Genomic DNA, 55,806 nt, shown 5'->3' with positions numbered 1-55,806 from the left:
TGAACTCAAGAAGCTGGGCGCGGACGCTGACGGCCCCGTGCTGTCGCGCGCCGGCCTGGGCGCGCTGCAACTGGCGCTGTTCGAAGAGACGGCCGAAGCCAAGCTCTGGAACCCCACGTACATCATCGACTACCCGGTTGAAGTGTCGCCGCTGGCGCGCGCTTCCGACACGCGCGAAGGCATCACCGAGCGCTTCGAGCTGTTCATGACCGGCCGCGAAATCGCCAACGGCTTCTCGGAATTGAACGACCCCGAAGACCAGGCCGAACGCTTCCGCTCGCAAGTCGAAGCCAAGGACGCCGGCGACGAAGAAGCCATGTTCTACGACGCGGACTACATCCGCGCGCTGGAATACGGCATGCCTCCGACAGGCGGCTGCGGCATCGGCATCGACCGCCTGGTCATGCTGCTGACCGACAGCCCCAGCATCCGCGACGTCATCCTGTTCCCGCACCTGCGTCGTGAAGACTAAGGTCGCAGCAGCGCAGGCGAGCGCCGGAGCAGCGTCGTGATCTTCAAGATCCTGATGCTGCTGCTGATCGTGGCGGGGCTGGTCTATTGGATCAAGCACCCCCGCCGCGTCCTGCAGGGTGCGACCTACGCGCCCGCGCGGCCACGCCGCCCGGTGTTCATTGCGCTATGCATCGCCACCGCCATCTCCGTGGTGGCCGCGATCTTGACGGCGCTGTTGTGGATGGGTGGCGTGGCCGGCGGCGTCACCGGCGGCGGCTATCACGGCGAAGCCGACTTCCTGCTGCCTGTCTCCGGTTGCCTGCTGGCCTTGGGCGTGGCGTGCGCCGTGGCGGCATTCCTGAAGCGTCGCGGCTAGGCGGCGGCATCCAGCGGCCACGCGCCCGCCCCTTCCGGCAACGCCGGCAACGACGCCAACAACATCGCATCGATGAAAGCCGCCGGCGCCAGACGCCCGCCAGGCTTGTACCACTGCACCGTCAGGTTCATCGCCCCCAACACGCAGCGCTTGATGACGCGCGCGTCGCCCTGGATCAGCCCCGCCTGAACGGCATCCGCCACCACCGACTGCCACATCGCTTCGTAGCGATCGCTTAGCGCCTTGACCGCCGACTGGCTGGGCGCGGACAAGCTGCGCCATTCGTAGACCAGCGCATTCATTGCATCGCCGCCCGCGCCTTGCAGCATGCTCCACATGTGCACGCGAAACAGCGCGGCAAGCCGATCCGCCGGCGCATCGTAGTACGCCAGCGCGCGTTCGCCCCCGTCGATCACTTCCTGGATGCCGTTGTTCATCACCGCCACCAGGATCTCTTCCTTGCTGCGAAAGTGATGGAACAGGCTGCCCGACTGCAAGCCCACGGCGCGCGCCAATTCGCGCACCGTGGTCCGTTCGTAGCCGTGCTTGCAGAACAGCCTGCCGGCCGTCAGCACCAGTTCGCGGCGGCGTTCGGAATCAGCGCCCTCTTCGCGCGGCACAAGGGCCGCGGTCTTTGTCATAGCCGATCACAGCCTTTGAATGATGGTGGCCGTGGCCATGCCATGGCCGATGCACATCAGCTGCATGCCGATTTCGCCTTCGGTCGCCTCCAGCCCCGCCAGCATCTTGGCCATCAGCCCGGCACCGGTCGCACCCAAAGGGTGGCCGTGCGCGATGGCGCCGCCCCAGGGATTCACGCGCGCGGGCTTCGCATCAAGCTCGCGCTGCCACGCCAGCACCACGCTGGCGAAGGCTTCGTTGATTTCGATCCAGTCGATGTCTTCCAGCGCCAACCCGGCACGCGCCAAGGCCTGACGCGCCGCCGGGATCACGCCCGTCAGCTGCATCACCGGGTCGGACCCCACGACCACCCGCGCCAGGAAACGCGCCCGAGGCCGCAGCCCGTCGGACAGCGCGGTGTCGCGATCCGCCAGCAACACCGCCGCCGCCCCGTCTGCCAGCTGGCTGGCGTTGGCGGCGGTAACGCCGCCCTGGCCAGCGGGCCGCATCGCGGGCGCCATGGCAGCCATACGCGCCGCGTCGGTCTTCTCCCTGATACCTTCGTCCCGATGCGCGGCGTCTTGCGGGCCGGGCAGCAGTTCGGCATGCAGGCCGGCCCGCGCGGCAGCCCAGGCGCGTGCGTGGCTTTCGCGCGCCCAATCGTCCATGTCCGCCTGCGACAGTTTCCAGTGGTCGGCGATGCGCTCGGCGCTTTCAATCTGATGCACTAGCGCATGGCGTTCCAACAGCGCAGGGTTCAGCGATTCAAAACCCTTGAATTCGCCCTGCCCCAAGGTCACGTCCAGGAACATCGGCACGCGGCTCATGCTTTCGACGCCGCCCGCGACCACGTAGCGCATATCGCCCGCCGCGATGGCTTGCGCGCCAAAATGCACCGCCTGCTGGCTGGAGCCGCACATGCGGTTCAGCGTTACGCCCGGAACGGTTGCCGGCACGCCGGACAGCAGTGCCGCCAGCCGCCCCACGTTTGCGCCCTGCTCACCCGCCTGGCTGACGCAGCCCGCGATCAGGTCCTCGACCTTGTCGCCCGGCAAGCCGGCACGCGCCAGCAAGCCATCCACCGTCTGCGCCAGCAACGTATCGGGCCGCGTATCGGCCCACCATCCGCCACGCCGACCAAACGGCGTGCGAACCGCCTCCACGATCACGGCGTCATTCATGCCATCGTCTCCTCAACGTAGAGCCTTTCGATTTCGTTCGCGTACGTGCGATAGATGCTGGCCCGGCGCACTTTCATGGTGGCCGTGACCTCGCCATCATCGTGGTCCAGTTCCTTGGTCAACAGGTGAAAGCGCTTGATCTGCGACACCGGCGCCAGCCCGGCGTTGGCGCGCGACACTTCTTGCTGCACCAGCTCGCGCACCTCGGGCGATTCCGCCAGCGACCGGAAATGCGTGAACGCAATGCGGCGCGACTCGGCCCACTTGCCCACCGTGTCGAACTCAAGCTGGATCAGCGCCGACACGAACTTGCGCCCATCCGCGATCACGATGCATTCCTTCACATACGGGCTGCCCTTGACGGCGTTTTCGATTTCGGACGGCGTCAGGTTCTTGCCGCCGGCCGTGATCATGATGTCTTTCAGGCGATCCACGATGCGCACGCGGCCGTCCTGTTCCGCCACCACGTCGCCCGTATGCAGCCAGCCGTCGCGCACCGTGTCGGCGGTGGCGTCCGGGTTCTTGTAATAGCCCTGGAACACCATGTCGCCGCGCACCAGCAATTCACCCGCCTCGCCCATCTTCCATTCCACGCCCAGGATCGGTTCACCCACCGTGCCTACCTTTACGCGATCGGGGTGTTGGCCGAAGATCATGCCGGCGGACTCGGTCAGCCCATAGACTTCCAGCAGCGGCACGCCCAGATTGCGAAAGTAGCGGACCACATCGGGCGGTATCGGCGCGGCGCCCGTCATCGCGACGCGCACGCGCCGCAAGCCGATGAAGTTCTGCAAGGCGCGCAGCACCAGCCAGTACCACAGCGCATGCGTCAGCCGTTCGCCCGTGCTGTATTGCGCAGGCGACTTTTCAAGAAACGGCGCACAACGCGCCAGCGCCCGCCGGTACAACCACTGTTGCAGCCGCCCCGCCTCCTGCATCTTGATCGAGATCGACGCGTGCAACTTTTCCCAGATGCGCGGCACGCCCAGGAAAATCGTCGGCGCCACTTCACGCAGGTCCTCCTGCACGGTGCGAATGGATTCCCCAAAATTCACCTGCGACCCCAGGTACAGAGGCACGAAGGTGGACAGCATTTGCTCGGCCACATGGCATAACGGCAGATACGACAGGTGCACGCTGGCCGCATCCATCGACAGCCGGTCCGCGATGCCCGGCGCCACGCCGCGCATGTTGCGGTAACTAAGCATGGCGCCCTTGGGCTTGCCGGTGGAGCCCGACGTATAAATCATCAGCCCCGTGTCATCCAGCCGCTGCGTATCCAGCGCGGCGTTCAGCGCGGGAAACTCGACGGCCTCGCGACGCGCGCCGTCGGCTTCGACCTCGGCAAAGGTGACGATGCGCGTGCGGTCGGCGGGCGGGTATGACCGCAGGCCTTTGGTCTCCATCATCACAATGCGGCGCAGCAAGGGCAGCCGGTGGGCCACTTGCAGCACCTTGTCGGTCTGCTCCTGGTCTTCGCACACCACCAGTTCGACGTCGGCATGCTCCAGCACATAACCCATTTCCTCGGCCGGGCTGGTCGAATACACACCCACCGCCACGCCGCCCACCGTGCCCGCCCCCAACTGCGTCAGCAGCCATTCCACGCGGTTTTCCGACACGATGGCCACGCGCCCGCCTGCACCTAAGCCCAGGGCACGCAGCCCCAGGCCCACGCGGCAGGCGCGCTGCCAGTAGTCCGCCCACGACAGCGGCTTCCAGATGCCAAAGTCTTTTTGCCGGATGGCGATGGCCGTGGGTTTGCGCCGCGCCTGCTCGCGCAACATCTGCGGCAGGGTCAGCTCGGGCCAGACGGCGGGATCAATCAACGCAACCATGGCCTTGTCCTTCATGACAGCCAGCGCTTGCGGCGCTTGTAATGCTTGATATCGCGAAAGCCGCGCGCCTCGCCCGTGCCGCCCACGCCCAGATAGAATTCGCGCACGTCGGGGTCGGCGGCCAGCTTGTCGGCCGAGCCGTCGATCACCACCTTGCCGGTTTCCATGATGTAGCCGTAGTGCGCCACGGCCAGCGCCACCGAGGCGTTCTGCTCAACCAGCAACATCGACACGCCCTGCTCGGCGTTGATGCGCGCGATGATGGAAAAAATGTTTTCGACCAGCATCGGCGACAAGCCCAGCGAGGGCTCGTCCAGCAGCATCAGGCGCGGCTGCGCGATCAACGCTCGGCCGATGGCCAGCATCTGCTGTTCACCGCCAGACAGATAGCCCGCCAGGCCGCGCCGCCGCTCGAACAGGCGCGGAAAGTAGCCGTAGACCAGGTCGAAGTCCACCCGCGCGCCGGGCCTGCCCGTCAGCGCGTAGGTGGCGGCCACCAGGTTTTCTTCCACGGTCAGGTCTTCAAATACGCGGCGCCCTTCCATCACGTGCGCAAGGCCCGATCGCACCAGGTTCTGCGGCTTGGCGCCGCGAGTGTCGCCGCCGTTGAACACGATGTGGCCGCGCACCAGTGCCCCGTCTTCCAGGTCCAGCAGACCCGACACGGCCTTGAGCGTGGTGGACTTGCCCGCGCCGTTGCTGCCCAAGAGCGCCACGATGTTGCCCGCCGGCACCGACAGGGACAGGCCACGCAGCACCTGCACCGCCTTGTTGTAGACGACTTCGATATTGTTGATGTCCAGCACCGCCGCGGGCGTGGCGGTGCCGGTCGATGCCGCGTGCGCGTCAGGGGCGAACGTCACAGGCGCCTCACTTGAGCACGATCCAGTCGGACGCCGGCACCATCTGCTTTTGCTTCACATCGGCGCGATAGATCCGGCCCACCGGAATGGAGTTGCCCTTGATGGTGATGGGCACGCCGATCAGCCCACCCGTGTCGAAGTCCTTGATGCCATCCAGCGCGGCTTTCATGTTGGCGCTGGTCAAATCCTTGCCGGCGTCCAGCGTGCGCTTGGCCACTTCGGAAAACAGCATCGCGGCCAGGAAGCCCTGCATATAGCCCGTGCTTTGATATTGCGGACGCATCTCGCGAATCTTCTTGAGCATCGGCGCATCGCCCTCGGTGTCGTAGTAGTAGCGATACGGCATCACGCCCATGAAGCCCTCGGCGTCTTCGCCCATCTGCATCACGGTGGAGTTGTCCATCGTCCAGAACGTGCCCATGTAGCGCGTCTTCAAGCCCATGCGCTTGCCCTGCCCCACGAATTCGGGAATGGGCGCCAGCACGTAGCCGTGGAAGATCGTGAAGTCAGGGTCGGCGCGGCGCAGCTTGATGACTTCGGTGGACACGTCCACGCTGCCCGGCGGCGTCATGATCTCGGTGGCGACCTTCAGGCCCAGCTTTTCCGCGACCGCGCGCGAACTGGCAATGGGGTCGCGGCCGAACTCGGTGTCGGAATACACGAACGCGACTTTCGCACCAGGCTGCTCCTTGGCGATGTAGCGCAGCAGGATGCCGAACATTTCGGTGTAGTCGGGCCCCAGCATGAACTGCGCCGGATACTTGGCGGGGTCGTTCAGCTCGGTGGCGAACGACGCGCCCGTCATCAGGATGTCGCCCGTGCGGTTCAATTCAGCGTTGATGGTCTTTGAAAAGCCCGTGGAATCGCCGTAGTAGAAATTCACCTTATTCTGGCTGGTGATCTTCTTGAAGGCGGCCACCGACGCATCGACCTTGTACGCCGTGTCTTCCGGCACGTAGCGCAGCTTGCGCCCCTTGATGCCGCCCTGGTCGTTGATGATCTTCACGTAGTCGGTGATGCCGGCGTGGATGCCCTGGCCCGCGAACGCGAACACGCCGCTCAAGGGAATTGACCCGCCCAGCACCAGGTCGTCAGCAGCGTGCGCGGCGGGCGCCGCCGCTATTGCCGCCGCCAGGCCCAGCGGGGCCAACAACCTCGATAAACCGCTGCCTATCCGGATGCGCTTCATGGTGTGTCTCCTTGGGTCTTTTTGGATCATGCAATCGGCCAAACCGCGTTCAGGTCCGGAATGGCCACAGGTGAAAGAAGCGACGCACGCGCCGCCAGATTTCCGCGAGCCCATGCGGCTCGAAGATCAGGAAGCCCACGATCAGCAGGCCGAAAACAATGGTGCGCACCGGCGATACCAAGCGCAGCGCGTCGCCCCCTACGGGCAGCCAACCGACGATCAGCTTGAGCAGTTCCGGCACCATCGTCATAAAGACCGCGCCCAGGATGGCCCCCAGGATCGAGCCCATGCCACCCACGATGATCGCAGCCAGGAAAAAAATCGACATGATCAGCGGAAAGCTCTCGGGTGTGACGACGCGAAAAAAGTACGCCCACAAGCCGCCCGCCACGCCCGCATAAAAAGACGACAGCCCGAACGACAGCAGCTTGTAGCGCAGCAGGTGGATGCCCAGCACTTCGGCCGAGATATCGCGGTCGCGGATGGCGATGAAGGCGCGGCCGATGCGGGTGCGAAACAGGTTGGCAGCGCCCAGCACCATCAGTATCGTCACCGGCACGATCAGCCAATAGATCTTGAACGACGTGTCCAGGTCCACGCCCAGCAAGCGCGCGGGGGGCACCTGCAAGCCGGTGGTGCCGCCCGTAAATTGCCAATTGGCAAAGATGAAATGCGCAATGAACGACGCGGCGATGGTGGCGATGGCCAGGTACAAGCCCTTGACCCGCAACGACGGGATGCCCACCAGCAGCCCGCCCAGCATGGCCACCACCCCGCCCCCCAGCAAATTGACCAGCACCGGCGTACCCAGGCGCAGTTCCATCACGGCCACCGTGTACGCGCCCAGCCCCATGAACGCGGCTTGACCCAGGCTGACCAGCCCGGTGTAGCCCGTCAGGATATTCAAGCCCGTGGCACTGGCGATATTGATAGCGACCAGACAGGCCAGGTACAACCAGTACGCGTCGGCCACGAATGGGAACAACACCAGCGAAGCCGCCAGCAAGGCCAGCCACACGTGCTGGGTGCGCGTATCGAACAGGGCCTCGTCCGCCAGGTAAGTCTGTTTCGCGGTCGCGATGCGCATGGGTCAGAGCCTCTCGATTTCACGGGTGCCAAACAGGCCGTAGGGCCTGACCATCAGCACCACGACCAGCACGATGAAAGTGGCCAGCAGCTTGAATTCGCCACCCAGATAGGCGCCTGCCCAGGCTTCCAGCAGGCCGATGAACACACCGCCCACCAGCGCCCCCGCCACGCTGTCCAAGCCTCCCACGATCACCACCACCAACACCGACAGGCCGAACACGCCCATCGACGAAGAGATGCCGCCGATGGCGCCCACGATCACGCCCGACACCGCCGCCAGCGCGCCCGCCGCCACCCAGGCCAACGAGAACACGCGCGGCACGTTGATGCCCATCGCATAGGCCGCGCCCTGATCGGACGCCGTGGCGCGCAAGGCCACGCCGCCGCGCCAGTAGCGAAACACCACCAGCACCAGCAACGCCAGCACCACCGCCACCCAGAATCCGTAGAACACCTTGGGGGCAACAAACGCCTCGCCGATCATCACGGGCGAGCGCGGCATGAATTCCGGCAAGCGCCGTTGATCCGCTGTCCAGATCAGTTCCACCACCCCCACCAGAATCGAGGCCAGGCCCACGGTCACCATGAATACCGAGATGGGCGCTTCGCCCAGCATCGGCCGTATCGTCAGCCGTTCGACCAGCGCGCCCAACGCGCCCGACACGACGACAGCACCCACAATGGCCAGCCAGATCGGCCACTGCATGCCGGTGGCAAACGCGTAAAACACATAGGCGCCCAGCATCAGGAATTCACCGATGGCGATGTTCACGACGCGCGTGGCCTTGTAGACGATGACGAACGCCAGGGCAGCCAGCGCGTACAGGCCGCCACTGCCCAGTCCCGCCAGGGTCACTTCCAGGAAGAACAGCGCGTCCATCACGCGGCCTCCCGCAGACGGCGGCGCAGGTCGCCCACGTCCCCCGCGCCCAGATAGGCTTTGATGACCTCGGGGTTGGCTTGCACCTCGGCGGGCGTGCCATCGGCAATCACCTGGCCAAAGTTCAGCACCACGACGTGATCCGACAGGTCCATCACCATGCCCATGTCGTGCTCAACCATCAGCACCGTCACGCCCCACTCGGTGCGCGCATCCAGGATGAAGCGCGCCATGTCGTCGGTTTCTTCGCGATTCATGCCGGCCACGGGTTCGTCCAGCATCAGCACCTTGGGCTGCATGGCCAGCGCGCGGGCCAGTTCCACGCGCTTTTGCAACCCATAGGACAACGCCGCCACGGGCGCATGGCGGATGTGGTCGATTTCAAGAAAGTCGATGATGCGTTCTTCGATGTCGGCCCGCAGCGCCATTTCTTCGCGGCGCGCGCGGCCCAGGTACAGCAGCGCATCCAGCACGTTGGTGCGCAGGTGCGCGTGGCGACCCAGCTTGATGTTGTCCAGCACGGTCATGCCGCGAAACAGCGCGATGTTCTGAAAGCTGCGCGCCAAGCCCATCCGCGCGCGCTCGGGCGCCGCCACGCGACTGATGTCGCGGCCTTCAAATCGGATCTGGCCGGTGGCCGGCTTGTAGAAGCCGGAAATGGTGTTGAACAGCGACGTCTTGCCTGCGCCGTTGGGGCCGATGACGGTGGTGATGGTGCCGGGCGCCACCCGGAAGCCCACGCCCGTCAGCGCTTTTACGCCGCCAAAAGCCAAGGTAACGCCATCCACCTCCAGCAAGGGAGCGTGTTCGGACTGATCCACCATTTGTCTCCTCGCTGATTGATCGCGAAGTTATTTGCCGCCTTGTGGCGGACATTTTTTTGGGCGATGAATCGGGCGACCCGCCAGGCAGGCGATGCAACGAACCTGTCTTTTACCTACGCCAATCCAGCGCCGGAAAATCGTTCAATGCGACAGTGCTATGCGGCAGTGCTATGCGTTACGCTAGACCTGCTTAAAACAAAACCAAGCAAGCGCTCGGTTCAGACCATAGCATCGCGGTTTTTGGATCGACAGTTGGTACTTACCCGATAACGGAGACACGCCATGACCCAGGAACTTCCCACGTTCGATTCCGTGCTGCTGGAGGCGGACGGCACGCTGGCCACCGTCACGCTGAACCGCCCCGACACGCTTAACGCCATCGACGTCGCCATGGCGCGCGACCTGCAACGCGCCGCGCAATGGCTGGAAACGCAGAAGGATATTCGGGTCGTTCGGTTGCGTGCGGCGGGCAAGGCGTTTTGCGCCGGCGGCGACATCAGCATGTTCACCGGCGAAGCGGCGCAGGTGCGCGCCACCTTGCTGGACCTGTTCACGCCGCTGAATGATTTCATCGCGCGCATCGCACGCATGAACAAGATCTGGTTGGCGCAAGCGCATGGCGTCGCGGCGGGCGCTGGCTTGTCGCTGGTGCTGGCCTGCGATCTGGCCATTGCCGATAACGACACACGCTTCATGACCGCGTACTTGAAGCTGGGCGCAACGCCCGACGCGGGTATGACGCACGGGCTGGTTCGCGTGCTGGGCGCACGGCGCGCGCTGGACCTGCTGCTGCGACACGATGCCTTCACGGCAAGCGATGCGTTGGCATGGGGCATTCTTAACCGCAGCGTGCCCGCTTCGGATCTGGCTGAGGCGGGTGCACGCTACGCCCAGGAACTGGCCCGCCATGCGCCGCATGGTATTGCGGGCGCGAAGGCTTTGCTGCGCAGCGCGCAGCACGCCACCTTGGAGACGCAACTGGCCGAGGAGACGGCGCGCTTTTTGGATTCCGCGGGTCGGGCGGACTTTGCCGAGGGCGTGCGCGCGTTCCGCGAAAAACGCGCGCCGCAGTTCAAGGGGTAATAGCGCGGGCGGGGGCGTTAGGGGTTCGTGAGCGGCGCGCGGCCTTCATGGACCCTCCCCGCCGTTGCTGTTCCCTACGCTTGCTTCCACACCGGTGCACGCTTTTCCACAAATGCCGACAGTCCCTCGGCGGCATCCGGCGTGGCGGCAGCGTTGCAGAACACCTCGACGGCGGTCGCCAGCTTGCGGCGGTAGTCGTTATCGTTGGCAAACACGAACGCGCGGCGGCCCATGGCCAGCACCTGTGGCGGCTTGCTTGCCAACGATTGCGCCAACTGGCGCGCCTGCGCCAACAACTGCGCTTCTTCTTCAACGCGCGCCACCAGGCCCAGCGCGTGCGCTTCCTGCGCACTGAATGTGCGGCCGGTAAAGAGCAGATCAAACGCGCGATGCTTGCCCACGATGGCAGGCAGATGCGCGTAGTGAATGGCCGGCAGCACACCAACATCAATCTCGGGATACCCGAACGTGGCGTTGCTGGCGGCCACGATCATGTCGCTGGAAATGGCCACCGTCATGCCGCCGCCGCGCACGGCGCCCGACACCACGGATATCGACGGCTTGGTCAGGTTGAATTGCGCGTCGTAGAGCTTGACGTACAGCCGGGACAACAGCGCATGGATTTCGCCGGCTGAACTGGCCATCAGTTTCTTCATATCCAACCCGGCGCAGAAGCGGCCGGGAAGATCGCTGGCCAGCAGCACCGCGCGCACGGCCGTATCGGCATTGGCGCGCTCCAGCGCGGCAATCAACGCATCCAGCATGTCCACATCCAGTGCATTGACCGGCGCATGGCACAGGTGAATCTCGGCGATCCGGTCGCGCACTTCGTAGCGTAGATAGGTCAACATGGTTCTCCGGGTGCTGTGTGGGGCGACGCTTGGGGTGCTTGTTGGGGTGCTTGTTGGGGTGCTTCCTGCACGCTGCCGGCGGCAAGCAAGGCGTCGATGTCGTCGGGCGTGTAGCCCAAGTCTGCCAGAATCTCGCGGCTGTGCTGTCCAAGCAGCGGCGCAGGCATGGCGGCTTGGCGCGGCTGCTTGCCGAACCGCACGGGCAAGCCCACGTTTTGAACCGTACCCAGCACCGGATGCTGGCTGCTGACGATGAGCTCGCGTGCCGCCACCTGCGGGTGCGACAGCGCCTGGTCCAGCGTGTGTATGGCCGAACAGGCAATGCCGGCGGGCTTGAGCGTGGCGATCCAGTCGGCCACCGTTCGCGTCGCAATCCGCGCCTGCACCAATGCCACGGTCGCGTCAAAGTTGCGCACGCGCGCCGCGTTGCTGGCGAATTCCGGATCGTTCACCTTGTCCTGCAAACCGGCGACGGCACAAAAGCGCTGCCATTGTGCGTCATTGCCCACGCCCAGCATCAGGTCGCCATCCGCCGCGCGAAACGCCTGATACGGGCACATCGCCGGGTGGCCCGTGCCCATGCGACGCGGAATCTGGCCAGTGCGCCAATAATTCTGCGCCATGTACGACATCAAGCCCAATGAGGTATCCAGCAACGACACGTCCAGATACTGTCCTTGCCCCGTCTGCGCACGCTGAAGCAGCGCCGCCAGAATGCCACTTAACGCAAACGACCCGGTGCCCAGGTCCACCGGTGAAAAGCTGGCGCGGGCGAAGTTGCCGCCCGGCTCGCCCATGGTGCTGATCATGCCGCTGAAGGCTTGCAGCATCACGTCATAACCGGGCTCGTCACCCATCGGCCCTTCGCGGCCATACCCGGAAATTTCGCAATAGATCAGCGTCGGATTCAGGCGGGCCAGCGTCTCGTAGTCAACACCGAGCCGCGCGGCGGTCTTGCCGCCGAACCCCTGCAACACCACATCCGCCTGCTGGGCCAGCCGATGCACCACTGCCCTGCCCGCGTCGGATTTCAAGTCGACGGCCAGGCTGCGCTTGTTGTGGTTGACGGCCAGGAACGTGGCGGATTGCCCGGCGTCCTGCGGCAACCAGGCGCGCGTGTCGTCGCCGGTGCCCACGGGCTCGACCTTGATGACGCGCGCGCCCAGCTCGCCCAGATACTGGCCGCACAACGGGCCGGCCAGCACCTTGCTCAGATCCAGCACCGGAATGTCTTTCAGTGGCGTCCGATGAGGAACTGGTGGTGGTGTCGCCACCGGCAGCAAGCGGCGGCGCACAAGCGTGGTCCGGGCAATTGGCCACGTTACCTAAGATGGGGTTAGGCGCCCTGGCCAAACTACCGCTGGTTTTGCCGGCAATCCACATAGTTTGCGGCGGCTGCTGGACAAGTATCAGCAGCAGGAACGCACTGCGTTTCGCGTCATTGCAGAAGCCAACGCGATCCCGCAATTGATAGAACTGGTTCACGCCGGGCTGGCGCACACGATCCTGTCCTACGAAGCGGTGCGCAAAGAGGCAATGCGCGGCGAGGTGTCGCTGCGCCGGATAAAAGCGCCGCGCCTGACGCGGCCGGTATTCCTATGCCGTTCGGACGTGCTGCCGCTGTCCATGGCGGCCACCGCCGTGGCGGACCGGGTAAGCCGGATCATCATCGATGGCGGCTTGCCCGGTTAGCTCGCGTGTCAGATCAGGCCGGCGCGCTTCTCGACCGCCTGCGCCCAGCGCCGCGCCACGGTCGGCGAGGTTGCGCAGGTGGCGGAGTCGGTAACCACGCGCACGGCGCGTTCAAGCAGTTGAATGTCGGCCTCGTGCTGGCGCGCCACATGCGGGTCTTCGAAGAAGATCACGCGCTGGCACTGATGCTCAAGCACCAGTTCGGCAATCTGCGCGTCGCCGCCCAGCGGACCGCTCAGGTAGCGATGCACCCACGGCGTATCCTTGGGCCACCCGCGCGACCATGCCAATTCGTTCAGCCGGCCGCCTGTGGTGCCTGTCGCCACGCGCCGGGCAAACTGCGACAACACGTCGAAATGCTCGCTGGCAAACGCCACCATCTCGTCTTTGAGCGCATCGTGCGCGATCATGGCCAGCGTCTGGCCCGTGAAGTTGAACAGGCGCGACACGGACGCATCAGGCGCCAACCCGGCATGCACGCGTTCCACTTCCATCCATTCGATGGCACCGGCCACTGTTGAAATAAACGGTCGGCCATGCGTGATGCACTGACGCTTTAACGCCAAGGCTTCCGGGAAAATCGACGACGGATCCACCGGGTCGATCAGATAGATAGCGCCGTCGAACGGCGCCTGCCCGTCGCGCCCTTCGGTCACGCGCGCCACCAGCTTCATCAGTCCGCCTTCGCGCCCGTAGGGATACCGGATCAGCCCGCTGTAGCCCTGCAACATCCCTTCGCGCACGATGGCGTCATGGGTGCGGCCGACGGTGTGCAGTTGGACGCCCAGCTCGCGTATCGTGGACGAGCACGCGCGCAACCAGGTGAACAAAGCGGCATCGGGGGTTTCGTGGTGCAGCCGGTTGGCGGCCAGGCCAAAGCGCAATGGAGCAGCGGGCATCAGTAGACTCGGACAAGGTGGAACACAACGTACGGATCCTTGATGATAACGTGGCCGCTTGACGGCGGCACGGCGGCACGACGGCCGCGCAAACAAAAACGCCCCCATCCGGGAGCGTTTTTGTTTGATGCGGTCAGTCCGCTTCGTCGATCCAGGCCATCTGGATGGCTTCAAGGATTTTTTCGCCACAGTGGGCGGGGTCGTCGTTGAAACCAGGCAAGGCCATGACCCATTCGCGCAGCTGCGTGAAGCGCAGCGTTTTGGGGTCCACGTCAGGATGCGCGTCGACCAGGGCGGCCGCAACGTCGTAGGTATCGGTCCACTTCATCAATGGCCCTCTTTGGCATGGTTGATGGTGTACTTGGGAATTTCAACCGTCAGGTCAGCGTCGGTCACCAGCGCCTGGCACGACAGGCGCGACGTGGGCGTCAAGCCCCAAGCCTTGTCCAGCAAGTCCTCTTCGTCGTCCGTCGCGTCTTCCAGTGCGGAATAGCCCTGCTTGATGACCACATGACAGGTGGTGCACGCACACGATAGTTCGCAGGCGTGCTCGATGTCGATATGGTTGTCCAGCAAAATGCGGCAGATCGACACGCCCTTGGGCGCGTCCTCGATTACGGCGCCTTCAGGGCAGTAGTCGGGATGAGGCAATACAGTCAGTTTCGGCATAGCGTCTTATCAGGCAATCTCATCAAGTTTTCGACCCGCCAAGGCGGCGCGAATGCTGCGGTCCATGCGGCGCGCGGCGAAGTCGTCGGTTGCGGCCGACAAGGCCTGCACGGCGCCCTTCACGGTGTCCACATCGTCGGCCGCTTGGGCGTCGATGGCGGCTTGCAGGCATTCATCAACGCGGCGGCGCTCGTCGGCGTCCAGCAGGTCGCCGTCAACCGCCAGCGCGGCTTGCACGGATTCCACCAACTGGCGCGCGTCCACTTGCTGCTCGCGCAACATGCGGGCGCGGGCGTCGGTATCGGCTTGCGCCACGCTGTCGGCCAGCATCTGGGCAATTTCGTCGTCGCTTAATCCGTAAGACGGCTTGACCGACACGGCGGCCTCGACGCCCGTGCTTTGCTCGCGCGCAGTCACGCTGAGCAAGCCGTCGGCATCCACCTGGAACGTCACGCGGATGCGCGCGGCGCCCGCCACCATCGGCGGAATGCCGCGCAGTTCGAAGCGAGCCAGGGAACGGGAGTCCGCCACCAGGTCGCGTTCGCCTTGCACCACATGAATGCTCATGGCGGTCTGGCCGTCCTTGAACGTGGTGAACTCCTGGGCGCGCGCCACGGGAATGGTGCTGTTGCGCGGGATCACCCGTTCAACCAGCCCGCCCATGGTTTCCAGACCCAGCGACAGCGGAATCACGTCCAGCAGCAGCCAATCTTCACCCGGTGCGCGATTACCGGCCAGCAGATTCGCCTGCAACGCCGCGCCCAGCGCGACGACTTGATCCGGGTCCAGGTCGGTCAGGGGCTCCGTGCCAAACACCTTGCCCACTGCGGCCCGCACGACAGGCATGCGCGTCGCGCCACCCACCATCACCACGCCTTTCACGTCCGCCGGCGTCAAAGACGCATCGCGCAGCGCGCGGCGCGCGCAATCGAGCGTGCGTTCGATAAGCGGCAGGGCCAAGGTTTCGAATTCGGCGCGGGTCAGTACCAGATCCACGTTGCGGCCGTCGGCCAGCGCCAGCTTCAGCGTCGCGCTGTCCGCGCTGGACAAGGCTTCACGCGCGGCGCGCGCAGCCATCAACAAACCGCGCCGGTCAGCGGCAGAAAACTCGCCGGCCGCCAGCTTGGCCACGGCGTGATCGACAATCAACGCATCAAAATCGTCACCCCCCAGCGCCGTGTCGCCGCCGGTGGAGATCACTTCGAATACGCCCTGCGTCAGCCGCAAGATGGAAATATCAAAGGTGCCGCCGCCCAGGTCATAGACGGCGTAAACGCCTTCCGATGCGTGGTCCAAGCCATAGGCGATGGCGGCAGCGGTCGGTTCGTTCAGAAGGCGCAGTACGTTCAGCCCGGCCAGCCGCGCGGCGTCGCGCGTTGCCTGGCGCTGGGCGTCGTCAAAGTAAGCGGGCACGGTAATCACCGCGCCCACCAAGTCATCGCCCAATACGTCTTCGGCGCGCTGACGCAGCACCGCCAGAATCTGGGCCGACACTTCAACAGGGCTCAAATCGCCCTGCACCGTGCGGATCCGGACCATGCCGGGCGCGTCCACGAATTCATAAGGCGCACGCGTGGCACGCGCCTCTTCCAGCGAACGGCCCATGAATCGCTTCACGGAAACTACGGTATTCAAGGGGTCTTCGGCTTGCTGCGCGAGGGGCTCGCGGCCCGTTGTGACTTTGCCACCCGGCAGGTAGCGCACCGCCGACGGCAGCAGGGCATGGCCCTGCGCATCGGGCAGCACTTCAGCCACGCTGCTGCGCACTGCCGCAACGAGGGAATTGGTAGTGCCCAGATCGATGCCCACCGCCAGCTTGCGCTGGTGCGGCGCGGGCGATTCACCGGGCTCGGATATCTGCAATAAGGCCATGATCTATTTTTTCTGGTCAGTTGGCGGCGATGTGCAGGCACCCGGTGCTCGGGCGCCACAACGCAGCGTTGGCTATCCAGCGGGCTGGGCGTGCGCCAGCTCTTGCGCCAGTTTTTCCACGAACATCCATTCGCGTACCTTAAGGCCCGCGGCGGCATGGTCGTGCTCATCGTCCAGCAGGCGCTTGAGCGTGGCGCGCATCGACACGCGAGCCTCGTCCAGTTCCGTGCGCAGGGTCGCCAGCGCGTCAGCGTCGTCACGCGCGTCGTCCAGCATTTCGCGCCACGTCATCTGCTGCATCAGGAACGCCGTGTCCATGGACGTGTTGCTTTCGGTCTGCAGGTCCACGCCCGCCTGTTCGCACAGATAGCGGGCCCGCAGCAAGGGATCGCGCAAAACGCGATACGCCTCGTTGGCTCGTGCGGCCCATTGCATGGCGACACGGCGCTCGGCGGGGCTGGCTGTGGCATAGCGATCGGGATGCACCTGCGCCGCGACGGCTCGCCACGACGTTTCCAGTGCTTGCGCATCCAGGTCAAAGCGGGCCGGCAAGCCGAACAGGCTGAAGTGGTCGTCTACAACAGCCAAGACTTACACCGTGAACGACTCGCCGCAGCCGCAGGTCGCCTTCTCGTTGGGGTTGCGGAACTTGAAGCCTTCGTTCAGGCCTTCCCGGGCGTAATCAAGCTCGGTTCCGTCCAGGTAAGCCAGGCTTTTGGGGTCAATGAAGACCTTTACGCCGAAGCTTTCGAACACGACGTCTTCCGGCGCCGAGTCGTCCACATATTCCAACTTGTAGGCCATGCCGGAACAGCCCGTCGTCCTAACGCCGAGCCGCAAGCCGATACCCTTTCCGCGCTTTTGCAAGTAGCGGCCGATGTGGGTGGCAGCCTGTTGGGTCAGGGTAACGGACATGATCAGCCTGCCACCGCTTCGGCCGGGGCCGAATGCTTCTCTTTGTAGTTCTGCACCGCGGCCTTGATAGCGTCTTCGGCCAGGATGGAACAGTGCACCTTCACCGGCGGCAGCGCCAATTCTTCGGCGATCTGCGTGTTGCGGATGTTCATCGCTTGGTCCAGCGTCTTGCCCTTGACCCATTCGGTCACGAGCGAGCTGGACGCAATGGCGGAGCCGCAGCCGTAGGTCTTGAAACGCGCGTCTTCGATCACGCCGGCTTCATTGACCTTGATCTGCAACTTCATGACGTCGCCACAGGCGGGCGCGCCGACCATGCCGGTGCCAACCGATTCGTCCGACTTGTCGAACGAACCGACGTTGCGCGGGTTTTCGTAGTGATCCAGAACTTTGGTGCTGTAAGACATGTTATTTCTCCACGTATTTCTTGGCGCGGGCGCTTAGTGCGCGGCCCACTGCACGGTGTTCAAGTCAATGCCTTCCTTGGCCATTTCCCACAGCGGCGACATATCGCGCAGCTTGCCAACGCGGCTCTTGAGCAATTCAATCGCGTAGTCCACTTCCTTTTCGGTCGTGAAGCGGCCGAGCGTGAAACGGATGGAACTGTGCGCCAGTTCGTCATTGCGGCCCAGGGCACGCAATACGTACGACGGTTCCAAGCTGGCAGACGTGCAAGCCGAGCCGCTGGAAACGGCCAGTTCCTTGATCGCCATGATCAGGGACTCGCCTTCGACATAGTTGAAGCTGACGTTCAAGTTGTGCGGCACGCGCTGGTCCATGTCGCCGTTCAGATAGACCTCTTCGATCTGCGACAGGCCATTCCACAGGCGATCACGCAGCATGCGGATGCGCTCGTTTTCGGTACCCATTTCTTCGCGCGCCAGGCGGAAAGCCTCGCCCATGCCGACAATCTGGTGCGTAGCCAGCGTGCCCGAGCGGAAACCGCGCTCGTGGCCGCCACCGTGCATTTGCGCTTCGATACGGATGCGCGGCTTGCGACGCACATACAGCGCGCCGATGCCCTTCGGGCCGTACGTCTTGTGCGCCGAAAACGACATCAGATCAACCTTCAGCTTTTGCAGGTCGATTTCCACCTTGCCAGTCGCCTGAGCGGCGTCGACGTGGAAAATGATGCCCTTTTCGCGGCAGATTTCGCCCAGCGATTCGATGTCCTGGATAACGCCGATTTCGTTGTTCACCATCATCACCGACACCAGCACCGTATCAGGGCGCAGCGCGGCTTTGAACGTGTCCAGGTCGATCAGACCGTCGTCCTTCACGTTCAGGTAGGTGACTTCAAAACCCTGGCGCTCCAGCTCGCGACAGGTATCAAGCACCGCTTTGTGCTCGGTCTTGACGGTGATGACGTGCTTGCCGCGTTCCGCGTAGAAATTCGCAGCGCCCTTGATGGCCAGGTTATTGGACTCGGTCGCACCAGAAGTCCAGACGATCTCTCGCGGGTCGGCGTTGACCAGCTTGGCGACTTCTTCGCGGGCGCGTTCGACGGCTTCTTCCGAATCCCAACCATACGCATGGCTACGGGAGGCCGGATTGCCGAAGTTCTCGTACAGCCACGGCACCATCTTGTCCACGACGCGCGGGTCGACGGGGGTGGTGGCCGAATAATCAAAATAAATCGGACGGGTGGTCATGTCTACAACTCCTGATACTGCTTATACGGTGGCGTTAGCCGCGACGGTCGTGGTCGGGGAATTGGCAGCGGCATTGGCGCCGCCCACCCGATTGACACGTACTGCGCAGGCCTGCGCTTGATTGCTGGCTTCCTGCAACTGGCGCACGCGCTGCTGATCGACTAGATCTTGCAGGGACACCGAATCCAGGTAATCGACCATCTTGCGGTTCAACGTCGCCCAGAGTTCGTGCGTCATGCACTTGCCGGGCTTGCCGTCATTGCCGCTTGTACAGTCGCGCTTGCCGCCACAACTGGTGGCGTCCAGCGGCTCGTCCACTGCAAAGATGATGTCCGCGACGGTCACATTGCGTGCAAGGCGCGCAAGCGAATAACCGCCGCCCGGGCCGCGCACGCTGTCCACGAGTTCGTGGCGACGCAATTTCCCGAACAGCTGTTCCAGATAGGAAAGCGAGATGTTTTGACGCTGGCTGATGGCCGCAAGAGTGACCGGGCCGCTGTGCTGGCGCATCGCGAGATCGATCATGGCAGTCACGGCGAAACGCCCTTTGGTAGTTAGCCGCATGGTGGGTTCCCTGTGATTCGGCAATGGCCGCCAGCGAATCCGGCGGTCAATACCCGAGTAATTGGGTCAAGTATAGCCTATTCCCGACTAATTTGGTATGGCTCCTGGCCAGAAAAAACCGCGCTGTTGCGCGGTTTTTTCGTTGCCATGTACCCCAAGAGCCGCACTGTGAGCGGCTCTACGGAAAAGCGGTCAGGCCGCTTGGTACTGGGTAGCGCGCTTGCGGACCAATTCCAGGACACCTTGGCAGGCGTCTTCCAAGTAATCGAGAACCTTGCCAAAACCATCCGCGCCGCCATAGTAAGGATCGGGCACAGTGGCCTCTTCAAACTCATTGGCGAAGCGCATCAGCAGCATCAGCTTGTGCTGATAGGTCTTGGGGCACTGCTGCTGCATCGCAGACAGGTTGTCCCAATCCATGGCGAGGATAAGATCGAAGTCGCGGAAATCCTCTGCGGTGACCTGACGGGCCTCACAGTGCGTGATCTCGTAGCCGCGTTTACGCGCCGCAGCCTGCGCCCGGGCATCAGGCGCCTCGCCGATATGAAACGCATGCGTGCCCGCAGAGTCAATGCGCACAACGTCGCTCAACCCCGCGTCATTCACCAAATGGCGAAACACGCCCTCTGCGCTCGGCGAGCGACAGATATTGCCCATGCAAACGAAAAGTACCTTGGTCATCATGGGAGTAAGTGTGAGGGAAAACCCGAGATAAGGCAAGCTTTTTTTGCAAAGAAACAAATGAGTAAAGGTCGGCCGGGGTGTTAAAAAACCCCTTTAGTATCAAATAGTTATCGAGATATTTAAACGTCACCCCTCCACTCCCAGTGGGCGCCAGGCGCCCTTTCCTGCTGTGCGCGCATATCGATCGTCCTTCGCACCATTTTCAGCATTATGTCAGCTACCTGTCAGCCCATACCGACGCGCTGCGCGGCGCGAGCGCTTATACGGCCCCATCAAGAAGAACACGTTGCTTCAGCGCGGTAAGCGCATCGCGCGCGGCAGCGGCCTGCTCGAATTCCAGATTTCGAGCGTGGTCCATCATCAGCTTCTCCAAGCGCTTCAACTCGCGAGCCAAGGCCTTCTCGTCCTTGAGGAACTCGGCTGGCACGGCGGCCTCAAGGGCGTCGTGCTGCACTGGCGCGACGATGCCGTCGATCAGCTCACGCACGGCCTTGCGGACGCCGCGCGCCGTAATGCCATTGTCGATATTGAACTGCAGCTGCTTTGCGCGCCGACGGCTGGTTTCCTCCATCGCGCGCTGCATCGAATCCGTAATACGGTCTGCATAGAGAATGGCGTGGCCGTTCAGGTTGCGGGCCGCGCGGCCAATCGTCTGGATCAAGCTGCGCTCGGATCGGAGGAAGCCTTCCTTGTCGGCGTCAAGAATTGCCACGAGCGAAACCTCGGGAATATCCAGCCCCTCGCGCAGCAGGTTGATGCCCACCAACACATCAAAGGTGCCTAGGCGCAGGTCCCGCAGAATTTCCACGCGCTCGACGGTATCAATGTCGGAGTGCAAGTAGCGCACCTTGACGCCGTGTTCGCTAAGGAAATCCGTCAAATCTTCGGCCATGCGTTTGGTCAGGGTGGTGACCAGCACCCGCTCGCCCACCGAAACCCGTGCCTTGATTTGGCCCAGCAAGTCGTCCACCTGGGTGCGGGCCGGCAGTACCTCGACCAGAGGATCGACCAAGCCGGTGGGCCGAACGACCTGCTCAACGACGTTGTCAGCGTGTTCTTTCTCGTAAGCCGCTGGCGTGGCCGACACGAACACGCATTGGCGCATCCGCGCCTCGAACTCTTCAAGCTTGAGGGGCCGATTGTCCATCGCGGAGGGCAACCGGAACCCATATTGCACCAACGTTTCCTTGCGCGACCGGTCGCCGCGATACATGGCGCTGAGCTGGCCGATGGTCACGTGGCTTTCGTCGATGAACATCAGCGCGTCGGACGGCAGGTAATCGATCAACGTGGGTGGCGGGTCGCCTGGTGCGGCGCCGGACAGGTGGCGGGAGTAGTTTTCGATCCCCTTGCAAAAGCCTAACTCCTGCAGCATTTCCAGATCGAACCGCGTGCGCTGTTCCAGACGCTGGGCTTCGACCAGATGACCGTCGTCCACGAAGCGTTTGACACGCTCTCGCAGCTCCACCTTGATCGTTTCAATCGCGCGCAGAACCGTATCGCGCGGGGTGACGTAATGCGACCCGGGATACACGGTAAACCGTGGCAGCTTTTGCCGAATGCGGCCGGTCAGGGGATCAAACAACTCCAGGCTTTCGATCTCGTCATCAAAAAGCGTCAGGCGCAGCGCCAGCTCGGGGCTTTCTGCCGGGAAGATGTCGATGGTTTCGCCACGGACCCGGAACGCCCCCCGCGTGAATTCGGCGTCATTGCGGGTGTATTGCATGGCAACCAGACGCGCCAGGATTTCCCGCCGCGAGATCTGGTCACCGCTGCGCAGAATCAAAACCATCGCGTGGTAGTCGCCGGGATTACCAATACCGTAGATGCAAGACACCGTGCCGACAATAATAGTGTCCCGGCGTTCAAGCAGGCTCTTGGTAGCCGATAGACGCATTTGTTCGATGTGCTCATTGATGGACGAATCCTTTTCAATGAACAGGTCGCGCGTCGGGACATAGGCCTCGGGCTGGTAATAGTCGTAGTACGAAACGAAATACTCGACCGCGTTCTTCGGAAAGAACTCCCGCATTTCGGCATATAGCTGCGCCGCAAGCGTTTTGTTGGGCGCCAACACCAGCGCAGGGCGTCCCAGCCGCGCGATCACGTTCGCCATGGTGTAGGTCTTGCCCGAGCCCGTCACGCCCAGCAGCGTCTGGAACATCAGGCCGTCTTCGATACCCTGGGTCAACCCGTTGATCGCGGTGGGCTGATCGCCGGCCGGAGGATAGGGCTGGAACAGTTGGAACGGGCTACCGGGATATTCCACAAAGCGCGGTTCCGCGCCAGCAACGGGCGGTGCGTCAGCCGATACTGGTACCACGGCATTTCCAGCGAGATTCTGGGCCAGATCTCCCGCGCCGCTCGGGTCTATTGGGCTGTTTGGCATGCTAGACTGTTCCAGGGTAAACCCCCCATTATCCACAGCACCTCGTACTGCGTCCACCCATCCTCATCAGAGTCCCATGAGCAACCTTTTCGATTCCGTCGAACTCGCGCCGCGCGACCCCATTCTTGGTCTGAACGAACAATTCAACGCGGACACGCGTCCGGGTAAAGTCAACCTGGGCGTGGGCGTGTACTACGACGACCAGGGACGGATCCCCCTGTTGGGCGCCGTTCGCAAGGCCGAAACCGCCCGCATCGAAGCGGCCGCCGCTCGCGGCTATTTGCCCATCGAAGGCATTGCCGGCTACAACCAGGGCGCTCAAGCCCTGTTGCTGGGTAAGGATTCCACGTTGGCCGCAACCGGTCGCGTGTTGACCACCCAAGCGCTGGGCGGCACCGGCGCGCTTAAGATCGGCGCCGACTTCCTGCGCCAATTGCTGCCCTCTTCCAAGGTGTTGATCAGCAACCCCAGCTGGGAAAACCACCGTGCGCTGTTCGAGCGCGCCGGCTTTGAGGTCGGCACGTATTCGTACTATGACGCTTCCACCCGCGGCCTGAACTTCGAAGCCATGCTGGCGGACTTGAAGGCAGCCCCGGCGCAGACCGTCGTCGTGCTGCACGCGTGCTGCCACAATCCGACCGGTGTGGACCCCACGCCGGAGCAATGGAAGCAGATCGCCGCGGTTGTGAAGGAAAACAACCTGGTTCCGTTCCTGGACATCGCCTACCAGGGCTTTGGCGAGGGTCTGACCGAGGACGCCGCCGTCGTGCGCATGTTCGCCGATCTGGACATGACCATGTTCATCAGCTCGTCGTTCTCGAAGTCGTTCTCGCTTTACGGTGAACGCGTGGGCGCACTGACGATCGTCGCTGGCAGCAAGGAAGCGGCGGGCCGCGTCCTGAGCCAGCTCAAGCGCGTCATTCGCACCAACTATTCCAACCCGCCGACCCACGGCGGCACGGTGGTGTCGACGGTGCTGAACACGCCGGAACTGTTCGCCATGTGGGAAGAAGAACTTGCCGGCATGCGCGACCGCATCCGCCTGATGCGCAAGCAATTGGTGGAAAAGATCAAGGAACACGGCGCCAAGCAGGACTTCAGCTTTGTCCTGCAGCAACGCGGCATGTTCTCGTACTCGGGCCTGACGTCGGCTCAAGTGGATCGCCTGCGCGAAGAGCATGGCGTGTACGCGGTGTCCAGCGGCCGCATCTGCGTGGCCGCGCTGAACAGCGGCAACATTGACAAGGTAGCTGCCGGCATCGCCGCCGTGCTGTAACGCCTGCCTGTACGGGCCGTCTGCGGCCCTGTTATGACGAAACGGAGCCCTGCGGCTCCGTTTTGCTTTCGGGCCCGCCGCCGGCTTGCTTTTTTCCGCTACGTCCCCCAGAATGGCGCTGTATATATGTACAGTCCGCTCATACCGGATCATCGCCATGGCCAGCAAACTCACCGACCGCCAGCAACAAATCCTGGACCTCATCCGGCAGACCGTCACGCGCACAGGCTTTCCGCCGACGCGCGCCGAAATCGCCCAGGCCCTTGGTTTCCGTTCACCGAATGCGGCAGAAGACCACCTCAAGGCATTAGCCCGCAAGGGTGCTATCGAGCTCACCGCCGGCGCCTCGCGCGGCATACGCTTGAAAGACGGGCCCTCCCAGTCTCAGACCTCCCTGGCCATACCTTCGTTAGCGCAGTTGCTGCTGCCGTTGGTCGGGCGCGTTGCGGCAGGCAGCCCTATCCTTGCGGCCGAACACGTCGAACGCGAGGTTGGCGTGGACCCCCATCTTTTTGCCCAAGCGCCCGATTACCTGCTGAAGGTGCGCGGCATGAGCATGCGGGATGCGGGCATTCTGGAAGGTGACTTGCTTGCGGTGAAGAAGGCCTCTGAAGCGCGCAACGGCCAGATCGTCGTGGCACGTTTGGGCGACGACGTGACGGTCAAGCGCCTGCAACGCACCAACGGGCACATCGAACTGCTGCCGGAAAATCCGGACTTTCAAACCATCATCGTTGAAGCAGACCAAGAGTTCGCGCTGGAAGGCATCGCCGTCGGTTTAATCCGTACGCACGCGTTGCACTGACGCAGCACGGGGTGGATCAGGCACGGTCTGCCTAGCCTCGCCGTAGCGTTCGCCCGGCAACGGCCATAACCAAAGTTACCGCGAAGGCCAAAATGATGGCCATAAAAAAACCCCGCCACATTGAACTGCCCCCCGAAAGTTGGACGTAGATCCAACCTTTCGGGGGTTTTCACATGGCGGGGTTTTTGTTGGGCGCCCATACTTCGGGCGCCCAGCCATACCAGCTGATCAGTGCTTCAGAACCGGGTCCGTCGAGCCGGGCTCGGCAGGCTTGGTCACCAGCGCGTCTTTGACGGCTTCTTCCTCGGCCAAAGGCTCCGGCAGACGCTCCAGCGCCAGTTCCAGCACCTTGTCGATCCAGCGGACCGGCACGATCTCAAGTTGGTTCTTGACGTTATCCGGGATCTCCGCCAAGTCCTTGACGTTTTCCTCGGGAATCAAGACCGTCTTGATTCCGCCACGGTGGGCCGCCAGCAGCTTTTCCTTCAGGCCACCGATAGGCAGCACTTCGCCGCGCAGCGTGATCTCACCGGTCATGGCAACATTGGCGCGCACCGGAATGCGCGACAACGCCGAAACCATGGCCGTGGTGATCGCGATACCCGCGGACGGGCCGTCCTTGGGCGTCGCACCTTCCGGCACGTGGACGTGCATGTCGTGCTTCTCGAAGACGCTGTCGGCAAAGCCCAGGCGGCGAGCGCGGGACCGCACCACCGTGCGAGCCGCTTCCACCGATTCCTTCATCACGTCGCCAAGCGAACCCGTACGCTGGATCACGCCCTTACCCGGCATGTCCGCCACTTCGATCGTCAGCAGATCGCCGCCGACCTCCGTCCAGGCCAGACCGGTCACCTGACCAATCTGGTTTTCCTTCTCGGCCATCCCGAAGGTATAGCGGCGCACGCCCAGGTAGTCGCTCAGGTTGTCGCCCGTGACGTTGACCGGCTTGACCTCGATGGTCTTGCCTTCCGCCTTGGCGCGATCATTCTGGGTCAGCAACTGCTTGATGACCTTGCGGCAGATCTTGCCCACTTCGCGTTCAAGGGCGCGCACACCGGCTTCCCGGGTGTAATAGCGAACGATATCGCGCAGCGCACTGTCATCGACCGTCAGTTCGTTGTCCTTCACGCCGTTGTTCTGCATCAGCTTGGGCAGCAGATGGTCGCGAGCGATATGGATCTTTTCCTCTTCCGTGTAACCGGACAGGCGGATCACTTCCATACGGTCCAACAGAGCCGGCGGGATGTTCAGCGTGTTGCTGGTGGCCACGAACATGACGTCGGACAAATCGAAGTCGACTTCGATGTAGTGGTCCTGGAACGTGTGGTTTTGTTCCGGGTCCAGCACTTCAAGCAACGCCGAAGAAGGATCGCCGCGGAAGTCCATGCCCAGCTTGTCGATTTCATCAAGCAAGAACAAGGGATTGCGCACGCCGACCTTCGACATGTTCTGCACGATCTTGCCGGGCATGGAACCGATATACGTCCGGCGATGGCCTCGGATCTCGGCCTCGTCACGCACGCCGCCCAGCGCCATACGCACGAACTTGCGGTTCGTGGCCTTGGCAATGGACTGGCCCAGCGAGGTCTTGCCGACGCCCGGGGGGCCGACCAGGCACAGGATCGGTGCCTTGACCTTGTCTACGCGCTGTTGCACGGCAAGATATTCGAGAATGCGTTCCTTGACCTTTTCCAGACCGTAATGGTCGTTGTCCAGCACCGTCTCGGCGTTGGCGATCGAGTTGTTGATCTTGCTCTTCTTCCTCCAGGGGAGGTTGATGAGCGTATCGATGTAGTTGCGCACCACGGTGGCTTCGGCCGACATGGGCGACATGAGCTTGAGCTTCTTGAGCTCGGCATCGGCCTTTTTACGCGCCTCTTTGGGCATGTGGGCAGCGATGATCTTCTTTTCAAGCTCTTCGATGTCCGCGCCCTCTTCGCCCTCGCCCAACTCCTTCTGAATGGCTTTGACCTGCTCATTCAAGTAGTAGTCGCGCTGGCTCTTCTCCATCTGCTTCTTCACGCGGCCGCGAATCCGCTTTTCGACCTGAAGAATGTCGATTTCGGTTTCCAGCTGGGTAAGCAGACCTTCAAGGCGCTCGGACGTGCCGACGATCTCGAGCATTTTTTGCTTCTGCTCGAGCTTCAGCGGAAGATGCGCGGCGATCGTGTCAGCCAGGCGACCCGCATCGTCGATGCCGGCCAACGAGGTCAGGATCTCCGGAGGGATCTTCTTGTTGAGCTTTACGTACTGTTCGAACTGGGCAACGATCGCGCGGCGCAGAGCCTCGGTTTCGGAGCCCTGCATGGCGTCCGGCTCGATCGGCGTCACCTGGCAGGTGAAATGCGAATCGGCATCTTCGATGCTGTTGATGCGGGCACGCTGAGTGCCTTCGACCAGAACCTTAACGGTGCCGTCGGGCAATTTGAGCATCTGGAGGATGCCGGCAACGCAGCCGATCTCGTAGACGTCTTCGGGGGTGGGATCATCCTTGCCGGCGGATTTTTGGGCCACCAGCATGATGCTTTTGCCCGCTTCCATCGCAACCTCGAGCGCGCGAATAGAGCGCGGACGGCCGACGAACAGCGGGATGACCATGTGCGGAAACACCACGACGTCGCGAAGTGGGAGCAAAGGCAGGTCGATCGGGTCGGAAGGCAGGGTCTGGCTGGCAGACATAGGAGGTTCCTCGGTATGACTCGGCGTATCGGGGACGGGGAGCCTGGGAGAGAGTACCCGGGCTATCCGCGTCAGTTACGTCTGTTATGGGAACAATAGCCGAAAATTCAAGATCCCGGCTGCCGGATAGGCAAAAGGCAAAAAAAAATGCCCCGGAGGGCACTCCTACGGCAAAAAAACCCGTTACAGGAACGGGCTTTTTTGAAATATCAGGCTGCAGCGTCGCGGACTTCTCCACGCTCCGGCTTGTCGGATTCGCCGGCTTCGTCCGCATAGATAAGCAAGGGCTTGCCCTCGCCTTCGATTGCGTTCTCGTCGACGACCACACGCTTTACGTTGCCCTGCGAAGGCAACTCATACATGGTGTCCAACAGCGTTTGTTCGATGATCGAACGCAAGCCCCGGGCACCCGTCTTACGCTTGAGCGCCTTGCGGGCGATCGCCTTCAACGCTGCGGGACGCAGGTCCAGCTCGGCGCCTTCCATGGCGAACAGCTTCTGGAATTGCTTGAGCAAAGCGTTTTTCGGCTCGGTAAGGATCTGAACCAATGCCGCTTCGTCAAGCTCGTCCAGCGTGGCGACCACGGGCAGACGACCCACCAGTTCCGGGATCAAGCCGAACTTGATCAGATCTTCGGGTTCGACTTCCGAGAACAGCTCGCCTACACCGCGTTCGGATTTGGCACGCACCGAGGCCGAGAACCCGATGCCGGACTTTTCGGTACGGTCACGGATGACCTTTTCCAGTCCGTCGAAGGCGCCGCCCACGATGAACAGGATGTTGGTCGTGTCCACTTGCACGAAGTCCTGATTCGGATGCTTGCGTCCGCCTTGCGGGGGCACCGAGGCAACCGTACCTTCGATCAGCTTGAGCAGCGCCTGCTGCACGCCTTCGCCGGAAACGTCGCGCGTAATGGACGGGTTGTCCGACTTGCGGGAAATCTTATCGATTTCGTCGATGTAGATAATGGCGCGTTGCGCTTTCTCGACTTCGTAGTTGCAGTTTTGCAGCAACTTCTGAATGATGTTCTCGACGTCTTCGCCGACGTAGCCGGCTTCGGTCAGCGTCGTGGCGTCAGCCATGACGAAAGGCACATTCAGCATGCGCGCCAAGGTCTGCGCCAACAGCGTCTTGCCCGAGCCCGTGGGCCCGATCAGCATGATGTTGCTCTTGGAAAGCTCGACTTCGTCACCCTTGATCTCGCCGTGACGAATGCGCTTGTAATGGTTGTAAACCGCCACGGCCAGCATGCGCTTGGGCGAGTTCTGCCCAATGACGTACTGGTCGAGGAAGGTCTTGATTTCGGCCGGAGTGGGCAGCTCGGAACGAATCGCCGCGCGCGCGGTCGCTTGCGCTTCCTCGCGGATGATGTCGTTGCACAGATCTATGCATTCATCACAGATGAACACCGACGGACCCGCGATCAGCTTGCGGACTTCATGCTGGCTTTTATTGCAAAACGAGCAATGCAGCACTTTTGCGTCTGCCGATCCCTTTTTTTCAGGCATATTTGTTTCGTATCTCAGGTAAAGATGCGCCAGACCGATAACGGGTCCAGCGCATGCGCTTACTCAAACTTGGTGGCAGCGGGTTCGGATCAACCTGGAAGTCAGCCTTCCGAGCGGGAGCTCATCACCTTGTCCACCAATCCATACGATACCGCATCTTCGGCGGACATGAAGTTGTCACGTTCCGTGTCCAGGCCGATTCGCTCCATCGACTGGCCGGTGTTGTCGGCCAGGATCCGGTTAAGACGTTCGCGCAGGTCCAGGATCTCGCGAGCCTGGATCTGGATGTCGGACGCTTGGCCCTGGGCGCCGCCCGACGGCTGGTGGATCATGATCCGGGAGTTGGGCAGCGTGAAACGCTTGCCCTTCTTGCCAGCCGCCAGCAGGAACGCGCCCATGCTGGCCGCCAGGCCGGTGCACAGGGTCGATACGTCCGGCTTGATGAACTGCATGGTGTCAAAAATGGCCATTCCCGCATACACCGACCCGCCAGGCGAGTTGATGTACAGGGAAATGTCCTTGTCAGGATTCTCCGATTCCAGGAACAGCAACTGCGCCACAACCAGGTTGGCCGTTGCGTCATTGACCGGACCCACCAGGAAAATGAGCCGTTCGCGGAGCAGACGCGAATAGATGTCGTAGGCGCGCTCGCCGCGCCCCGACTGCTCGATAACCATGGGAATGTAGCCCAGGCCGGTGGGGGTCACCGAAGACCCGCCATTCATTGCCGCATAGAAATCGGTGAATCTCTGCATAGTGTTACGCCATCCCCATCAACTGATCGAAAGGCACCTTTTCTTCGGTGACCTTAGCTTTTTCCAGAACGTGCGCGACGACATTGTCTTCCAGCACGATAGCCTCGATTTCAGCACGACGCTGGCGGTCAGCCAGGTAATAGCTGACAACCTGAGCGGGTTGTTCGTAGTTTTCCGCGAATTCTTCAATGCGCGCACGAACTTGCTCGGGCTTGGCTTGCAACTGGGCTTGCTTGACCAGTTCCGACACCAGCAGGCCCAGGCGGACACGGCGTTCGGATTCGGTCGAGAAAGCTTCAGCCGGGATCGGCACGGACTCGGCGTTGGGGATGCCACGCTGCTTGAGCTCTTCGCGGGCAGCGGCGACACGGCCTTGAACGTCGTTGTCGACCAGCGCCTTCGGCACGTCGAACTTGCCGGCTTCGACCAAGGCGTCCATGACGCTGGACTTGGTGCGGCCAGCCGAACGGACCTTGACTTCGCGCTCGATGTTGCTGCGGATGTCGGCCTTCAGCTTTTCGACGTCGCCTTCGGCTTGGCCGAGGGACTTGGCGAATTCGCTGTTCAGTTCGGGCAGAACGCCTTCAGCCACTTCCTTGACGGTAATGGTGAATTCGGCGGTCTTGCCGGCGACTTCCACGCCTTGGTAGTCATCCGGGAACTTCAGTTCGAAGACCTTGGTTTCGCCAGCCTTCAGGCCGCGAGCGGCTTCTTCGAATTCCGGCAGCATGCGGCCTTGGCCGAGCACGAACGGGAAGTCTTCGGCCTTGCCGCCTTCGAACGGCACGCCGTCGATGGTGCCGGCGAAGTCCAGCGTGACGCGGTCGCCATCTTGCGCGGCGCGGCCTTCACGGGCTTCGAACGTGGCGCGCTGCTTGCGCAGAACGTCCAGGGTTTGTTGAACTTCGGCGTCGGTGACGGCGGTTTCGTAGCGCGTGACAGCCAGCGCCGACAGATCCGGCACGGCAACTTCGGGGTAGACCTCGAACGTGGCGGTGAACGCCAGCGTGTCGTCGGTAACGCCTTCAGTCTTGGGTTCGAGGTTCGGGGCGCCAGCGACGCGCAGCTTGGCGCCGTCGATGGCTTGTTCGAAGGCACGGCCAACTTGGCTATTGATCACGTCGTAGCGGATGCTGGGGCCATGGCTACGCTCGAGCATGGCGAGCGGAGCTTTACCCGGGCGGAAGCCGGGGACCTTGGCGGTGCGAGCCACGCGCTTTAATTGCGCCTGGACTTCCTTTTCGACGTCGGCCACCGAGACGGCCAGATCAACACGGCGCTCCAGGCCGGAGAGGGTTTCAACCACAGGCTGCATTAAAAGACCTATTTTCCGAGAGATGAGATTACGGGCGGATAAACGCGCCATTTTACCGGAAACTTCCGGAACCCTGACGCAAAGGGGCGCGAGCCCCGGAATTGCCCGGATACTCGCGCCCCGTTTTCCGCCCGAAAAGGGAGGGCGAACGTCGCTTTGACGCCTTATTTGGCCTTGGCGATGCGGTCTTCGATGTGTTGAGCGCGCTTGGCCGAGGACGGGTGCGAGCTCATCATATCGCTCTTGCCGCCATCAAGCTCGGCAAGCTTCTGGAAAGCCGTGACCAAGCCCCGCGTATTGAGCTTCTTGGCCTGCAACTGATCGAACGAATAGTCGTCCGCGGCGCTTTCCTGTGATTGCGAGAACTGCGCGTTGATGAACTTTTCGGTCAGGTCGCCCAATTGCGACGAATTCAGAGCTGCAACCGTGGCGCCACCCGCGGCACCGGCGGCATCGCGCGCGGCGGACACGGTGTAGGCAGTTTGCATGGCCTTCTTGCTATGGCCCAGCGCAACGTGGCCGATTTCGTGGCCGACCACGCCCATGACTTCGTCGTCCGTCATCATGTCCATCAAGCCGCTATAGACGCGGATGCAGCCGTTGGCCATGGCCCAGGCATTGACGTCCTTGGTGATGTAGACCTTGTAGTTGGCCTTTTGACCATTGACGGTGCCGCCCAGCGCCTTGGCGATCTTTTGCAGACGCGCATCGTACTTGCTGCCCGGCGCGGCAATCTTTTCTTGGGAATCGCTTTGCGCGCACGCCTTGTCCGACAAGGTCTTGATTTCGGCGTCGCTCAAGGTGGCAGCTTGCACAACCTTGCTGCCGGCGCCCACCAGGCCGCCGATGTCGAAGGCATGCGACGCGGAATAAGGGGCAAGCGCGACGGTCAACGCGGCAACGGTGTAGCGGATCTTCATGGGAACAAACTCCTCTTGACTGACTCTATGCGAGCGAGGCGGCAATTCTATATATGCCGAAAGCGCTCCAAGCGTTTCGCCACAGAGTTTCGCAAATGGCAGTTTCGCTTACATAAAAGTCGGGCAAACCCTGTGCGGAAGTGCTAGCGGGCCGTGACGACATGACGCGGCTTTGTCATAAAAATCTGCTGCCTGCGTCGTCTTGGCGTTGTTAGAATTGCCGCCGCGCTTTTATCGCAAACAACAAATGGCTCGCACCCAACATGATTGAACCCTCCCCTCCCCGCCTGGGCCTATTGCCCAGTTTGATCTTCAGTTCGCGCTGGCTGCAATTGCCGCTGTACCTTGGGCTGATCGTGGCGCAAGGCGTCTACGTCATGCTGTTCCTGAAAGAGCTATGGCACCTGCTGACCCACGCCAACAGCTTTGGCGAAATGGAAATCATGCTGCTGGTGTTGGGCTTGATCGACGTGGTCATGATCTCGAACCTGCTTGTCATGGTGATCGTCGGCGGATACGAAACCTTCGTGTCACGACTGCGCTTGCAGAACCATCCGGATCAACCGGAATGGCTAAGCCACGTGAACGCCAGCGTGCTGAAGGTGAAACTGGCGATGGCGATCATCGGCATCTCGTCCATCCACTTGCTGCGCACGTTCATCGAGGCGGGCACGATCGGTACGCCGAACGCGCGTTTCACCGAAGCGGGCGTCATGTGGCAAACAATCATCCACGCGTTGTTCATACTGTCCGCATTGGGTATCGCGCTGGTCGACAAGCTGTCGACTCCGGCCGTGCATAAGCACTAAGGCACTAAGACACTAAGACACCAAGGCATTAAGACGCGCGCCAACGCGTTGCGTTTGTCGTAAAAAAAAGCCTCCACACATTGCGTGTGGGGGCTTTTTTATGGGCCGAACACCGGGCGCACCCGGGGCGCTACCCGCAAAGCGTCAGGACGCGACCTTGATGTTCTTGGCGCTGGGACCCTTGGGACCGGTACCAACCTCGAAGGTGACGCGCTGGTTTTCCTGCAGGGACTTATAGCCTTCGCTGCGGATTTCGGAGTAATGGGCGAAAAGGTCTTTGCTGCCGTCGTCGGGCATGATGAAGCCGTAACCCTTTTCGGCGTTGAACCACTTAACGATGCCGGTTGCCATGGATTGTCCTTGAACCTAAAAGATGCGATTTCTCGCGGGGCGCCAGATCATCAAGGATGGGAGAGGAAGCAACCGCAGCACCACTGACGGCGACAAGTTGACGCAGACCGCGTCGCTTGAAAATCTCGCTGAACTCAGTGTATTGGTGAACCCGGAAAAACGTCAAATATGCGAATGGTCGACGCACGCGCGAAGCTTGTCGGCAGGCGCGGCCCATATAACGACGAATATTTTCACATTGGTATGAAAAGATACATGCCGATACCCACTGACTTCGCGTCAGCGCATGGGGTGCAAGCTCGGTCAGCCGGCAAATCCGCCGGCAGCCAGGAACTCATGTTCGGCCTGAGTGGTCTGTCGCCCCAACACGGCATTGCGATGCGGGAAGCGACCAAAGCGCTTGATGATGTCCCGATGCAAGATGGCCCAGCGCAGCGTATCCGGCTCCAGCGGCTCCATCAGCGCAACCCCACGGTTTTGCATGACCAGGCTTTCCGAATGCTCGAACGGCATGTAGAAGAACTGCCGCATCACCGGCTGCACCGCCAGATCGTGCCCTGCCGCGATAGCCCGTTCGGCGAAATACTGCGCCAATGGGTCGGTGGCGAACATATGCGCCGTGCCGCGATACGCGTTGCGAGGAAACTGATCCAGCAAAATCATCAGGGCCAGCGCGCCATCAGCATCTTCTTGCCAGGCGTCTAGCTGCCGCGATGCGGCTGCCCAATGCGCCGTTTCGAAGCGCTGCCGGAACTCGGCGTCGAACGCATCGCTTTTGCGATACCACTGCTGCGGCCCTGCATCGGCCCAGAAGGCCACGACGTCGGTCGCTTGCGTGGTTAGGGCCATTGGCGAAGAAGCAGTCATGGAAGCCGTCCTGAAGGCATTGAAGCGGTACAGGCTAGCGCGGCGCTGTGGCCGTGCTGGCAGGTGCAGAATAGCGCGCCGCAAAAACAAAAAAAGCCCCCGAAGGGGCTTTTTTGCGAAAACTCAGACCTTTACAGGACCTGAATCTTCGTGGCTTGCGGGCCCTTGGGGCCATTGGCCGTCACAAAGCTGACGCGCTGGTTCTCTTCCAGAGACTTGAAGCCAGAACCCTGGATTTCGGAGAAGTGAGCAAACAGATCCTTACCACCCGCTTCCGGGGTGATGAAGCCATAGCCTTTTTCCGAATTGAACCACTTAACGACGCCGGTTTCCATACTGTATTTCCTAGAGATAATGGGCAAATGCCCGGAGGTCACGAATCAATCAAGGAGGGGACAGTAGAACAATAACGCTGAGCCGGAAAAGGCACGGCACTGAACGAAAATCGCAACGCTTGTGATCGTGTGCCGACACTATCGTTATGTTCCCCTCACAAGTCAACATAATCCTAAAAAATACGTGCCAATAATGCAACAAAGAGAAACTGCGTTGAAAATTTGCACGTTTTCATAGGCAAAACTTGTCCCTGCATAGGTGTAAACACCCATACAACATAAAAAAACAATCGGGGCTTATATAAATGCTGTCTTAACGCATACGTCTTTCATACGTCATTCGGATCAGCACTTTGGTTTGCCGTCAGGCTTACTGGTCGATAGGTAAACCCAACAGATCGAGAGCCGCGCCAAAAGCATCGGATCCCGAGCAAAGGAAAACCGCCACGTCGCCGGGATTCATATTTTCCAGGACCTGGTCGATTTGTTCTTGCGCATTATCAACATTGTCGACATTTGAAGCGTGTATATCCGCTCCGGCTTCGACTTTTTCGATGGGGACGATGTCAGCGATCGCATTGAGATCGGTTACGCCCACCACCACGTAGACGCTGATGGGCTCGCCATCCAGCGTCGTGAGCAGCTCGACGCCGCCCTCTACGTCGGCAAGGTGCCGACTTACTATTTCCATGTTCACTCTTCCTTGATCAGCGGGCTGGGCCCGCTTGGACGCACGCACCGTGAAGGTGCAATCTCACGCCCAGGCGCGACTATAACAGCCTTCGCCTAATGTTTTTTGACATTTGGGCCCAGCGACTGGCGAGCGGCCCCAGACGTGGCCGCTACGCTACGGCAGCGCACCCCTGCATCGGTCAGCACGCGGATCAGCGGCTTCTGGGCGGCCAGGAACGCACCCTTGTCGTCGCCGGTGAGCTTGCAGATGAACATCTGCGCCTGCAGCTGCGTGCGGCGCGCCCTGCGGTTGTCCGCTTCCTGGGCCAGCCATTCGCCGATCCAGGCGGCGGCGGCATCGGCGTCGCCTTGTTGCTTGACGTGGCCAAGCAGGTCGAAAATCGTCACGCCTTCGATGCGCTCGTCTTCGCCACGCGTCAGGTAAAGCTTGGCGGCCTGGCCCGAATAACCGGGGATCACCGCAAGGCAATCGCGTTCAGCGGGTTTCTTCATAAAGTTCTGTAGGTAAGTGTCGGTTGTCGAGAACCATCGACTGTAACCCGGCCTTGCGCACCGTCGCATTCACGCCACGGAACTCTGCTATTGTCAGCCTACTATTTTTCTTACGGTGAACATCATGCAACGCGATTTCGACTTGGTCGTCACGATTCTTGGCGCCCTGCGCGACGCGCCCGGCCCCAACCTGAGCACGCACGACATCAAGAACGCCGCTTTGGCGCCGCACCCCGAAGAACAGGGCTTGCAGGTCATTGCGCATCATCTGGACCTGTTGGCCGATGCCGGCCTGGTCAAGCAAGTGAGCGAAACCGCCGCCAATGCCGGTGCCGCGCGCTGGCGCATCACCTGGAAGGGATACGACGCGCTGGAGCAGGATGAGGACGACGAGGACGACGCCGAGGAATTCGACGCCGAAGAGTGATGTAAAGGCTACAGATAAAGGCTCAGCGGCGTTGCAGGATGCGCCGCGTGAGCAAGGATGCCGCGGTGCCGATCACCAGGCTGAACATGAAGGCGGCGATTGACAGCATCGCCGACAAGTCGCCAAAGCCGCCTTGGTGAGATAGCAGCACAACGGCTGCGCAGATGGCCACGGCCAGGGCCAGCACGCCCAGCAGCACTTGCTTGACTGAGCGCAGGCGGCCACAAAGCGAACCGCCGATCAGCGCGGCAGCCACCATGGCGGCCATGGACCAGAACAAATATTCGTACTGCATGCGAACGTCTCCCCCGTAATCGTTGAGGCGTGCGCATTATAGGCGGCCCCCTGCGGGGCGCCGATTCACCAGCCGCGAAACCGTTCCCAGTGCGCCACCACGCCGGGCTCGCCGGGTCGAACGACTTCGTAGGCCTCGTGCTGGGCACACGTTGCGCAGGCGTGGTTGGGCAGGATGCGCAGCTTGGTACCCAGGGGCAGGTCCGGCAGGCGGGCAGTGCTGCCCGCCCGCAGTTTGATGATGCCCTGCTCCTGGTTGGTTTCGGCCAACAGCAGATCGGGGTAGACGTTTCCCTTTACGTCGCAGACCACGCCGTACAACTGGTCGACGGCCTGCTTGGCGGTGCCGCGGTCGCGCGACATGGCCATCCACCCGGCGTCAACCAGTATCCAGCCCTTATCCGGCTGGTGTCCGATCACCGTGGTGAGCACCGAGGCGGCGATGTCGTCCATTGAGCAGACGCCCAGGCCCGCCATCACCAAGTCGAAAAACACATACACGCCCGCGCGCACTTCCGTCACGCCGTCCAGGTTGCGGGCGAAATGGGCGGTGGGTGTCGACCCCACACTCACAACCGGGCACGGCAGCCCAGCCGCGCGGATGGCCTGGGCGCAGCCGACCGCAGCGGCGCGCTCTTGCTCGGCCATGTCGGCGATGGCGTCGACGCTGCGGCAGCCATAGGATTCGCCGGCGTGCGTCATGACGCCGCGCAGGCTGTCGGCCGCGTGCAGCACCCGCGCAATGGCCAGCAATTGCTCGGCGCTACCCGGCTGCACCCCTGCCCGGTGGCCGTCGCAATCGATTTCGATCAACGCGGGTATCCCGCCGCCGCTGGTCTGCGCCTGCGCCGCTACCGCGCGCGCCGCGTCCAGGCTGTCGACAACCACCGTCAGGTCCACGCCGCGCTGGCGCAGCGCCAGCACACGCGGCAGCTTGCCCGGCGACACGCCCACCGCGTAGAGCAGATCGGTGACGCCGGCGGCCGCAAATTGCTCTGCTTCCTGCAAGGTCGAAACAGCGGCCGGCCCGTGGGGGCCGCTCATCACCCGGCGCGCCACCTCGATCGACTTGGGCGTTTTCAGGTGTGGGCGCAGTTGCACGCCGTGCTTGGCCATCAGGGTGGCCAGCCGTTGGATATTGCGCGTCATGCGCGTTTCGTCCAGCAGCAGGCATGGGGTTTCAAGGCTGTCGACGGTGGCGGCAAGGGTGGCGGGAGTCATGAGCGGGTCTCGAAAAAGGCGAAGGCAATGCGGAATATTCTGATTTGGTCGGTCCAAGTATGGCGTGACGCGACGCGCACGTGTTTAATGTCAGCTTAATTTTTCATTAAGTCGAAACTGAATGATCACAACGGACGACCTGCGATTTTTCCTGAGTCTCGCGGCGACGCCCTCGCTTGCGCAGGCCGCCCGGGCGCTGGACGTGACGCCCCCGGCCGTTACGCAACGGCTGCATGCACTGGAAAAGCGTCTGGGCGTCCGGCTGGTAAACCGATCCGGCAAAGGCACCGCACTGACCGACGAAGGCCGTCTATTGGCATTGCGCGCCGGCCAGATCTGCGGCGAACTCGGCGATCTGGCCGACGAATTGGCCGGCCGCCGGGGTGTGGTGGCGGGGCATTTGCGCGTCGTCGCGCCGCTGGGCTTCGGGCAACGCTACGTTGCCGCGCTGGTGGCGGAATTCCGAAAAACCAGCGGCAACATCACCGCAAGCCTGACGCTGTCCGATGGCCCTCCCCGCTTGGCCACGGACAACTGGGACGTCATGATCCACATCGGAGAGCTGCGCGACTCGACGTTGGTGGCCTACCCCCTGGCGCCCAACCGCCGCATCTTGTGCGCGTCGCCGGCGTACCTGGCGCGCCATGGCGCGCCCGCCAAACCGGAAGACCTGCGCGACCATGACTGCATCGCGCTGCGCGAAAACGACGAAGACGTGACCTTATGGCGATTCAAGCGCGGCCGAGGCCCCGCCGTGGGCGTACGCGTATCGCCGGTGCTGTCCAGCAACACCGGCGCGGCCGCCGTGCAGTGGGCCTTGGCCGGGCACGGCATCGTTGCGCGTTCGGAATGGGACGTGGCGGAACATCTGAAGGCGCGCGCGCTGGTGCCGCTGCTGGCGGGGTGGAACTTGCCGGATGCCAACGTCGTGGCGCTGGTCAAGTCGCGCCAGGAGCAATCGGCCCGCACCGCCGGTTTCCTGGCGCATCTGCGCGAAGCCTTCGCCTCGACGCCCTGGCGCGACAAGCCCTAGCCAAAGCCCATGTCAATCCAGCATGGCTTCCGCTTCGATCTCCACCAGCCATTCCGGCAGTGACAGCCCGCTGACGATGATCCATGAGGACGGCGGCGGGTCGTTTGGAAAGCGAGCGCGCAGCGCCTGGGCGATCACTTCCTGATCCTCTCGCGCGGTCTCGCAGATGTAGATGCGCAGCATGATGACCTGGGCCAGGTTGGCGCCCGCGGCGGCCAGCACACGTTCGATATTGTCCAGTGCCGCCTGGGTTTGTTCTTGCAGCCCGGGGCCAACGGTGCGTTCGTTAATGTCGACACCAACCTGGCCAGACAACAGCATTCTGCGCTGCCCGGTAACGATCACCGCCTGGCTGAAGCCGTACTGGACGGTGTTGAAAACGGTATCCGGATTGACAACGGTTCTGGACATGCGTGCTCCTGTGGACGGCGCGCCCCCACAGCACGCCGGAGCCGCCATTCTAGCGATGCCTTGCTTTACAGCGAGACGCGCGCCACCCCCTGCCGGCGCGCGCCGGGCAAAGCCACCAGCAACACGATCGCGCCAGCTACCGTGGCAGTCCAGAATCCGGCTTGCACGCCATGGTGATCCACGACCCAGCCCGCTATCGCCGCGCCCGCCGCAACGCCGGCCCCCAGCCCGGTGACCAGCCAGGTCAGCCCCTCCGTCAGACGCTGGCCGGGCACGCTGCTTTCCACCAATGCCATCGCGATGATCATGGTGGGCGCGAAGGACAGGCCGGCCAGCAACACGCCCAACGCCAAGGTCACCAGGTCGTTCACCAGCAGCAGCGGCAACGTCGTGAATGCCGTCACGGCCGCCGCGATCGATAGCAGGCGGGCCAGCGGCATCTGGAATTTCATGACACCGAACACCAGCCCCGCCACGCACGAACCCAACGCGTAGGTGGACAGCACAAGGCTCGCCCCCGCCGGCACGCCCTGAGCGCGGGCGAAGGCCACGCTCAAGACGTCGATGGTGCCGACGATGACGCCCATGGCCGCCATCATGGCAACCAGCGCGAACATCGACGGCATGCGCAACACCGACGCCTGCCGCCCGGCCGGGACGGCCTGTACCCTGGGCGCCGTGGCGGGCTGCAAGACGAAAGCCGTCACACCCACCGCCAACAGCAACGCGGCAACCAGCGGCCCCGCTTGCGGAAACAACGCCACGCTAAGACCCACGGCCAAGGGCGGACCCAGGATGAAGCTGACCTCGTCAGCGACCGACTCCAGCGCATAGGCGGTACGCAGTTGCGGCTGGTCGCGAAAGATCTCGGTCCAACGCGCACGGATCATCGCGGGCATGCTGGGCAACGTGCCCGCCAGCGCGGCAAACAGGAACAGCGTCCAGTCCGGCGCGTTCCACTCTACGCAGGCCGACAAACCAAGCAATGCGGCCACGCAGACCCCCGCGGCCACGGGCAGTACGCGCCCTTGCCCATGACGGTCCACCAGCCGCGAAATACGCGGGGCCAGCAACGCGGTCGCCAACGCAAACGTGGCGGCAACAGCGCCCGCCATGCCGTAAGCGCCGCGCACTTCCGACAGCATCGTGATGATGCCGATGCCGATCATCGGCAAAGGCAGGCGCGCGATGGCGCCGGCCAGGACGAAACCCAGGGCGCCTGGCGCGTTGAATAACTCACGATACGGATTGGACACCGAAGACCTTTTGCTGATTGGGTGGACAGGCGGATCCTATTCACATACATTCCGTATGTCAATTAACCTGCGCACCGTATGTCATGGGAGACGCACATGCCCCGCACCCGCGCGGAAATGATCGAAGCGACTCGCGCCAAGCTGCTTGCCACCGCCCGTCACGCGTTCGAACACGTGGGTTATGCCGCCACGTCCATGGACGATCTGACCGCCCGAGTCGGGTTGACGCGAGGAGCCTTGTATCACCATTTCAATGACAAACAAGGCTTGCTTGCCGCGGTGGTCCAACAGATCGACGACGATATGGACCGGCGCTTGAAGGATATTTCGGATCAAGCTCCGGACGCGTGGACGGCGCTGCGCGAACGCTGCCGCGCGTATTTGCGAATGGCAGCCGAACCGGCCATTCGGCGGATTGTGTTGCAAGACGCTCCGGCGGTGCTGGGCGCGGGGCCGAACGCGGCGCAGTCGCAGTGCATTGCCTCCATGGCGGCGTTGCTGAAGCAACTGATCGACGACGGGCTCATTGAAACCGCCGACCCCCGGGCCATCGCCAATTTCATCAATGGCGGGCTGACGGACAGCGCGTTATGGATCGCCGGTTCGGCCGGCGAATCGGATCGCCTTGACGACGCGCTGCACATCCTGGACTTGATGCTTCGTGGCTTGCGACGCAGGCCTTGATACGGTCCGGCTTGGGTCGGGGTCTGAGTCTGGACCCGGTCAGGAGCCGGATCGAGACACGCCGCAAGGAACCTCCCGCGCCCGCGTTGTGCGCTTTCTGCAACGCACGTATTATCAAAGCATTTGCTTGTTTAAATTATCGGAGCGCCTGTGCCCACCAGCCCCATCCTTGAGCCCGCCGCCCCCAGCGCTTCGTGGGCCGACCTGCTTCAAGGCGCCAATGCCCTGCGGTCGATTGCCCTGGCGGGCGGCGTCGCGCTGCACGCCATCAACGTTTATATCGTCACCACCATCCTGCCCACGGTGATCGAGGACATAGGCGGCCTGGAGTACTACGCCTGGAACACGACGCTGTTCGTGGTGACGTCCATCATCGGGTCCGCGCTGTCGGCCAAGCTGATCGAAACACTAGGGCCGCGCAGCGCCTACCTGTTCGCCGTGGCCGTCTTCAGCGCCGGAGCCGTCATCTGCGCGATGGCCCCGGGCATGCCGGTACTGCTGGCGGGACGCAGCGTGCAAGGGCTGGGCGGCGGCATTCTTTTCGCGTTGAGCTACGCATTGATCCGGCTGGTGTTCGACGCCCCGTTGTGGTCCCGCGCCATGGCCTTGGTGTCTTGCATGTGGGGCGTTGCAACACTGTCCGGGCCCGCCATCGGCGGGATATTCGCGCAATCGGGAAACTGGCGGCTGGCGTTCTGGGCCCTGTTACCGGTTGCCGCCGTGCTGGCGTTGATCGTCGCACTCAAGGTGGGCGGACGGGCGTCGGTACCGCCTGCGCCGCGCTCGGTGCTGCCGCTGCGCACATTGGCCTTGCTGGTCGCCTCCGTAATCGCCGTCACGCTGGCCAGCCTGTCGACGCAGCTAGTGTGGAACGTGGCGGGCATTGGGGCGGGGCTCATCATCGCCCTGCTTATCGCGCGGGTCGACGCCCGCGCTCGCCATCGCCTGCTGCCCACCGGCGCTTACAGCCTGCGCGCGCCGCTGGGCGCGTTGTACGCGACGATGTGCCTGGTGGTGGCCGCCATCGCCACCGAGATATTCGTGCCCTATTTCCTGCAAGTCATCCACGGCATGCCGCCGCTGAAGGCGGGCTACCTGACCGCTGCCATGGGCGCCGGCTGGACGCTGGCCGCCATGCCCAGCGCCACCCGGACGGGCCGCGACGCCGACCGGCTGATACGCATCAGCCCCATCGTGATCCTGGGGTCGCTGATCGGTCTGGGCATCATGACACCGCAGGCGTCACTGCTTGCCACCCCGGCCGGCCTTGGCGCGTACATCATTGCGTTGGCGGGGGTGGGATTCGGCATCGGGCTGGCCTGGCCGCATCTTCTGACCAAAGTGTTCAACGCGGCGCCCAAGGGCGAAGAGACGCTGACGTCTTCGTCGATTACCACCGTGCAGCTCTACGCGGCGGCGGTAACGGCGGCGCTGGCCGGCGTGGTCGTCAATAGCGCGGGGCTTGCCGACCCCGGCGGTGTCGAAGGGGCTCGGCATGCCGCGGGCTGGCTGTTCGCGGCGTTTGCATTGATGCCGGCACTGGCGCTGATCCTGCTGCCTCGCGTGACGCGGGCGGTGGCGCCGGGGCCGGATGCGTAACGCGCCTTGATTGGCGGCATCACGCAAGTCCACGCGATGCTGCCAATCGTCAGACCATTGGGGCCGAAATACAGCAAAGGCGGTATGGAACGTCACGCGCGTCTTTGCTACGCTCAGAAGCACCTGCAAAAGGTGGCGCCCATGAGCAACAAGATTCGAGTCCTTTGCGTTCAACCGTCGTCGATGTCCGCGCGGTTCGCCTTCCTGGCGATTGCGGTGCGATGGTCGCTGGGCGCCACCCCCCGCCCCACCCGGCTGATGATCGGGCCCCACGACCTGGAGCCCATCGGCTCCGAACCGGCCTTTTGGCGCTTTGCATTACGGCATGCGCTGACCGGGCAATCGTTTTTGGTGACGCGCGGCGGCCACTGGGATGTGGCGGCGGCGGTGGACGGTGACGAGGTCCATGCATTTGGCCGTAAATTCGCGCTTAGCCAATGCTTGTACTGAACGCTCTTTCTTCCAGGCGTTTATTGTCAGCGCGTTGTTGCCAAGCCTACGCGCCGCATTCCGGCTTGCGGTGAAAAGCAGCCAGTTCCTCAGCTGTCCACCGCAGGCGTGCTTCGTCCTGGCAACACGAACGAAAAACCAAGGCGCCTACATCCAGGAAGCGGCTCACGTCCGCGTCGGTCAGCTTGCCCTGTACCTGCAACAGGCAGTCCGCATACGCGGACAACACGCCGTCCCAACCGTCCAGCTGGTCCGGCGCGACCGGCTGGGAAATCATGCGCACCATCATTTCACTATGATCCATTCGGTGGTCCCCCCTCGGATACCGCACCGCCGGCCGCAGTGCTGCAACCGTTCGTAGAAAGCTTCCAGCAAGTGTCATGCCCAAAACCGTGCACGCCGGTGTCTACCTACCGCCCGGGCGCCGCATCCGGCGCCCTGCCCCGCAACAGCGCGTCGGGATGGGCCTGAAGATAATCCGCCAAATGCCGCAACGATCGCGCCGCGCGACCCAACTCACGCAGCGCCGTATCGGTATTTAGCGGCAACGCGGACTCGGGGGCCAGCAACGCGCTCACGGCCGCCAACGACTGGTTTGCTTGCCTCAGCACGGCCTGCGCCTCTGGCGCCAGGTGCGTATCCAGCCGCTTGACCAGACGCGAGGCGCCCCGAAGCGCCCCGGCCAGTTCCGTACCGATGGCATCGAACGGCACCTTGTCGACCTTGGTCAGGATGCTGTTCAACTGCTGTTGCAGCTGGTCCAGGTTATTGCGCACGGTGGGGATGAACGGTCGATCTTCCATCTTGAAAGTGGCGGCGGGCGCATCAGGAAATTCCGCTAGCGCCACATACAACTGGCCGGTCAACAAGTTGCCGATGCGCAACTGCGCCCGGGTGCCGCGCGCGACCAAGGCAGTCATCAACCTGCCGCTGGGGTGTTTGACATCCGGGCCCGCGAAGTTCTTGATCTGGTGGAACGTTTTGTCGCCCAGCCGCTCCGGGTACAGCGTGGCGGATACCAGCGCGTAGAACTGTTTGGCCGACTGATCAAAGTCCAGGTCGATGGCGTCCACCCTGCCGACCGTGACGCCATACGCGTCGACAGGCGCCCCCACCACCAGCCCCCGCACAGATTGATCGAAACGCATGCGCACGTGTAGCGGCGCGCCGTCCGGTTCGGCCCGGGCCGACTCTTCGCTGGAGAAAAGCGGGAACGCCGCGCCGGCTGCCGCAGGCTGGCTGGCCGCCCGTTCCAGGGTGTCGAATGCCACGCCACCCACAATTACGGAAACCAGCGACTGGGACCGCATCTGCAAACCGCGCGCATCCACGCTGAAGTCGACGCCGCTGGCGTTCCAGAAGCGCGTGCTCTCATTGACGTAGGAATCGTTCGGCGCGTCGACGAACACCTGCACATCGACCCCATCGCCGTCCTTGGCCAACCGGTAGTTCACCACCTGCCCCACGGCAATGCGGCGGTAGTACACGGGTGAGCCGACATCCAGCGAGCCCAGATCGTTGGCGTGTAGCGTGAAGCGCTTTCCGGCCCGGTCCTGCGCAACCTCGGGCGGCACTTCCAGACCGGTGAATTCGCTTTTACGCTCGCTGCGGGCGCCGCCCTTGCCCTGGCCGCCCGCTGGGTCCAGGCCAATATACGAGCCCGACAACAGCGTACCCAGGCCCGACACCCCGCTGAGCGTCAGCCGCGGGCGCACCACCCAAAATACCGTGCCGTCGCGCAACAGGTTGGCCGCGTCCTTGTCCACGCGGATCGTGACCACAACGCCCGTGCGGTCCTGGTTCAGGTTGACGCGTTCAACCAGGCCGACATTGACTTCCTTGTAGCGAACCTGCGTCTTGCCCGCTTCCAGGCCTTCAGCGGTCTGGAAGTGGACGGTAGCCGTGGGCCCTGCATTCAGCCAGGCCTGCACCACCAGCAGCAATCCGCCGATGACGGCCACCACCGGGACCAGCCAGATCCAGGAAACGCGGCGCCCCTTGCGCGGCGGCGTGCGAGCTGCGGCAGAACCAGACTCAGCCATCGAGGATGTCTCCTTCGTGTACGCGTCAGACCGGATCGCCCGTCAGCAAGCGCCTGGAATAGCGGGTAGCATGGCCCTCCTATTTGGAGGAAGTCAACGTGAATATCGCCATCCGCCCCGCCATCCCCTCGGATGCGGCCCAGATCTATGCCTTCATTACTGAACTGGCCGTGTACGAGCGCGCCGCGCACGAAGTGATCGCCAGCGCAGACGACGTCGCCCGTACCCTTTTTGCCCCGCAGGCGCCCGCCAAGGCGCTGATGTGCCTGGCGGATGGCAAACCTATCGGGTACGCGGTCTATTTCTACAGCTATTCCACCTGGCTCGGCAAGAACGGTATTTACCTGGAAGACCTGTACATCACGCCCGAGCATCGCGGCATCGGGGCCGGACGCGACCTGCTGCGCCACCTGGCGCAAGAAGCGGTGGCCAACGGCTGTGGCCGGCTGGAATGGAGCGTGCTGGACTGGAACAAGCCGGCAATCGACTTCTACGTATCGATCGGCGCGGTGCCGCTGGATGAGTGGGTCCGCTACCGCCTGACCGACGACGCGCTGAAAAGCTTCGCCGAAGGCCGCCGCCAAGCCGCCTAGAACTCGGGTAGGTCGAACAGCGTGTGCAAGGTCGAGCTAGGCACCGGCACGGACGCCAGCAGTTCGTGGCCGTCGTCGGTGGTCAGCACGCGCACGGGGCGCAGCGCCACGCTGGTGCCGTCCACGCTGATGGCGGTTTCCACGTCGGCCCCCTCCTTGATCACGTCAATCACCTCGGACGCCGAGGCCGTGACCGGCTCGGTGACCCAGCCTGGCACGCCCCGCTCGGCCTGGCCCCAGCGCACATAGGCAATGTGCCCGCTGATGGGCTCTTTTCGAACAGCGACGATTACGTAAAAAGACATCCGGGCCTCCCTGTAGTGGTGTGGCCTGGATCGTATAGCAAGCCGCCGTCGATGGCATGCCCGCGCGCGTCAGGGTTCGATATCGATGTCCGCAAAGGATTTCACCAGATCGTCCAGCTGCTTGAGCTGGGTCAGGAAGGGTTCCAGTTTGTCCAGCGGCAACGCGCTGGGTCCATCGCACTTGGCGTTCTTCGGGTCGGGGTGAGCCTCTAGAAACAGCCCCGCCAGGCCCACCGCCATGCCCGCGCGCGCCAGCTCGGCAACCTGCTCGCGGCGACCGCCCGAGGCGGCGTCCAAGGCGGAACGCTGCTGCAACGCGTGGGTCACGTCGAAAATCAAGGGCCGGTTGCCGGACACCTTTTTCATCACGCCGAAACCCAGCATGTCGACCACCAGGTTGTCGTAGCCGAAGCTGGTGCCGCGATCGCACAGGATCAGCTTGTCGTTGCCCGCTTCGGTGAACTTTTCAACGATGTTCAGCATCTGGGTCGGGCTGAGAAACTGCGGCTTCTTGATATTGACGATGCGCTGCGTCTTGGCCAGCGCCACCACCAGATCCGTCTGACGCGCCAGGAAGGCGGGCAATTGCAGGATGTCCACCACTTCAGCAACGGGCGCCGCCTGCCAGGGTTCGTGCACGTCGGTAATGACCGGCACGCCGAACTCTTTCTTGACGGCTTCGAAGATCTTCATGCCCTCTTCCAGGCCGGGACCCCGGTAGGAATGGATGGAAGATCGGTTGGCCTTGTCGAACGACGCCTTGAACACGTACGGAATGCCCAGCTTTTGGGTCACGCGTTGATATTCTTCGCACGCGCGCAGCGCCAGATCCAGGGATTCCAGCACGTTGATGCCGCCAAACAGCACGAAGGGGCGGTCATTGGCGCAGGGTATCGACGAGGAAATTACGACTTCTGGGGCGGTCATGATGGGAAAATCCTGTAGGAATAAGGCAGGTGACAGTGCGTAATGTACAACCTGCCCCGCCCCGATTTCACCTCATCCGCCGATTTTTCCCCACCGCCCTCAGCGGCTGCGCAGCATCCGGCGCAACACCCCATCGTGCAAGGCGTAATGGTGAACCAACGCCGCCAGCGCATGCACCAAGGCCAACGCGATGATCGTCCACGCCACCGTGTCGTGCAGCCCACCAATGAAGTGGCGCTGTTCGCGGTCGATCGCAATCCACCGGGGCACGTCGAACAACCCGAAGAAAGCAAACGGTTCGCCCTGCGCCCAGCGAAACAGAAAGCCCAGCACGATCTGCGCGGCCATCAGCAGGTACAGCAGCCCGTGTACGCCTGTACTAGCCAGACCCATCAAGCCGGTGGCAGCGGGCGGCAGGCGCCGGCCACCGGTGGACCGCCACACGACGCGCAGCACGAACACCGCGGTGAACAGCAAGCCGAACGAAATGTGCAGCGATTGCAGCAGCCGACGAGTCGGCGTGCCGCGCGGCAGGAAGCTCCAGATTTCCGCCAGGGCAAACAAGCCCACGACCAGAAACGCCGTCAACCAATGCAACGCAATCGTCATGCGGTCATAGTGCGATGGGCCGGGGTAATTCGCCTGCAAGGGTGACGTCGTCATCGTAGGGATTTGAGCCTGAAAGGTAACCCCCGAGCGTATTGAGTTCCGACTTACGGTGTCCTGAGCAAGCGCGCCGCATCCCCGCGGCGTTATCACTGGACGCGGCCCGGAACCGTGGCCACAATGACCCGTCGTGGACGGTCAAAGCGCCGTCCAGCATCTGATTGAAGGCGGGCACATGGGTTTTTTCGACACGCTGTTCCGGCGCAGGCCTACGCCGGATCAATTTGCCAAACTGTTCGTGGCGGCGGCTCGCAAGCAAGGCTTCGAGGGCGACCTGACTTACAAGGCCGATGAATTCCGCTTGCTGCTGGGCGAAGGTTCGTTCTTCAACCTGCACAACGCTTATCACGCTTACTACAACACCCGGGGCGCGCAGCAACAGCGCGCCTTGCAGGGTTTTGTCTCGGCCTTGGCCAGCAGCAAGCAGTCGACGCCGCAACAGGCCACGGTGGCGCGCCCCATGCTGCGGGCCGTTATCCGCAGCCGCACCGCCCTGGAAGACGTGCGCCTGCACCATGTGCGCACCGAAGGCGACGATTCCGCGTTCCATCCCGCCTACCTGCCCTTTGGCGAGGATTGCGTGGTGCTGCTGGCGCTGGACCACCCAGACGCCATCTCCACCCTGACCAACGGCCCCGAAGCCGCTTGGCAATTGACGTTCGACCAAGCCTTGGCGGTTGCCATCGACAACCTGCGCGACGCGCCGGACGACTTTGCCGAGATTGCTGCCGGCGTCTATCGGGGCGCCTGGGCAGACGGCTACGACATCAGCCGGGCCCTGCTGCCCGACATGATCGAACGTGTGCCGGTGCGGGGCCGGCCGGTGTTCATGGTGCCTACACGCGACGTGCTGTTGGTGGCCGGCGACAACGATGACGTTGGCTTGGCCAACATGGTGGAACTGGCGCACCAAGCGCTCATGCAAGGGCGGTCGGTCAGCGCGCATATGTACCACTACGAAGATCGGCAACCGCTTCGATACGTGCCGAGCAACCCTGCGCTGGCGCAGCGGCTTGCGCATCTGGAGCGCCTGCTGGACAAATCCGAATACGACGCGCAGAAAGAGGCGCTGGACCATATCCACGAAGAACAGGGCCAGGACATTTTCGTGGCCAACTACAACCTCTTCACCAGCGACGAAGAGCCCGTCATGTCGTTTTCGCTGGCGTCCTGGACGCGCGGCGTGGACACGTCGCTGCCCAAGGTGGACCGTCTTGCGCTGGTGCGCCCAGACGCCGAGGACAACATCGGCGAAGTGCGCGTCGTGTCATGGGAACAGGCCGCGCACCTGCTGCAACCGCTGCTGGCGCGTGAAAAGGGCTACCCGGCGCGCTACCGCACGCAGGGCTTCCCGGAAGACGCGCAGATCGCGCAACTGGACGAAGTGCCGTAGGGGCGGCGGGCTGGATTACCCGTTTTCAGCCCTTAAGCTGCCGCCCTTCCAGGCTCCACAGTTGCGGATCGCTGGTCGACACCCCCACCGCGCCGTGCTTCATGGCCGTGGCAATGTCCGCCTGGTTGCAGACAAAGCCCGACGCCACGATGGGCGGCAGGGCTTTTAGGTCTGGGGGGGCCATGTGCGCCAGCATCGGCGCCGGCATCAACTGAACCAGGTTGGGGTCGCTTTGTTCCAGCGCCTTGACGCTGCGCGGCCAGGTAGAACGGTCGGTCACAAATACTTTTTGCATCGTGACCATACCGGCACGGTTGGCTCGCTGAATGGTGGCCACGCGGGTTGAAACCAAGCTGGCCACGCCGATATCAGCCAGGTATTCCACCCCGCCCTTGTCCTGGGACAGGCCTTCGCAGCTGTCGATATTGACGATCGCGAATTTGCCCGCGCGGTTCAAGGTGGCGATGACCGGCGCCAGCTTGCGCAACTCAACGTTGGCCACGATGCCGATCTCGGCCACGCCTCCCACGAACGTGTTGATTTGCTCAAGCCCATACAGCGTCGCAATGACTGGATGACGCGCCAGGCATGCCCCAAATGACCTATCCATGGTTATCGACTTTCCTGACCATAATGGCGTTGATCGCTCAAGCCCAGCTTGCCGGGATTAAGAATGTTCTGCGGGTCCAACTGGCGCTTGACCGCAAGCAGCACGTTAAAAGCGCTACCCAGCGATTCCTGCATGTACGGCGCCCGCAGCAGGCCCACGCCGTGATGATGGCTGAGCGCCGCATTGTATTTAATCAGCACGGCGTTGGCGGCATCCCATGCGGCGCGATACCACTGGGCGCGCCGCTCCACCTCGACGTCGCCGCGCAACGAAAAATACAGGCAGGCCCCGTCGACGTAAGCATGCGACTGGTGCGCGGAACCCGCCAACGTGCCGGGCACCGCGTTCACCGCCGCCACCACTTCACTGTAAATGGCGGACAGGTCGCTCCAGCGGCCCGACATTTCAAGCGTGTCGGCCACGAACCCCGGGCTGCGCTTGAAGCCCTCGGCGCTCTTGCCGGTCAGATAGCGCGTTTCCAGCCAGCGCTCAAAGATGGCGTCGCCGTCCAGCTTTTCGCCCCGTTCTTCGCAGACACCTTCGCTGATCTGCATGACGGCGTCCACAATCTGGCGTGCGCCCTCGTCGGCCACCAGCAGCACGTTCAGGTCGGGTCGATTGAACTGCACCCCGCTTTCCAGTTCGTCATACAGGCGTAACGCAGCCGGGTTGGCGCCGCGCTGCATGATCTCGCGGCACGCGTCCAGGCCGATGGCGAATGTCTTGAAACCGTACGCTATGGCGCGGCCGTAATCGGGCAGGCGATGCAGCTTGAGGCGCAACCGCACGATCACGCCCAGCGTGCCTTCAGAGCCGATGAACAACTGCTGCAGGTCCGAGCCCACCGCCGCGCGGGAATAGCCGCCCACCGTGATCAGGCTGCCGTCGGCCAGTACAACGTCCATACCGAACACCATGTCTTCGATCTTGCCGTAGCGCGTGGACAACTGCCCTGCCCCCCGGCAAGCCGCCCAGCCGCCCACCGTGCTGATGCCGAACGACGACGGCCAATGGCCCATCGTCAGCCCGTATTCATTCTGGATGGTCTGTTCAAAGACGTCGCCGAACATGCCCGCTTCCACTTCCACGATCTGGCTTTCGCGGTCCACGCCGATCAGCTGGTTCAGCTGGCAGACGTCCAGCACGATGCCACCGCGCACCGGCAAGGCGGCCCCGGTGACATTGCTGCGCCCCGCCGACACCGTGACCGGGATGGCTTCGGCGTTGGCGTAACGCATGACCGCCTGCACCTGCTGCACCGATGACACCGTCACGATCACCGCTTGCGGCGTAGCAGGCTTGCCGCCGGTTTCCGACACCATGGACCCCGCCCACCAATCGCGCGTCCAGGCCACGACGTCGGCCGTGGCCGTCATGACGTTGTCGGCCACGTGCCGCAGGGCATCGACCTGCGCATCGCTGACGCGCACGGGGTCGCGTTGCAGGCCGGGTTCGGTGCCAGCGCCTACGTCCGTCAAGGTGGCCGCATAGGCAGGCGGCGTGTGTGCGCCCACGACGTAATTGCCACGGTTGTAGCCGCGCTTGATGGCTTCTTTGCTGATCATTGTTCGTCTCCCATGAGTATGGATTTTTCGTGCTTGATGGCAGCCAGGTAGTCGTTCACCTGCTGCGCGATGGTGGCGGGCGGCAAACCAAGTTCCGCCTGCAAGATCTGTCCGACGCGGCCGGCGGCAAGCGCGGAGGCGTCGCGCGCCATCAGGCGCGTGCGCATGCGCCTGGCCAGCACGTCTTCAACGGTGCCGGCCATTTCATGGCGCACGGCGTAAAGCACCTCGGCTTCGGTGTAGGGCAAGCCGTCGACAATCGGCGTCAGCAAAGCCGGCGACGCCTGCATCAAGTCGCTGACAAAGCGCGCCTCGGTGCCATAGCGTTCGCCCAGATGCGCCGACATGCCGCCGGACGCCACGATGGCTTGCGGGTCGTATCCGGCGGCGCCCAGCAGATAGGCCTTCTTGGTCTGGCAGGCATTGCGCTGCCCCAGCACCTGTTGCGCGGCGTCGATGGTCTGTTCCGCCATATGTCGCGACGTGGTCAGCTTGCCGCCCACTATCGTGACCAGCCCGTCGCCGGACACGCGGATTTCGTGGTTGCGCTTGATCTCCAGCGTTTTGCCCCCGGGCGGCGCCACCAGCGGGCGACAGCCGGCGATGCTGCCCACCACGTCTTCGGCTTGCAGATCGGTCTTGAGCGCCGAGCGCGCGCCTTCCAGCAGGAAGTCCAGTTCGCGCCGCGTGCAATACACGTCGTCCAGGTTTCCTTCGTAGTCTTCGTCGGTGGTACCCAGGTAAGACACGTCGCCCCAGCGCGTGATCGTGGCGCGCCGGCTGCGACCGGGCACGGGAATGGTCACCGTGCAATCGTTGCGGACCTTGATCCAGGGCACCGCCACGTGCACGCCCTTGGCCGGGCGCACGTGCAACACGGGTTCATCGCCTTTTTTCGCGCCGGTCCAATCGCGCAGCCAGACGCCTGTCGCCATGATGACGACCCGGGCGCGCGCGCGGATTTCTTTGTTGTCCGCGTGGATGATCGCGCCGTCCACCTTGCCGTGCGTGTCACGCGTGACCTCGATCGCCTTCGCATGATTGGCCACCGCCGCGCCGTGAAAGGCGGCGGTACGCGCCACCGTCAGCGTCAGGCGCGCATCGTCGACGCGGGCGTCGTAATACAGGAAACCGCCCAGCAGTCCGTCTTCCTTGAACGTTGGGCAATGCGACAGCACTTCGGCCGCCGTCAGCTTCTGGTGCAGGATGCCCTCGCGCCATCCGCCCGCCACGTCATACGTCCACAGCAGGCTTTCAAATGCCTTGGACAGGCGCTTATCGAACACCCCGTCGCGTTCCAGGATGGGAAACAAAAACGGCAGACGCTGCACCAGATGCCGCGCGTTGCGCCGCAGCCGTTGGCGTTCATGCAGGGAATGGCGCACCAAGCCCAGGTTGCCCTGTTCGATATAGCGCAAGCCCCCGTGCACCATCTTCGAGGACTTGGACGAAGTGCCCGAGGCGAAGTCGTCCTTTTCGATCAACGCCACGCGATAGCCGCGCAACGCGGCGTCCAGCGCGGCATAGGCGCCGGTGATACCGCCCCCCACGATCAGGATGTCGAACTGCTCGCTGCCCAATCGATCCAGCTGTTCGTGCCGGTTCAGGCGCAGGGGTTCGGTGCTGGTCATGTCGGCCCGGTCCTTTCTGGGCTTTCTGGATAGCCACCCGATCATTTGTGCAATGCCTCCTGGTTGTCTTGCTTGAACTGTTTGACGTGGCCCAATTCCGACCCCACCCGGGCGTGCCACAAGGCGCGGCGGCGACGACGTTCGTCGGCGTCAACGGCGGGCCGAAACACGGCGTCGGTCACGATGGTTTTGCAGGCCTCGTGCAATGACGGCCACAGCAAGCCCGCCGAGCCCGCCAGATACGCGATGCCGCGCAAGCTGGCGCGATCGGCCTCTTGCATGCGACGAATGGGAATGCCGATCAAGTCCGCTTGAATCTGCAACAAGGGGTCGCTGCGCGACAGGCCGCCGCCCACGACCAGTTCGGACACCCGTACGCCGGAGGCTTGCTCGTCCGCTTCGATGCAGCTGGCCACCGAATGCGCGATGCCCTCCAGAATGGCGTAGGCCACTTCGGCCTGCGTCGTGGCCATCGATACGCCCGTCAGCGACGCGCGGGCCGCGGCTTCCATCCGGGGCACGCGCAGCCCGGTCAAGGCCGGCACGAAGGTCACGCCGTTCGACGCGTTCACCGTTTCTGCCAACGCGCTGATCTCGTGGGCGTCCTTGAACCATTTCAGCTTTTCGCAGACCCAGTTCAATGCCGACCCGGTTGTTGCCACAAAGGTTTCGACCGCGAAGTGCGACACGCCTGACTGACGCCGGGCCGTCATGGTCAACGACCCGTCGGACATGCCGGCTTCCAAGGGAGGTTCGGTGCCGATGACCAGGTCCACGAAGCTGCCCGTGCCATGCACACACATCGCCTGTCCCCGGTTCAGGCATCCCAGGCCGATGGCGCCCGCGTGCTGGTCGCCGGCCGACGCCAGGATTGGCACGTCGATACCCAAGAGCTCCGGACGAGTTCTACCGAAATCATCCGCGTCCTGGCGCAGGGTCGGCAGCAGCTCGTGCGGAAAGCCAAGCTCCTGAATCCACTCCAGGTAGTAACGATGGTCGGCAAGCACGTACGCGCCGGCGGAGGTCGCGTTCGTGGGCGTGGTCACGCATTCGCGCCGCTGTGAAAAATGCCACAGCAACCACGTGTCCACGGTGCCAAACGCCAAGCGCTTGTCGCGCCACGCCTGGGCAACAAGCGGCGAATCGCGCAGGTGATGCGCCGCCCAGAGATACAACGAGCGCACCCCCACCGGCCGACCGACGCGCTCTCGCAACCGGGCGTCCCATTCCGGCGCCAGTTGGTCCAGTTCGTCGACAAAGCGCGTGTCTTGCCAGACCATGGCCGGAACCAGCGCACGCCCTGTCTGCGTGTCCCACAGCACGGCCGTGGCCCGTTGTGTGGCCAGCGCCAGCGCAGCAATTTCCTGCCCCTCGGCGACCGCTTGTGCGATGGCATCCCGGCAGACCTGGACGGTGCGGTCCAGGATGTCGTTAGCGTCCTGCTCCACAACACCCGGCCGGGGCGAGTCGACATGCAGCGCCACGTATTGCAGGCAAGACACATGGCCGTCCTGAGACACCGTGGCCGCCCGCGTGCCGGACGTGCCCTCGTCTATGGCCAGAATCACTTTGTTGTTTGTCATCGCGAGGCTTTCCCAATGGCGGGGTCCAGGGCAGGCAGCACGGCGTCGTCCTTGAACTGGGGCGCGTCGGCTTCGTTGTCCGGGTTGATGGGGGTGCGGGTGGGGTCCCACTTGATCGTGAAGCAGATGATGCTGGCGATCAGCGGCACGATGGAGAGAATCAGGAAGGTCTTTTCAAGGCCGTAGTTTTCGCGAAACAGCGGAAACACCAGCAGTCCGATCGCGGCCCCCGTGGAGCCCAGCGCGCCGATGATGCCGTTGGCGCCCGCGCGAAGTTCGCTGCGGAACGACAGTGACGACAGGCTCTTGCCGTTGGCCCCCGGCCCGCCCGAATGGAACAGGATGAACAGCGACGGCACCACAACGGCCAGCCACAGCGGCATCTTGCCGTGGAACGTACCGAGGGTCAGCAGCATCAGAAACACCGCGGCAAAGCCGAATGCCGACGCGCGGCGTAGGCCCAGCTTGCGGCCGATGTACGGCGACAGAAAGCCGCCGAAGATGCCGAACACGTTGAACACCAGCGCGCCGATGGTGGCGAAGACGAAGTCCTTGCCGAACAGCGCGGCGCTGATCAAGGGCAGATACCAGCCCACGGCGAAGTACTGGATCGACTGGCCGATCTGGACCGTTGCCGCCAGGATCGTGCGCGGCAGGTAAACGCCACGAAAGATCAACAGCACGTTGGCAATGCCGCGCTTGGCCTGGTTGACCACCGGCACACGCTCGTGCATCGGCGCCGCCGCGAACGGCTGCCCGTAGATACGCGTCATGGCGCGCGCCGCCTGCTCGACACGCTCTTTGCGGGCCAGCCAGATCGGGCTTTCCACCATGTAGCGCATTTGCAGCAGCAGGATCACGACCGCGAAGACGGCGGTAGCCGCAACCGAATAACGCCAGATGGAATCGCCCACATCCCATGAGAAAAACAACAGCGCCAGCAGCAGGTTCGTGCACACGGCCGTGTACCACATGCCCTGCCAGGTATTAAGGCGGCTTTTGAATTTAAGCGGGGTGAATTCGGCCAGGACGGCCATCGCGATGGCGAAGTCGATTCCGTAGGCGGCGCCTACGAAAAACCGGCCGACCAGAATGACTTCGAAGCTGGGTGCAAACATCACCAGCAGCGCGCCGATGACGGCCAGGAATTTTGCGATGACCAAGGGCCGGATCCGGCCCCAACGATCCGCCATCCAGCCGCCGATGGGATTGAACGCAATGGCCACCCACGCGGCAAACGAGGTCATCAGCGCGACTTGACCGGCCGCAAGGCCCAGGTCGCGCGTCATGGGCCCCAGCCCCGCGCTTAACGCGGAGTTGGCAAACGCATCCAGGAATAGTCCACCCAGGGCCAGCCACCAGATCAGGCCTGCCCGCCCGGTGATACCGGGGCGTGAGTCGATAAAAGCGATGACATCGTCGATGCCACGTATTTTTACGGTCGATGATTGCACAGTCGTCTCCTCTTGGAATTATTTCTGTAAGAGGTCGACGCAAACTGCGCGCAATAAAAGACCACCCTACAGATGGTCTTTTATCTAAATCTGTGCGGTGACTTTATGGGCTGGGCAGAGGGGTGTCAAGCCTTGCGGGCATCAGGATAAACCCTGTTCCGCGCGGCATATCGGGCTTGATTAACGCAGGCGTTGGGAAAGTATCCAAAGCGCTGGAAAAGTATATGGAACGCGGGGTTTTTATATCTTTTTCTTCTTATTTTTCAATGACTT

General features: G+C 62.9%; 59 protein-coding genes (1 of these 59 only partly in view). 14 read left to right on the top strand and 45 right to left on the bottom strand.

Annotated elements, in window-relative coordinates; all coding sequences use genetic code 11:
* On the top strand, positions 1-472 hold the end of the coding sequence (gene lysS / locus YH64_RS17605) for a lysine--tRNA ligase (protein ID WP_046805780.1). 1,052 nt of this gene lie to the left of the window's left edge; only the last 472 of its 1,524 coding nucleotides appear in the window; its start codon lies beyond the left edge, outside the window; it ends in the stop codon at positions 470-472.
* 36 nt (positions 473-508) lie between these two features.
* A complete protein-coding gene (locus tag YH64_RS17600; RefSeq protein ID WP_143215428.1) occupies positions 509-829 on the top strand; it encodes a preprotein translocase subunit TatB in 321 nt (106 codons plus the stop codon).
* Here the strand turns inward: YH64_RS17600 and YH64_RS17595 are convergent.
* The 8 genes from YH64_RS17595 to YH64_RS17560 all read right to left on the bottom strand — a co-directional run bounded on the left by YH64_RS17595 (position 826) and on the right by YH64_RS17560 (position 9,314).
* Positions 826-1,470, bottom strand: coding sequence for a TetR/AcrR family transcriptional regulator (locus YH64_RS17595; RefSeq protein ID WP_046805782.1), 645 nt, complete (start codon positions 1,468-1,470; stop codon positions 826-828). The two genes, YH64_RS17600 and YH64_RS17595, sit on opposite strands and share 4 nt — an antisense overlap.
* Positions 1,471-1,476: 6 nt before the next feature.
* The gene (locus YH64_RS17590; protein ID WP_046805783.1) at positions 1,477-2,631 is read right to left on the bottom strand and encodes a thiolase family protein; all 1,155 of its coding nucleotides are present in this window, start codon (positions 2,629-2,631) and stop codon (positions 1,477-1,479) included.
* A complete protein-coding gene (locus YH64_RS17585; protein WP_370512756.1) occupies positions 2,628-4,469 on the bottom strand; it encodes a long-chain fatty acid--CoA ligase in 1,842 nt (613 codons plus the stop codon). The genes YH64_RS17590 and YH64_RS17585 overlap by 4 nt, the downstream gene beginning before the upstream one ends.
* 11 nt (positions 4,470-4,480) lie before the next feature.
* Positions 4,481-5,275, bottom strand: a complete 795-nt coding sequence (locus YH64_RS17580) for an ABC transporter ATP-binding protein (protein ID WP_046805831.1) — start codon at positions 5,273-5,275, stop codon at positions 4,481-4,483.
* Positions 5,276-5,339: 64 nt separating this feature from the next.
* Positions 5,340-6,521 carry an ABC transporter substrate-binding protein gene (locus YH64_RS17575; protein WP_082134542.1) on the bottom strand — a complete coding sequence of 394 codons (1,182 nt, stop codon included), beginning with the start codon at positions 6,519-6,521 and terminating at the stop codon, positions 5,340-5,342.
* Positions 6,522-6,570: 49 nt separating this feature from the next.
* Positions 6,571-7,608 (bottom strand): branched-chain amino acid ABC transporter permease, encoded by a 1,038-nt coding sequence (locus YH64_RS17570; protein WP_046805785.1) that lies wholly within the window; start codon positions 7,606-7,608, stop codon positions 6,571-6,573.
* 3 nt (positions 7,609-7,611) lie between these two features.
* On the bottom strand, positions 7,612-8,490 hold the full coding sequence (locus tag YH64_RS17565) for a branched-chain amino acid ABC transporter permease (protein ID WP_046805786.1): 879 nt from the start codon (positions 8,488-8,490) through the stop codon (positions 7,612-7,614).
* Positions 8,490-9,314 carry an ABC transporter ATP-binding protein gene (locus tag YH64_RS17560; RefSeq protein ID WP_046805787.1) on the bottom strand — a complete coding sequence of 275 codons (825 nt, stop codon included), beginning with the start codon at positions 9,312-9,314 and terminating at the stop codon, positions 8,490-8,492. Before YH64_RS17560 ends, YH64_RS17565 begins: the two co-directional genes overlap by 1 nt.
* A gap of 282 nt (positions 9,315-9,596) precedes the next feature.
* On the opposite strand from YH64_RS17560, the gene YH64_RS17555 reads away from it, so the two are divergent.
* Positions 9,597-10,397 (top strand): enoyl-CoA hydratase/isomerase family protein, encoded by an 801-nt coding sequence (locus tag YH64_RS17555; protein ID WP_046805788.1) that lies wholly within the window; start codon positions 9,597-9,599, stop codon positions 10,395-10,397.
* 74 nt (positions 10,398-10,471) lie between these two features.
* Here YH64_RS17555 and YH64_RS17550 read toward each other — a convergent pair whose 3' ends face one another.
* Positions 10,472-11,245 carry an enoyl-CoA hydratase/isomerase family protein gene (locus tag YH64_RS17550; RefSeq protein ID WP_046805833.1) on the bottom strand — a complete coding sequence of 258 codons (774 nt, stop codon included), beginning with the start codon at positions 11,243-11,245 and terminating at the stop codon, positions 10,472-10,474.
* The gene (locus tag YH64_RS17545; RefSeq protein WP_046805834.1) at positions 11,242-12,522 is read right to left on the bottom strand and encodes a CoA transferase; all 1,281 of its coding nucleotides are present in this window, start codon (positions 12,520-12,522) and stop codon (positions 11,242-11,244) included. Before YH64_RS17545 ends, YH64_RS17550 begins: the two co-directional genes overlap by 4 nt.
* Before the next feature lie 112 nt (positions 12,523-12,634).
* Here YH64_RS17545 and YH64_RS17540 point away from each other — a divergent pair, with 112 nt between their 5' ends.
* Entirely contained in the window at positions 12,635-12,940 is a 306-nt protein-coding gene (locus tag YH64_RS17540; RefSeq protein ID WP_255444547.1) for a LysR substrate-binding domain-containing protein, read from the top strand.
* A gap of 8 nt (positions 12,941-12,948) precedes the next feature.
* On the opposite strand, the gene YH64_RS17535 is transcribed toward YH64_RS17540, so the two are convergent.
* The 11 genes from YH64_RS17535 to uvrB form a co-directional block, all read right to left on the bottom strand.
* Complete coding sequence (locus tag YH64_RS17535) at positions 12,949-13,839, bottom strand: methylglyoxal synthase (protein WP_046805789.1); 891 nt, start codon at positions 13,837-13,839, stop codon at positions 12,949-12,951.
* A gap of 133 nt (positions 13,840-13,972) precedes the next feature.
* A complete protein-coding gene (gene iscX, locus YH64_RS17530; RefSeq protein WP_046805790.1) occupies positions 13,973-14,167 on the bottom strand; it encodes a Fe-S cluster assembly protein IscX in 195 nt (64 codons plus the stop codon).
* Entirely contained in the window at positions 14,167-14,508 is a 342-nt protein-coding gene (fdx, locus tag YH64_RS17525) for an ISC system 2Fe-2S type ferredoxin (RefSeq protein WP_046805791.1), read from the bottom strand. The genes iscX and fdx overlap by 1 nt, the downstream gene beginning before the upstream one ends.
* A 9-nt stretch (positions 14,509-14,517) precedes the next feature.
* Complete coding sequence (gene hscA, locus YH64_RS17520) at positions 14,518-16,380, bottom strand: Fe-S protein assembly chaperone HscA (RefSeq protein WP_046805792.1); 1,863 nt, start codon at positions 16,378-16,380, stop codon at positions 14,518-14,520.
* Positions 16,381-16,452: 72 nt separating this feature from the next.
* On the bottom strand, positions 16,453-16,968 hold the full coding sequence (gene hscB, locus YH64_RS17515) for a Fe-S protein assembly co-chaperone HscB (protein ID WP_046805793.1): 516 nt from the start codon (positions 16,966-16,968) through the stop codon (positions 16,453-16,455).
* A 3-nt stretch (positions 16,969-16,971) separates the two neighbouring features.
* On the bottom strand, positions 16,972-17,295 hold the full coding sequence (gene iscA, locus YH64_RS17510; RefSeq protein ID WP_006220173.1) for an iron-sulfur cluster assembly protein IscA: 324 nt from the start codon (positions 17,293-17,295) through the stop codon (positions 16,972-16,974).
* 2 nt (positions 17,296-17,297) lie between these two features.
* Entirely contained in the window at positions 17,298-17,702 is a 405-nt protein-coding gene (gene iscU / locus YH64_RS17505; protein ID WP_006220174.1) for a Fe-S cluster assembly scaffold IscU, read from the bottom strand.
* Positions 17,703-17,735: 33 nt separating this feature from the next.
* Positions 17,736-18,947, bottom strand: a complete 1,212-nt coding sequence (locus tag YH64_RS17500; protein ID WP_046805794.1) for an IscS subfamily cysteine desulfurase — start codon at positions 18,945-18,947, stop codon at positions 17,736-17,738.
* Positions 18,948-18,968: 21 nt separating this feature from the next.
* A complete protein-coding gene (gene iscR, locus YH64_RS17495) occupies positions 18,969-19,511 on the bottom strand; it encodes a Fe-S cluster assembly transcriptional regulator IscR (protein WP_006220176.1) in 543 nt (180 codons plus the stop codon).
* A 192-nt stretch (positions 19,512-19,703) separates the two neighbouring features.
* Positions 19,704-20,195, bottom strand: coding sequence for a low molecular weight protein-tyrosine-phosphatase (locus tag YH64_RS17490; RefSeq protein ID WP_046805835.1), 492 nt, complete (start codon positions 20,193-20,195; stop codon positions 19,704-19,706).
* Positions 20,196-20,454: 259 nt separating this feature from the next.
* Entirely contained in the window at positions 20,455-22,584 is a 2,130-nt protein-coding gene (uvrB, locus tag YH64_RS17485; RefSeq protein WP_240433893.1) for an excinuclease ABC subunit UvrB, read from the bottom strand.
* Positions 22,585-22,660: 76 nt separating this feature from the next.
* Between uvrB and YH64_RS17480 the strand changes: the two genes are divergently transcribed.
* Positions 22,661-23,860, top strand: coding sequence for an amino acid aminotransferase (locus YH64_RS17480; protein ID WP_046805796.1), 1,200 nt, complete (start codon positions 22,661-22,663; stop codon positions 23,858-23,860).
* Positions 23,861-24,017: 157 nt separating this feature from the next.
* Positions 24,018-24,665, top strand: coding sequence for a transcriptional repressor LexA (gene lexA, locus YH64_RS17475; RefSeq protein ID WP_046805797.1), 648 nt, complete (start codon positions 24,018-24,020; stop codon positions 24,663-24,665).
* A gap of 228 nt (positions 24,666-24,893) precedes the next feature.
* Here the strand turns inward: lexA and lon are convergent, their stop codons facing one another.
* The 5 genes from lon to YH64_RS17450 form a co-directional block, all read right to left on the bottom strand.
* Positions 24,894-27,344, bottom strand: coding sequence for an endopeptidase La (lon, locus tag YH64_RS17470; RefSeq protein ID WP_046805798.1), 2,451 nt, complete (start codon positions 27,342-27,344; stop codon positions 24,894-24,896).
* Positions 27,345-27,553: 209 nt separating this feature from the next.
* Complete coding sequence (gene clpX, locus YH64_RS17465) at positions 27,554-28,852, bottom strand: ATP-dependent Clp protease ATP-binding subunit ClpX (protein ID WP_046805799.1); 1,299 nt, start codon at positions 28,850-28,852, stop codon at positions 27,554-27,556.
* 101 nt (positions 28,853-28,953) lie between these two features.
* Positions 28,954-29,607 carry an ATP-dependent Clp endopeptidase proteolytic subunit ClpP gene (gene clpP / locus YH64_RS17460; protein ID WP_006220183.1) on the bottom strand — a complete coding sequence of 218 codons (654 nt, stop codon included), beginning with the start codon at positions 29,605-29,607 and terminating at the stop codon, positions 28,954-28,956.
* Between the two features lie 4 nt (positions 29,608-29,611).
* Positions 29,612-30,922 (bottom strand): trigger factor, encoded by a 1,311-nt coding sequence (gene tig, locus YH64_RS17455; RefSeq protein ID WP_046805800.1) that lies wholly within the window; start codon positions 30,920-30,922, stop codon positions 29,612-29,614.
* Between the two features lie 164 nt (positions 30,923-31,086).
* On the bottom strand, positions 31,087-31,842 hold the full coding sequence (locus YH64_RS17450; protein ID WP_006220185.1) for a M48 family metalloprotease: 756 nt from the start codon (positions 31,840-31,842) through the stop codon (positions 31,087-31,089).
* 263 nt (positions 31,843-32,105) lie between these two features.
* Between YH64_RS17450 and YH64_RS17445 the strand changes: the two genes are divergently transcribed.
* Entirely contained in the window at positions 32,106-32,651 is a 546-nt protein-coding gene (locus tag YH64_RS17445; protein WP_046805801.1) for a TIGR00645 family protein, read from the top strand.
* Between the two features lie 144 nt (positions 32,652-32,795).
* Here YH64_RS17445 and YH64_RS17440 read toward each other — a convergent pair whose 3' ends face one another.
* The 5 genes from YH64_RS17440 to YH64_RS17415 all read right to left on the bottom strand — a co-directional run bounded on the left by YH64_RS17440 (position 32,796) and on the right by YH64_RS17415 (position 35,389).
* Complete coding sequence (locus tag YH64_RS17440; protein WP_046805802.1) at positions 32,796-33,002, bottom strand: cold-shock protein; 207 nt, start codon at positions 33,000-33,002, stop codon at positions 32,796-32,798.
* Positions 33,003-33,305: 303 nt separating this feature from the next.
* On the bottom strand, positions 33,306-33,869 hold the full coding sequence (locus YH64_RS17430) for a DUF924 family protein (protein ID WP_104145014.1): 564 nt from the start codon (positions 33,867-33,869) through the stop codon (positions 33,306-33,308).
* Positions 33,870-34,000: 131 nt separating this feature from the next.
* On the bottom strand, positions 34,001-34,204 hold the full coding sequence (locus tag YH64_RS17425) for a cold-shock protein (RefSeq protein ID WP_006220190.1): 204 nt from the start codon (positions 34,202-34,204) through the stop codon (positions 34,001-34,003).
* A gap of 370 nt (positions 34,205-34,574) precedes the next feature.
* Positions 34,575-34,895: a hypothetical protein gene (locus YH64_RS17420; protein ID WP_046805804.1), complete on the bottom strand. Its 321-nt coding sequence runs from the start codon at positions 34,893-34,895 to the stop codon at positions 34,575-34,577.
* Between the two features lie 95 nt (positions 34,896-34,990).
* Positions 34,991-35,389 carry a hypothetical protein gene (locus YH64_RS17415; RefSeq protein WP_046805805.1) on the bottom strand — a complete coding sequence of 133 codons (399 nt, stop codon included), beginning with the start codon at positions 35,387-35,389 and terminating at the stop codon, positions 34,991-34,993.
* 124 nt (positions 35,390-35,513) lie between these two features.
* Between YH64_RS17415 and YH64_RS17410 the strand changes: the two genes are divergently transcribed.
* Positions 35,514-35,816, top strand: coding sequence for a DUF2513 domain-containing protein (locus YH64_RS17410; RefSeq protein ID WP_046805836.1), 303 nt, complete (start codon positions 35,514-35,516; stop codon positions 35,814-35,816).
* A 22-nt stretch (positions 35,817-35,838) separates the two neighbouring features.
* Here YH64_RS17410 and YH64_RS17405 read toward each other — a convergent pair whose 3' ends face one another.
* Together YH64_RS17405 and YH64_RS17400 are read right to left on the bottom strand one after the other, a co-directional pair.
* Positions 35,839-36,111, bottom strand: a complete 273-nt coding sequence (locus tag YH64_RS17405; RefSeq protein ID WP_046805806.1) for a hypothetical protein — start codon at positions 36,109-36,111, stop codon at positions 35,839-35,841.
* A 65-nt stretch (positions 36,112-36,176) separates the two neighbouring features.
* Entirely contained in the window at positions 36,177-37,331 is a 1,155-nt protein-coding gene (locus YH64_RS17400) for a DSD1 family PLP-dependent enzyme (protein ID WP_046805807.1), read from the bottom strand.
* Positions 37,332-37,452: 121 nt separating this feature from the next.
* Here YH64_RS17400 and YH64_RS17395 point away from each other — a divergent pair, with 121 nt between their 5' ends.
* Entirely contained in the window at positions 37,453-38,364 is a 912-nt protein-coding gene (locus tag YH64_RS17395) for a LysR family transcriptional regulator (protein WP_143215426.1), read from the top strand.
* Between the two features lie 12 nt (positions 38,365-38,376).
* On the opposite strand, the gene YH64_RS17390 is transcribed toward YH64_RS17395, so the two are convergent.
* Positions 38,377-38,775 (bottom strand): RidA family protein, encoded by a 399-nt coding sequence (locus tag YH64_RS17390; RefSeq protein ID WP_046805809.1) that lies wholly within the window; start codon positions 38,773-38,775, stop codon positions 38,377-38,379.
* A 65-nt stretch (positions 38,776-38,840) separates the two neighbouring features.
* Positions 38,841-40,031 carry an MFS transporter gene (locus YH64_RS17385; protein ID WP_143215425.1) on the bottom strand — a complete coding sequence of 397 codons (1,191 nt, stop codon included), beginning with the start codon at positions 40,029-40,031 and terminating at the stop codon, positions 38,841-38,843.
* A gap of 96 nt (positions 40,032-40,127) precedes the next feature.
* Between YH64_RS17385 and YH64_RS17380 the strand changes: the two genes are divergently transcribed.
* From YH64_RS17380 to YH64_RS17370, 3 genes are all read left to right on the top strand, one after another.
* The gene (locus YH64_RS17380) at positions 40,128-40,715 is read left to right on the top strand and encodes a TetR/AcrR family transcriptional regulator (RefSeq protein ID WP_046805811.1); all 588 of its coding nucleotides are present in this window, start codon (positions 40,128-40,130) and stop codon (positions 40,713-40,715) included.
* Positions 40,716-40,865: 150 nt separating this feature from the next.
* Positions 40,866-42,314: an MFS transporter gene (locus YH64_RS17375; RefSeq protein WP_255444546.1), complete on the top strand. Its 1,449-nt coding sequence runs from the start codon at positions 40,866-40,868 to the stop codon at positions 42,312-42,314.
* A 141-nt stretch (positions 42,315-42,455) separates the two neighbouring features.
* Positions 42,456-42,764 carry a hypothetical protein gene (locus tag YH64_RS17370; RefSeq protein WP_046805838.1) on the top strand — a complete coding sequence of 103 codons (309 nt, stop codon included), beginning with the start codon at positions 42,456-42,458 and terminating at the stop codon, positions 42,762-42,764.
* Between the two features lie 46 nt (positions 42,765-42,810).
* On the opposite strand, the gene YH64_RS17365 is transcribed toward YH64_RS17370, so the two are convergent.
* Both YH64_RS17365 and YH64_RS17360 read right to left on the bottom strand, forming a co-directional pair.
* Positions 42,811-43,068 (bottom strand): hypothetical protein, encoded by a 258-nt coding sequence (locus YH64_RS17365; protein ID WP_046805812.1) that lies wholly within the window; start codon positions 43,066-43,068, stop codon positions 42,811-42,813.
* 106 nt (positions 43,069-43,174) lie between these two features.
* On the bottom strand, positions 43,175-44,806 hold the full coding sequence (locus tag YH64_RS17360; protein ID WP_046805813.1) for an intermembrane transport protein PqiB: 1,632 nt from the start codon (positions 44,804-44,806) through the stop codon (positions 43,175-43,177).
* A 98-nt stretch (positions 44,807-44,904) separates the two neighbouring features.
* Between YH64_RS17360 and YH64_RS17355 the strand changes: the two genes are divergently transcribed.
* Positions 44,905-45,399, top strand: coding sequence for a GNAT family N-acetyltransferase (locus YH64_RS17355; protein WP_046805839.1), 495 nt, complete (start codon positions 44,905-44,907; stop codon positions 45,397-45,399).
* Here YH64_RS17355 and YH64_RS17350 read toward each other — a convergent pair.
* The 3 genes from YH64_RS17350 to YH64_RS17340 form a co-directional block, all read right to left on the bottom strand.
* Positions 45,396-45,704 (bottom strand): carbohydrate isomerase, encoded by a 309-nt coding sequence (locus YH64_RS17350; RefSeq protein WP_046805814.1) that lies wholly within the window; start codon positions 45,702-45,704, stop codon positions 45,396-45,398. The two genes, YH64_RS17355 and YH64_RS17350, sit on opposite strands and share 4 nt — an antisense overlap.
* A 69-nt stretch (positions 45,705-45,773) precedes the next feature.
* A complete protein-coding gene (kdsA, locus tag YH64_RS17345; RefSeq protein WP_046805815.1) occupies positions 45,774-46,631 on the bottom strand; it encodes a 3-deoxy-8-phosphooctulonate synthase in 858 nt (285 codons plus the stop codon).
* Positions 46,632-46,730: 99 nt separating this feature from the next.
* Positions 46,731-47,294 (bottom strand): cytochrome b, encoded by a 564-nt coding sequence (locus YH64_RS17340; protein WP_046805816.1) that lies wholly within the window; start codon positions 47,292-47,294, stop codon positions 46,731-46,733.
* A gap of 133 nt (positions 47,295-47,427) precedes the next feature.
* Here YH64_RS17340 and YH64_RS17335 point away from each other — a divergent pair, with 133 nt between their 5' ends.
* Entirely contained in the window at positions 47,428-48,690 is a 1,263-nt protein-coding gene (locus YH64_RS17335; protein ID WP_223264954.1) for a hypothetical protein, read from the top strand.
* Between the two features lie 25 nt (positions 48,691-48,715).
* On the opposite strand, the gene YH64_RS17330 is transcribed toward YH64_RS17335, so the two are convergent.
* The 5 genes from YH64_RS17330 to YH64_RS17310 are packed head-to-tail and all read right to left on the bottom strand — an operon-like array spanning position 48,716 to position 55,533.
* A complete protein-coding gene (locus YH64_RS17330; RefSeq protein ID WP_046805817.1) occupies positions 48,716-49,300 on the bottom strand; it encodes a glycerol-3-phosphate responsive antiterminator in 585 nt (194 codons plus the stop codon).
* Positions 49,301-49,302: 2 nt separating this feature from the next.
* Positions 49,303-50,865 carry an FAD-binding oxidoreductase gene (locus YH64_RS17325; protein ID WP_046805818.1) on the bottom strand — a complete coding sequence of 521 codons (1,563 nt, stop codon included), beginning with the start codon at positions 50,863-50,865 and terminating at the stop codon, positions 49,303-49,305.
* Positions 50,862-52,541 carry a glycerol-3-phosphate dehydrogenase/oxidase gene (locus tag YH64_RS17320; RefSeq protein WP_046805819.1) on the bottom strand — a complete coding sequence of 560 codons (1,680 nt, stop codon included), beginning with the start codon at positions 52,539-52,541 and terminating at the stop codon, positions 50,862-50,864. Before YH64_RS17320 ends, YH64_RS17325 begins: the two co-directional genes overlap by 4 nt.
* Positions 52,538-54,079 carry an FGGY family carbohydrate kinase gene (locus YH64_RS17315; RefSeq protein WP_046805820.1) on the bottom strand — a complete coding sequence of 514 codons (1,542 nt, stop codon included), beginning with the start codon at positions 54,077-54,079 and terminating at the stop codon, positions 52,538-52,540. Before YH64_RS17315 ends, YH64_RS17320 begins: the two co-directional genes overlap by 4 nt.
* Positions 54,076-55,533: an MFS transporter gene (locus YH64_RS17310; RefSeq protein ID WP_046805821.1), complete on the bottom strand. Its 1,458-nt coding sequence runs from the start codon at positions 55,531-55,533 to the stop codon at positions 54,076-54,078. Before YH64_RS17310 ends, YH64_RS17315 begins: the two co-directional genes overlap by 4 nt.
* Positions 55,534-55,806: the final 273 nt, after the last annotated feature.

Source organism: Achromobacter sp. LC458 (assembly GCF_001005835.2).
GTDB lineage: Bacteria > Pseudomonadota > Gammaproteobacteria > Burkholderiales > Burkholderiaceae_B > Achromobacter > Achromobacter spanius_B.
Note: the sequence above shows the minus strand (reverse complement) of the source record. Positions and strands in the feature narration are given on the sequence as shown.

Excerpts from the sequence above, each read along its gene's own strand:
- YH64_RS17595 (WP_046805782.1), bottom strand. The coding sequence starts at position 1,470 with ATGACAAAGACCGCGGCCCTTGTGCCGCGCGAAGAGGGCGCTGATTCC.
- YH64_RS17590 (WP_046805783.1), bottom strand. The coding sequence starts at position 2,631 with ATGAATGACGCCGTGATCGTGGAGGCGGTTCGCACGCCGTTTGGTCGG.
- YH64_RS17585 (WP_370512756.1), bottom strand. The coding sequence starts at position 4,469 with ATGGTTGCGTTGATTGATCCCGCCGTCTGGCCCGAGCTGACCCTGCCG.
- YH64_RS17575 (WP_082134542.1), bottom strand. The coding sequence starts at position 6,521 with ATGAAGCGCATCCGGATAGGCAGCGGTTTATCGAGGTTGTTGGCCCCG.
- YH64_RS17570 (WP_046805785.1), bottom strand. The coding sequence starts at position 7,608 with ATGCGCATCGCGACCGCGAAACAGACTTACCTGGCGGACGAGGCCCTG.
- YH64_RS17565 (WP_046805786.1), bottom strand. The coding sequence starts at position 8,490 with ATGGACGCGCTGTTCTTCCTGGAAGTGACCCTGGCGGGACTGGGCAGT.
- YH64_RS17560 (WP_046805787.1), bottom strand. The coding sequence starts at position 9,314 with ATGGTGGATCAGTCCGAACACGCTCCCTTGCTGGAGGTGGATGGCGTT.
- YH64_RS17555 (WP_046805788.1), top strand. The coding sequence starts at position 9,597 with ATGACCCAGGAACTTCCCACGTTCGATTCCGTGCTGCTGGAGGCGGAC.
- YH64_RS17535 (WP_046805789.1), bottom strand. The coding sequence starts at position 13,839 with ATGCCCGCTGCTCCATTGCGCTTTGGCCTGGCCGCCAACCGGCTGCAC.
- iscX (WP_046805790.1), bottom strand. The coding sequence starts at position 14,167 with ATGAAGTGGACCGATACCTACGACGTTGCGGCCGCCCTGGTCGACGCG.
- fdx (WP_046805791.1), bottom strand. The coding sequence starts at position 14,508 with ATGCCGAAACTGACTGTATTGCCTCATCCCGACTACTGCCCTGAAGGC.
- hscA (WP_046805792.1), bottom strand. The coding sequence starts at position 16,380 with ATGGCCTTATTGCAGATATCCGAGCCCGGTGAATCGCCCGCGCCGCAC.
- iscA (WP_006220173.1), bottom strand. The coding sequence starts at position 17,295 with ATGTCCGTTACCCTGACCCAACAGGCTGCCACCCACATCGGCCGCTAC.
- iscU (WP_006220174.1), bottom strand. The coding sequence starts at position 17,702 with ATGTCTTACAGCACCAAAGTTCTGGATCACTACGAAAACCCGCGCAAC.
- YH64_RS17500 (WP_046805794.1), bottom strand. The coding sequence starts at position 18,947 with ATGACCACCCGTCCGATTTATTTTGATTATTCGGCCACCACCCCCGTC.
- iscR (WP_006220176.1), bottom strand. The coding sequence starts at position 19,511 with ATGCGGCTAACTACCAAAGGGCGTTTCGCCGTGACTGCCATGATCGAT.
- YH64_RS17490 (WP_046805835.1), bottom strand. The coding sequence starts at position 20,195 with ATGATGACCAAGGTACTTTTCGTTTGCATGGGCAATATCTGTCGCTCG.
- uvrB (WP_240433893.1), bottom strand. The coding sequence starts at position 22,584 with ATGCCAAACAGCCCAATAGACCCGAGCGGCGCGGGAGATCTGGCCCAG.
- YH64_RS17480 (WP_046805796.1), top strand. The coding sequence starts at position 22,661 with ATGAGCAACCTTTTCGATTCCGTCGAACTCGCGCCGCGCGACCCCATT.
- lexA (WP_046805797.1), top strand. The coding sequence starts at position 24,018 with ATGGCCAGCAAACTCACCGACCGCCAGCAACAAATCCTGGACCTCATC.
- lon (WP_046805798.1), bottom strand. The coding sequence starts at position 27,344 with ATGTCTGCCAGCCAGACCCTGCCTTCCGACCCGATCGACCTGCCTTTG.
- clpX (WP_046805799.1), bottom strand. The coding sequence starts at position 28,852 with ATGCCTGAAAAAAAGGGATCGGCAGACGCAAAAGTGCTGCATTGCTCG.
- clpP (WP_006220183.1), bottom strand. The coding sequence starts at position 29,607 with ATGCAGAGATTCACCGATTTCTATGCGGCAATGAATGGCGGGTCTTCG.
- tig (WP_046805800.1), bottom strand. The coding sequence starts at position 30,922 with ATGCAGCCTGTGGTTGAAACCCTCTCCGGCCTGGAGCGCCGTGTTGAT.
- YH64_RS17450 (WP_006220185.1), bottom strand. The coding sequence starts at position 31,842 with ATGAAGATCCGCTACACCGTTGCCGCGTTGACCGTCGCGCTTGCCCCT.
- YH64_RS17445 (WP_046805801.1), top strand. The coding sequence starts at position 32,106 with ATGATTGAACCCTCCCCTCCCCGCCTGGGCCTATTGCCCAGTTTGATC.
- YH64_RS17440 (WP_046805802.1), bottom strand. The coding sequence starts at position 33,002 with ATGGCAACCGGCATCGTTAAGTGGTTCAACGCCGAAAAGGGTTACGGC.
- YH64_RS17430 (WP_104145014.1), bottom strand. The coding sequence starts at position 33,869 with ATGACTGCTTCTTCGCCAATGGCCCTAACCACGCAAGCGACCGACGTC.
- YH64_RS17425 (WP_006220190.1), bottom strand. The coding sequence starts at position 34,204 with ATGGAAACCGGCGTCGTTAAGTGGTTCAATTCGGAAAAAGGCTATGGC.
- YH64_RS17420 (WP_046805804.1), bottom strand. The coding sequence starts at position 34,895 with ATGGAAATAGTAAGTCGGCACCTTGCCGACGTAGAGGGCGGCGTCGAG.
- YH64_RS17415 (WP_046805805.1), bottom strand. The coding sequence starts at position 35,389 with ATGAAGAAACCCGCTGAACGCGATTGCCTTGCGGTGATCCCCGGTTAT.
- YH64_RS17410 (WP_046805836.1), top strand. The coding sequence starts at position 35,514 with ATGCAACGCGATTTCGACTTGGTCGTCACGATTCTTGGCGCCCTGCGC.
- YH64_RS17405 (WP_046805806.1), bottom strand. The coding sequence starts at position 36,111 with ATGCAGTACGAATATTTGTTCTGGTCCATGGCCGCCATGGTGGCTGCC.
- YH64_RS17400 (WP_046805807.1), bottom strand. The coding sequence starts at position 37,331 with ATGACTCCCGCCACCCTTGCCGCCACCGTCGACAGCCTTGAAACCCCA.
- YH64_RS17395 (WP_143215426.1), top strand. The coding sequence starts at position 37,453 with ATGATCACAACGGACGACCTGCGATTTTTCCTGAGTCTCGCGGCGACG.
- YH64_RS17390 (WP_046805809.1), bottom strand. The coding sequence starts at position 38,775 with ATGTCCAGAACCGTTGTCAATCCGGATACCGTTTTCAACACCGTCCAG.
- YH64_RS17380 (WP_046805811.1), top strand. The coding sequence starts at position 40,128 with ATGCCCCGCACCCGCGCGGAAATGATCGAAGCGACTCGCGCCAAGCTG.
- YH64_RS17370 (WP_046805838.1), top strand. The coding sequence starts at position 42,456 with ATGAGCAACAAGATTCGAGTCCTTTGCGTTCAACCGTCGTCGATGTCC.
- YH64_RS17365 (WP_046805812.1), bottom strand. The coding sequence starts at position 43,068 with ATGGATCATAGTGAAATGATGGTGCGCATGATTTCCCAGCCGGTCGCG.
- YH64_RS17360 (WP_046805813.1), bottom strand. The coding sequence starts at position 44,806 with ATGGCTGAGTCTGGTTCTGCCGCAGCTCGCACGCCGCCGCGCAAGGGG.
- YH64_RS17350 (WP_046805814.1), bottom strand. The coding sequence starts at position 45,704 with ATGTCTTTTTACGTAATCGTCGCTGTTCGAAAAGAGCCCATCAGCGGG.
- kdsA (WP_046805815.1), bottom strand. The coding sequence starts at position 46,631 with ATGACCGCCCCAGAAGTCGTAATTTCCTCGTCGATACCCTGCGCCAAT.
- YH64_RS17340 (WP_046805816.1), bottom strand. The coding sequence starts at position 47,294 with ATGACGACGTCACCCTTGCAGGCGAATTACCCCGGCCCATCGCACTAT.
- YH64_RS17330 (WP_046805817.1), bottom strand. The coding sequence starts at position 49,300 with ATGGATAGGTCATTTGGGGCATGCCTGGCGCGTCATCCAGTCATTGCG.
- YH64_RS17325 (WP_046805818.1), bottom strand. The coding sequence starts at position 50,865 with ATGATCAGCAAAGAAGCCATCAAGCGCGGCTACAACCGTGGCAATTAC.
- YH64_RS17320 (WP_046805819.1), bottom strand. The coding sequence starts at position 52,541 with ATGATCGGGTGGCTATCCAGAAAGCCCAGAAAGGACCGGGCCGACATG.
- YH64_RS17315 (WP_046805820.1), bottom strand. The coding sequence starts at position 54,079 with ATGACAAACAACAAAGTGATTCTGGCCATAGACGAGGGCACGTCCGGC.